This window comes from Streptantibioticus ferralitis (assembly GCF_029223525.1).
GTDB classification, from domain to species: Bacteria; Actinomycetota; Actinomycetes; order Streptomycetales; family Streptomycetaceae; genus Streptantibioticus_A; species Streptantibioticus_A ferralitis.
In genome coordinates this window covers 1-57071 of record NZ_JARHTQ010000037.1, presented here as the reverse complement: position 1 = coordinate 57071, position 57071 = coordinate 1, and the positions used below count along the sequence as shown (strand labels likewise).

Below are 57071 nucleotides of genomic sequence, written 5' to 3'. Positions count from 1 at the left end.
GGGTGGGCGAGGAGAACGACGGCTGGCGCGTCACCATGGTCACGCTGTCGTTCGAACGCGGCACGGCGTTCGTCGGCGAAGTCATCGCGTGCAGGCGGACATTGCGTGAGGTGGCGTCGTCGGCGCGGCGCAACGGCACCTGGGACGACCAGGTGCTGCGTCGGCGGATCGGACGGCTGGCCGCCGAGTTCTCCGTGCTGTGGCGGCTCACGCAGTGGAACGTCAGCGCGGCGGAGCGGGTACTGCGCGGCGGCGGTACGGGGGTGCCGGGCGTCGGCGGTTCGGTGTTCAAGCTGCGGTACTCGCACGCGCGGCAGGAACTGTACGAGACGGCGGCGGCGGTGCTGGGCGCGGACGCTCTGGACGCCGCGCGGGAGTGGACCGCCGACCGGCTGTCCTCGCTGTCGTACACCATCGCGGCGGGCACCTCGCAGATCCAGAAGAACATCGTCGCCGAGCGGATCCTCGGCCTGCCGAAGGGGCCGTGAGGCGGTGTACTTCCAACTCACCGACGAACAGCGGGCGTTGCGCGCGGGGGTACGGGAACTGCTTGCCGGGCGGTTCGCCAGGGACCGGATGCGGGCCTGCCTGGCGGATGCGGCAGTGGACCGCGGGCTGTGGCGGGAACTGGGCTCGGCGGGCCTGTTCGACCTGCGGCTGGACGGGATGGGCCTGGCCGAGGCCGCGCTGGTCTTCGAGGAGGCCGGGCGGGCGCTGCTGCCGGGGCCGCTGGTCGCGACGCATCTGGCGGCGGGGGTGGTCGACGGAGCCGCCGAGGGCAAGGCGGTGGTCGCCGGATGCGACGGCACGCTGGTCGATCATCTGGCCGACGCGGACGCGGTGCTGTGGATCGAGGGCCGGGCTGCCCTCGCTCTCGATCCGGCCCAACTGATCACCGTTCCGCTGCGGTCGGTGGATCCGTTGACACCGCTCTGGCGGGTCGAGGCCCGGCCCGCCGACGGGCAGGCGGTGTCCGACGCGTCGCGGCTGCATCGTGAAGCCGTCCTGTTGACCGCCGCCCAGCAGTGCGGCAGCGCGGGCGGCACGGTGGAGTTGGCGGTGGAGTACGCGGGCACCCGCCGGCAATTCGGGCGGGCGATCGGGACATTCCAGGCGATCAAGCATCTGTGCGCGGACATGCTGGTGCGGGTCGAGATGGCCCGTACCGCTGTCTACGCGGCCGCCGTGACCGGTGATCCCACCGAGATCGCGGCCGCCAAGCTGCTCGCCGACGAAGCCGCCGTCCGCAACTCCCGCGACTGTCTTCAGATCTTCGGCGGGATGGGCTTCACCTGGGAGGCCGATGTGCATCTCCATATGAAACGCGCGTGGTTGTTGTCAACGCGGTTCGCTCGGGAGGGGGAGATCCAGGACGCTCTGGCGCGGTCTTTGTGCTCGCCCGACTTCTGGTAATGGGTGCGGGGTGGGTACGAGGCGTTGCCGCTGGTCGTCAGCGCTTACGGAATGGTGCGATATGCCCGGAATAAGGTGTCACCGAGCGTTGATATCGGGTTGTGTCCGAGGTGTAACTCGTAACCGCGTGGAGTCGACGCCCCTCTCGGGTACCCTCCATCGAGTGCGAGTAGTTCAGGGGCGCAACAATCGCGACGGTCGTCATGGCGGTATCCATGCGACAACCGGCGCGGTTCCCCAGGATGCTTGCGGCCGGGAGGGAAACGCCCGCAGGTGCTGGACACGCACGGTATCGCGCCTATCCACTACCCGTAGCGAGCGCGATCACGGGGCAGTATGCAGCATGGGTACCACGTTCCGTTGGAATATGACTGAAGCGCTTGTTGCGGTGACTGTACGTCAATCATGCTGTCCTTCGTCAGCGTCACAGTCGGTGACGGTACGGAGGCGCGAGGCGATGTGTCCGCCGGTTCGGATGGTGTGAGCGGTGCAGGTGCTTCAGGTGCAGTTGGAGGTCTTCCCCGACCCGGCCGAGGTGGGCCGGGCTCGTAGGTGGGCCCGTTCCCGGCTGCTGCGGTCGGGCATAGGAGCAGATGAGCCGCTGGCCGAGACGCTGCTCCTGCTCATCTCGGAGCTGGTAACCAACGCGGTGGTGCACACCGGCTGCCCGGCCGTGCTGCGGATGCTCTTCCCCGAACCAGAGGTCTCCGACGCGGGCGCCGACGGCGCCGCGGCCGGGACCGTACGCGTGGAGGTCGCCGACGCCAGCGCCAAGCCTCCGGCGCCGCGGCACGCTCAGGGCGACGAGACCGGCGGGCGCGGCCTGGAGCTGGTGGACGGTCTCGCCGACCGCTGGGGCTGGGAGCGCGAAGGCTCCGGCAAGCACATCTGGTGCGAGGTGGACCGCTGCGACGGGGGCTCCGCTCCGTCCCAGCAGCTTTACGACGAACGCCCGATGGCCGCCTACGGCGACGCGATCGGGTACCGGGATGACAGCGCCGCGCGCGTCACCGGGCCTGCGGGGCCGACCGGCGGTGTCCCCGGGGCGGGCGCCGCGGGCCCGGCCTCCGGCCGTCCGGGCGGTGCCCGGTCGGGCTACTTGATCGCGACGGGCGCGACCGGACTGCCCACCCCGCCGACGAACGGCTCGGGCGTCGCGTTCAGCAGGAACGCGTAACGGCCGTCCTCGGCGCAGGCCGTGGACAGCTCCTCCAGATTCCAGTTCTGCCCCTGCGGCATGCCCATCTCGACCAGATGGAGCGCGTGCACCGCCAGCCACAGGTCCTCGAACTCCGGCGGGAAGATCTCGAACGTCAGCGTGTCACTGGCGACCGCCGCGACATCACGGGCGTGGAACCACTCGGGGGTGCGGATCGACAGACCGGGCGAGGGGTACGCGTAGGCGTGCCTGTCACCGGTCAGGTACAGCCGCATCTGCCCGGTGCGTACGACAACGATGTCGCCGGAGCGGACCGTCGTGCCCGCCAGTTCCTCGGCGGCCTCCAGGTCTTCGGGTACGACGGCATGGTCGCCGGGAAGGCGTTCGACGCCGTGCGCGCGGGCGACGTCCAGGAGAACGCCGCGTGACACCAGGCTGGTGATCTTCTCGATTCCGCCGAACTCGGCGCCCGTGTGTGCGGTGACCGTGGTGGCGGGGCGCCCGTTGTACAGGCGGCCGGAGTGTGAGACGTGACCGAGGCCGTCCCAGTGCGTGGCCGCCTGCAGCCCCATCGTGACGACATCATCACTGGTGGCGACCGTGTCCGGGCCGAACATCTGCCAGTTGACGGCGACCATCGCGCGCAGCGGGTTCATCCGGCCCGGGATCGCGCCGGTCTGGACCCCGTCCTGCTTCAGGGGAAGCGCGAGCGGGACACGGCGGCCGGAACGCACGGTGCCGACCGCCTCGCGCACCACCTCGTCGGTGATCAGGTTGAGCGTGCCGATCTCGTCGGCCGCGCCCCAACGCCCCCAGTTGTTCACGCGCTTGGCGATGTCATGGAACCGCTCGGGCAACGGCATCCCGGCCTCCTTCGGTGTGTGCGGGCTTCCGCCTGCGCGGGGCTTGCGCGATGGGTCACCGGTGTTCCTAGAATCTAACGGACCGTCAGAAACCCGGGAAGGCTTGTAGGAAGGTTCGGCTGTGGGCGACTTCTTGACCGGCAAGGTCATCGCGATCACCGGCGCGGGGCGGGGTATCGGACGGGCTGTGGCGCTCGCCTGCGCCGCCGAGGGCGCCAAGGTCGTGGTCAACGACTACGGCGTCTCGATCGAGGGCGGCGAGCCGACCAGCGAGGTGGCGGCGGCCGTTGTGAAGGAGATCGAGGCGACGGGCGGTGACGCCGTCGCCGTGGCCGACGATGTGTCGGCCATGGCCGGGGGCGGCCGGGTCGTCTCGACGGCGGTTGAGACCTATGGGCGGATCGACGGGGTGGTGTGCGTCGCCGGGATCCTGCGCGAACGCATGTTGTTCAACATGACCGAGGAGGAGTGGGACCCCGTTGTCGCCACCCATCTGAAGGGTACGTTCACCGTCTTCCGTGCCGCCTCGGCCGTCATGCGCAAGCAGGGCTACGGCACCCTGATCGGCTTCACCAGCGGCAACCATCAGGGCAGTGTCGCCCAGGCCAACTACTCCGCCGCCAAGGGCGGGATCATCTCCCTGGTGCGCAGCGCCGCGCTGGGCCTGCACAAGTACGGGGTGACCGCGAACTGCGTCGCCCCGGTCGCCCGCACCCGGATGTCCGCCAACGTGCCCATGGAACTCAAGGAGATCGGCGAACCGGAGGACGTCGCGGCGTTCGTCGTCTACCTGCTCAGCGACCAGGCGCGCGACATCACCGGACAGGTGTACACCGTCGCCGGACCCAAGATCGCGGTCTGGGCCCAACCACGTGAACTGCGCGCCGCCTACACGGAAGGCGCCTGGACCCCGCAACGGATCGCGGACTTCCTCCCCGGTGCGGTCGGCACCGACCCCATGCCCCTGCTCGAACAGCTTGAGGCCATGCGCAAGGCCGCCACCGCCAACGACCGGCCCAACGCCTGAGGACCGCCATGGACTTCACCTTCGGGCCGCAGGCCCAGGCCTTCCGCACCGAGGCGCGGGCCTGGCTCGCCGACCATCTGACGGCCACCACGACCGCCGGCCGGGCGTGGGAACGCGAGTTGGGCGCCCACGGATGGATCGGCCTCGGCTGGCAGTCGCCGGGCAGCGAGCCCGCACGGCATGGCGGCACACGTGGACCATATGGGAACCGATGCGGCTCGCTGACCGAACAGGTCGTCTGGGGCGAGGAGTACGCCCGCGCCGCCGCGCCGCCCCGGTCCGGCCATATCGGCGAGAACCTGCTCGCCCCCACCCTGCTCGCCCATGGCACCCCCGCCCAACGCGACCGCTTCCTGCCGCCCATCGCCCGCGGCGAGGAACTGTGGTGCCAGGGCTACAGCGAACCCAACGCCGGATCCGACCTCGCGGGCGTGCGCACGGCGGCCGTGCTGGACGACAGCGGAACCACGTATCGCATCACCGGTCAGAAGGTCTGGACGTCACTGGCGCTCGACGCCGACTGGTGCTTCGTCCTGGCCCGCACCGAGCCCGGCTCCGTACGCCACCACGGCCTGTCCTTCCTGCTGGTGCCGATGGACCAGCCGGGCCGCATCGAGGTCCGCCCGATCCGCCAGATGTCCGGGGAGAGCGAGTTCAACGAGGTGTTCTTCGACGGCGCCCACGCCTCCGCCGATCACCGCGTCGGTGCGGAAGGCGATGGCTGGCGCATCGCCATGGCCCTCCTCGGTTACGAACGCGGCGTCTCCACCCTCGTGCAGCAGATCGGCTTCGCCCGGGAGCTGGCGGACGTCGTGACGCTCGCCGTCGACAACGGCGCCGCTGACGACCCGGTGCTGCGCGACCGCCTGGTCCGGCAATGGGCCGACCTACGCGTCATGCGCTGGAACGCCCTACGCACCCTCGGGACCACGGACCCGGCCGCCCCCAGCATGTCCAAGCTGCTGTGGGGCCGTTGGCACCAGCGCCTCGGCGAACTGGCCATGGCGATACAGGGCGCCTCCGGCTCGGCGGGCCCCGCCCCCCGACCAACCTCCTCCTCGGCCGCCGCACCCGGCGACCCGACTTCGCATCTCGCATATCAACTCGGCTCCTTCCAGCGGCTGTTCCTGTTCAGCCGCGCCGACACCCTTTACGGCGGATCGGACGAAATCCAGCGGAACATCATCGCCGAGCGCGTCCTCGGGCTCCCGAAGGAACCCCGCCCATGACCACCGAGAGCGCCCCCGGACGGTCCAGCGACGCGAGCGGTGCCAAGCCCCAAGGCGGGCGCGGAGAGACGGACTCACCGTCGTACGAGCCAGCCCATGGACTGCTCGCCGGACGCACCGTCCTCATCACCGCCGCCGCGGGCACCGGGATCGGCTTCGCCACCGCCAAACGCTGCGCCGAGGAAGGCGCCACCGTCGCCATCAGCGATCGTCACGAACGCCGCCTGACCGCTTCCGCAGAGGAACTCGCCGACATCATGGGCACCAAGCCCATCGCCGTGCCCTGCGACGTGACCGCCGAGACCGACGTCCAGCGCCTCTTCGCCACCGTCACCGCCGAATTCGGCCGCATCGACGCCCTGGTCAACAACGCGGGCCTGGGCGGAACCAGCGACCTTGTCGACATGAGCGACGAACAGTGGGGCCGCGTCCTCGACGTCACACTCGGCGGCACCTTCCGCTGCACCCGTGCCGCACTGCGGCAGATGTGCCCCCGCCGCAGCGGCGTCATCGTCAACAACGCCTCCGTACTGGGCTGGCGCGCCCAGGCGGGACAGGCCCACTACGCCGCGGCCAAGGCCGGAGTCATGGCGCTCACCCGGTGCGCCGCCATCGAAGCGGCCCCACACGGCGTGCGGGTCAACGCGGTAGCCCCTTCTCTCGCCATGCACCCCAACCTGGCCAAGGTCACCAGCGACGAACTGCTCGATGAACTCACCTCCCGTGAAGCCTTCGGTCGCGCCGCCGAACCCTGGGAAGTCGCGAACGTGATCGTCTTCCTCGCCAGCGGCTACAGCTCCTATCTGACCGGTGAAGTCGTCTCGGTCTCCTCTCAACATCCCTGACATCGCGGCCACTTCCGAAGCCAACGGGTGAGCGGCCCGACAAGCCCAGCGAAGGGCACTGACGGATGAAGCGCTATGCGCACTGGATCAACGGACAGCGGCATCAGCCCGCCCAGGGCCACTACCCCGTCGTCAACCCCGCCACCGAACAGGTCATCGGCTACGCCCCAGAGGCGACCCGGGGCGACGTGGACACGGCGGTCCGTGCCGCGCGTACCGCGTACCAGGCGTGGAGCCGTACCGCGCCCAAGGAACGCGCCGCCGTACTGGACCGCATCGCGGACCTGCTGGCCGCCCACGCCAAGGACCTCGTGCCGCTGCTGCAGGCCGAGACCGGAGCGGCGATGCGGGTGGCGTCGACCATGCAACTGCCCACGGCCGCAGAGCGGTTCCGCCGCTACGCGCGCGGGGCCACCGAGCCCGACACGATCCCGCTTGCACCGCTGCCCGTGAAGGCGTCCCCGCTGGCGCCCGGGGGACTGCTCGGCGCAGCCGCCGTCCGGCGCCCGGTCGGCGTCGTCGGCTGCATCACCTCGTACAACTTCCCCGTAGTGAACCTGGCGGGGAAGGCCGCCCCGGCGCTGGCCATGGGCAACACGGTCGTGGCCAAGCCCGCGCCTCAGGATCCGCTGACCTGTCTCCTGCTCGGCGAGATCTTCCAGGAGGCCGGTCTGCCGGACGGCGTGTTCAACGTGGTGACGGGATCGGGCGCCGCGGCGGGCGAGGCCCTGGTCGCGCACCCCGGTGTCGACATGATCAGTTTCACGGGTTCCACCTCCGTGGGTAAGGCGATAGCCGAGTCGGCTGGTCGCTTGATGAAGCGCACTCTCATGGAACTCGGTGGCAAAGGAGCCGCGATCATCCTGGATGACCTGACCGACGGGGCGGGAAAATCGGCGGTGGGCGCCGTCGGTTCGACGTGGTCGTTCCACTGTGGACAGATCTGCACGGCTCCGACCCGCGTGCTCGTCCATCGCGCGCTGTACGAGAAGGTCGTCACCGGTCTCCAAAGCTACGCCGAGGCACTGACAATCGGGGACCCTGTGGATAACTCCACGATCGTCGGCCCGTTGATCAGCGCCGCCCAACGCGACCGCGTCGAGGCCTACGTCGCCGGAGCGCGAGACCAGGGCGCCCGAATCGTCACCGGCGGTACCCGCCCCGACCTCAAACCCGGCTTCTACGCGGCGCCCACCCTCATCGCCGACGTCCGGCCGGGGATGGCCGTGGCCCAGGAGGAGATCTTCGGGCCGGTGGTCGTCGCGATCCCCTTCGACACCGAGGACGAGGCGGTCGAGATCGCCAACGGCACCGCGTACGGCCTGTACGACTACGTCTTCTCCGGGGACGCCGGTCGCGCCTGGCAACTCGCCGCTCGTCTGCGCAGCGGCAATGTCGGGATCAACACCGTGCAGCGGCACCCCGAAACGCCGTTCGGCGGGTTCAAGGACAGCGGGATCGGCCGCGACGGCGGCTCGTTCGGACTGCACGCGTACAGCGAACTCCAGTCGGTGGTCTGGCCTTCCTGAGGAAGCGGTCGTGGAGAGGGAACGGTGGGTATGAGAGGTGTCATCTTCGACGGCGAGCAGCCGCGGGTCGTCGACGACCTCGCGGTGCGCAGGCCTGGCCCGGGCGAAGTCGGCGTCCGCATCCAGGCCGCCGGCCTGTGCCACAGTGACCTGTCGGTGATCGACGGAACGATCCCGTTCCCGGTCCCTGTAGTACTCGGCCACGAGGGCGCGGGCGTCGTCGAGGCCGTCGGGGCGGGCGTCGGCCATGTCGCGCCCGGCGATCACGTCGCGCTCTCCACGCTCGCCAACTGCGGTACGTGTGCCGAATGCGATCGCGGCCGTCCGACCATGTGCCGCAGGGCGATCGGGCGTCCAGAGCGTCCGTTCGCCCGCGGCGGTGAGGAGCTCTACAACTTCGCGGCCAACTCCGCCTTCGCGGAACGGACCGTCGTCAAGGCGGTCCAGGCGGTCCCCATCCCGGACGACATTCCCTTCACCTCCGCCGCGTTGCTCGGCTGCGGCGTCCTGACCGGCGTCGGTGCCGTCCTCAACCGCGCCAAGGTCGGTCACGGCGACTCGGTCGTCGTCATCGGTACCGGGGGCGTCGGCCTGAACGTCATCCAGGGCGCACGGATCGCCGGGGCCCGGCGCATCGTCGCCATCGACGCGAACCCCGTGAAGGCCGCGGTCGCCCGACAGTTCGGTGCCACCGACTTCATCGACGCCTCGCAGGTCGCGGACCCGGTCGAGGCGGTCCGTGCGCTGCTTCCCAATGGCGCCGACCACGCCTTCGAATGTGTAGGGCATGTCCGGCTTGTCCGCCAGGCCATCGATCTGCTCGACCGGCATGGTCAAGCCGTACTCCTCGGCATGCCGCCCGCAGACGCCGAGGCGTCCTTCCGCGTCTCTGCGATGTACCTGGACAAATCCATTCTCGGTTGCCGATACGGGTCGTCACGCCCGCAGCGGGACATCGCGCTGTACGCGGAGCTTTATCGGCAACGGCGGCTGCTTCTCGATGAGTTGGTCACCAAGACCTATCCGATCGAGGACTTCGCCAAAGCCGCTGACGACACGCATCATGGGCGCGTGGCTCGGGGTGTGCTCACGTTCTGAGGTTCCGAAGTTCTGAAGGGAGCCCGGGGAGCCCGCACCGCCCAGACCTTCGTGGACTCCTCCTTGGGCCGCTCGGCGCGGTTCTAATGTGAGACGGTGCCGAAGCGGCCACGGTGGAAGAGGAGCGGTGATGCCTCTTGCGGCCCTTGGTGCGCGGTGCCGAGAGCGGCCACGTGACCGACGACGATGAGGTGGTCGCCGCCGGTGTGGACGGCGTGGATGGTGCAGTCGACCCATGCGGGAACCGCGGCGATCAGCGGCGCCCCGGTCGCGGGCGCGGCAGTCCACTCCACGCCCGTGAACTTGTCGCCACCGCTGACGGCGAAGGCCCGGCAGAGTTCGCCCTGATCGGCGCCGAGGATGTTGACGCAGAAGACACCGGTGCGGGCGATACGCGGCCAGCTGGCCGAGGAGCGGCCGACCATGAAGGCGACCAGCGGCGGGTCGAGCGACAGTGAGACGAACGACTGGCAGGCGAAGCCAGCGGGACCATGGCCGTCGTCAGGTGTGGCGGGCGCGGTGATGACCGTGACACCGCTGGCGAAGTTGCCCAGCACGCGTCGGAATTCGCCCGGATCGAGTGGTGCTCGCTCATCCTCCCGCACCGCCCGCAGTTCCGGCCGTGGCATCGCTTCGACGGGTGCGGCGGATGTCGGTGCGCCGACCGACCTGAGGTAGCGGACGGCGGTGGCCGCCATCCCTGCGTGTCCCATCACATCCATCATTGAAACTGATAGTCCGTCAGATTAGAAGAGGTTGTGGCGCCGCCGCCGTTCAGCGGCCCCGGAATTCCGGGTCGCGACGTTCGATGAAGCCGCGGATGCCCTCCTGGGCGTCCGCCGTGGTCATATTGATCTCCTGCGCGGCGGCTTCGGCGGCGAACGCGCTGCCTCGGTCCGATTCCAGCGAAGAGTTCACCAACTGCTTGGTGAGCGCCAGCGCGCGGGTGGGTCCGGAGGCGAGCCGGTCAGCCCACTCACGGGTGGCTTTCTCCAACTCCCGTACGGGAACCACGCGGTTGACCAGGCCCAGCCGTTCCGCGGCGTCCGCCCGGAGATCGTCACCGAAGAACATCAGTTCCTTGGCGCGCAGCGGACCGATCAATCGGGGGAGTAGATACGTTCCGCCTCCGTCGGGGACGAGACCGCGGCGCACGAACACCTCGATGAATTTCGCGGTGTCGGCCGCGATGACCAGGTCGCAGGCGAAGGCGAGATGGGCCCCGATACCGGCGGCAGTACCGTTCACGGCCGCGATCACGGGCTTGTCGCAGTCCAGCACGGCGGCGATCAGCCGCTGGGCCCCTTGCCGGATGGTACGGGCGACGTCGCCCGCGATGCGCTCGCCTCGGCCTGAGCCGGGTCCCGTGCCAGGGCTTGCCGCTGCTCCCGAGCCGGGGCTTGCGTCAGGGCTTGTGCCTGGTGCGGAACCGGTGCTCGCCCCTGCCCCGGAGCCGGCGCTTGCCGCCGCTCCCGAGCCGGTCGGCGTGTTGCCGCGCAGGTCGGCTCCGGCGCAGAAGGCCCGTCCGGTCCCGGTGATCACCACGGCCCGGATCAGCGGATCGGCGGAGGCGTCCGCCAGCAGGCGGATGAGGCGTTCACGCTGGTCCCAGGTGATCGCGTTCATCGCCTCCGGCCGGTTCAGGGTGATCCACGAGACGCCGTTGTCAGTGGCCTGGAGTACAACTGAATCGACGGACGGACCGATGGATTCTTCGGGGGAGGAAGTCATGAACGTCCTTGGCAGCAGTCGGAAGGCTCGGCCGCCCACGCCGTATCGGCCGGGCGCGGGACGCGGCTCACCGGCACACCGCGAGCGCGTCAAGCGCCACCGCGCCCTGGCCGCGCGGCAGCACCATCAACGGGTTGATATCCAGTTCGGCGAGGCCGTCGTCGAGTTCCATCGCCACGCGTTCCACGCGCAGGACGACATCCACCAGCGCGTCGGTATCGGCGGGGGGTCGGCCGCGTACGCCGTTGAGCAGGGCGTGTCCGCGCAGCTCACGAAGCATCGCGTGGGCTTCCTCCGCACCGAACGGGGGCACCCGGACCACTGTGTCCCGCAGCACTTCGACGAGGACGCCGCCGAGCCCCACGGTCACGGTGGGCCCGAACAGCGGGTCGCGATTGACGCCGACGACCATTTCCACGCCCTGTTCGACCATCTGACAGACCAGTACGCCATCCAGAGCGATATCTGCGAAGCGGGCGATGTCGGTCAGCTCCCGATAGGCATCACGTACCTGGCTGGCCGAGGTCAATCCCACCTGGACCAGCCCGAGTTCGGTCTTGTGCGCCAGCTGGGCGCCGGAGGCCTTCATCACGATCGGGTAGCCCACCAACCCCGCGGCGCGAACCGCTCCGGCGGCGCTGTTCACCAACTGCTCGCGCGGCACCCGGATTCCGTACGCCCGCAGCAACTGCTTGGCCGCGTGCTCGCTCAACTGCTGTCCCTCGCACAGCAGTGCGCCGGCCTTGCGGGCGGATGGGGAGAGCGTGCGCGGTGCGTCCGTGAACGGAGACCGGTAGTCGGAGACGAAGCGGTGGTGGTCGAGGTAGGCCTTGACCGCTCCGACACAGTTGCCGAAGGTGCGGAACGTGGCGACCTTGGAGGAGCCGAGGAGGGTACCGCGATAGGCCGCTTCGGTCCCCACCGGCGAACCCCACACCACGCACACCAGCTTGTCCGTGCCTTCGGCCGCGTCCACCAGGTCCTGCGCGAGCTTGTCGCTCATGGGCGGGAACGGTCCGGTGATCGGGCAGATGAGCACGCCCACGGACGGGTCGGCCAGGATCGCATCGATGATCTTGCGCCCGCGCCAGTCGCCGACGGGATGGCCGCCGTTGTCCACCGGATTGGCCACGTTGAGGTACTCGGGTATCCACTGGTGCAGCTCGGTCTGCTTCTGCTCGGACAGTATGGGAAGCGGCAGGCCTGCCGCGCTGGCCAGGTCGGAGAAGTGTGCGCCGGTGCCGCCGGAGATGGAATAGACGACGACACCCTCGGCGCCCGGCGGCTTGGCGCGGGCCAACAGATGGGCGGTGTCCTGGAGTTCGTCCAGACCGTTGACGCGGATGACGCCGAACTGTTTGAAGGCGGCGTCGGTGACGGCGTCGGAACCGGTGAGCTTCCCGGTGTGCGAAGCGGCCGTGCGGGCGCCGGTTTCGGTCCTGCCGACTTTGATCGCGACGATCGGAACCTTGTTTCGGGCCGCTCGGTCGGCGGCGAGCATGAACGACCGACCGTCCTTGAGCCCTTCCACATATACGGCGATCGCCCCGACCTCGGGCTGTTCGGCGAAATACGAGATGAAGTCCGCGGATTCCAGATCAGCTTCGTTGCCGGTGGGTGCCCAGTGGCTCAGTCGGATACCGAGTTCCTGGAGGGTGAAGACCGGGCGCCCCTGGTGGCCTGACTGGGTGATCAGCGCGATGGCCGGGCCTTCCAGGTCGTCGCGGATCCGCTCGAAGGCGTTGAGGTTGGTGTTCGGCCCGAGTAGTCGTAGCCCCGAGCGGGTTACGGCCTCGGCCAGCCGCTGCTGGGCAGCAGCGCCCGCGGCACCGGTCTCGGCGAACCCGGAGGCGAACGCGACGGCGAACTTCACCTTGGCTTCGCCTAGTTCCTCGATTAACGGAAGCGGGTCCGAGACCAGCAGGACGGCGAGATCCACCGGTTGCGGCAGTGCTGCGATGGACGCGTGGCATGGGAGGTCGAAGACCACCTCGCGTCCCGGGTTCACGGGGAAGAGCCGGGCGCCGACGCGGTCGGCCCAGGCCATGAGCTGGCGGGTGATGCCCGTATTCGGCTTGCCGGTGCTGTCCGAGGCTCCGATGACAGCCACCGTGTCCGGGTGGAAGAACCGGTCAAGGTCCGGCACGGGGGCGTACAGCGGTCTTCCGCTGACGTCGAGGTCCGCCGCGCCGTGCACGGCGGGTCCAGGACGCTCGCCGCAGGCCACGGCCCGCGCCGCACGGGGGTCGGTGCTGAGGCTGCCGTGTGTCGATCCAAGCATGGGTCCCGCCCGCTCCTGGTGCACAATCGACTGAACTGACGCATAGTCAGATTACTGAATTGATCCAGCGGCAGGAACTGGTCGGCAGGGAAAGGTTCCAGAGGCCCCATGCTTGCCGGGCTGACCGGAGCCCTCGTGGTCGGCCGGGATGGGCGACGCTGAGCTGATGGAACATCAGGCGCAGAGGGAGGAGTTCCGGGGTGCACACGATCTGGCTGAGTGGTGGCGATTGGCTTGCCGTGCTACGCATAGGCCTGGGCCTGTGGTGGTTGGAGAGCTGGCGGCACAAGGACAAGAAGGCCTGGTTCGAACGCGGCACGGGCATCGCATGGGCGGCGGACATCGCCGGGAAGCACCGCTGGGCCTTGGTGCGAAGTGGCTTCACCGCCGCCGTCGCTCCGCGCCCCAAGATGATCGCCTACGTCGTGGTCTATGCCGAACTCGCCCTCGGGCTGGGGCTGACCTTCGGCCTGCTCACACCGATTGCCCTCGTGGGCGGGCTGGCACTGAACCTCATCTATCTGGTGCTGATGATCCACGACTGGGCCGAGCAGGGGCAGAACTCGATGATGGCGCTGGTATCAATGGTGGGGCTGTTCGCCATGTGCTGGCAGCACTGGTCGTTGGACGCGGCATTCGGACTCTTCTGACAGCGGGATCGCGGCAGAAAGGGCAGCCAATGCCGACAGGACGGTACGACCTTCCCGAGATCGATGCCTTCACCCGGCCCTACTGGGACGCGGCGGCCGAAGGCCGGCTGCTGATCCGCCGGTGCCGGGACTGCGGCGTCGCGCATCACTATCCACGTGAGTTCTGCCCGCGCTGCTGGAGTGACGCGGTCGACTGGGAGCGGGCGTGCGGCCGGGCCACGCTCTACACCTGGTCGGTGGTCCATCTCAACGATCTTCCGCCCTTCGGTGACCGGGTACCGTACACCGCCGCCGTGGTGGATCTGGCCGAGGGGCCGCGCATGATGACGGAGATCGTCGACTGTGCGGAGTCCGAACTGTGGATCGGCGTCGACCTGCGGGTGGCCTTCCGTACTGGAACCGATACCGGCATGCCCGCTGGTGGCGCGGGGCACGCGGTCCCCGTATTCCGCGTGGCCGGTACAGGTGTTGAATGAGTGCATGCTGCGACCTGTCGAACTTGAGGCCTACGGACTGACGTTGCGCCCCTGGGAGGAAGCCGATGTGAAGGCCGCTCTACGTGGGTTGTCGGATCCGGACTTCAACCGGTGGAACACGCCGTCGGTGCGCATCGAGGACGAGGAGGGCGCCCTGAGGTTCATCCGCAGCCGCAGGCAGGGTTGGCTGCGCGGCGACATGCTCTCGTTCGCCGTGGCCGAGGACGGCGAGGTCCGTGGCCATGTCGCTGTGCAGCTGTCCGATCCGCGGATGCGCAACGGGCGGGTCGGTTATTGGGTGATCAGGGAGAACCGCGGGCGACGCATAGCGTCGCGGGCTCTGGAGACGCTCACCCGTTGGGCGTTCCGCGATCTGGGTCTGCACCGGATGGAGTTGGGACACGATCTCGACAATGAGGCGTCCTGTGCGGTAGCCCGCCGGTGCGCGTATGCCTACGAGGGATTGCTGCGTGGGGCGCGGATCGATCTGGACGGCGTTCCCCGTGATCTGCATCTGCACGCCCGACTCGTCATCGATCCGGCACCCGAGGCCCCGTCCGCTCCCTGAAGGCCGAAACCAGCTGGGGCGGCAGCGGATGGAGGATCAAGGTCGGCTGAACGGCGAGGTCAGCGCACCCGGCGCCGGGTATGTCAGTCACGCCCCAGGACGATCGTGCCCGAAGAGCAGAACCAGCCGCCGGTTCCGGAGGCGACGGCCAGTCGCGGCAGCCGCCCATCCCCCTTGCGTACCTGGTGAGCGCCCGCCTCACCCCTCAACTGCCGTACGGCTTCCACCAGAAGGAACAGTCCCCGCATACCGGGGTGGCAGGCGGACAGCCCACCGCCGTCGGTGTTGACCGGGAGTTCGCCGTCGGTCTGCAACCGTCCCTTCGCGACGAACGCGCCCCCCTCTCCCTTGCCGCAGAAGCCCAGGTCCTCCAGCGTCACCAATGTCATGTACGTGAACGCGTCGTAGATCTGCGCGACGTCGACCTCCGACGGGCGGATCCCGGCCCGCCCGAAGGCGAGCCGCCCGGAGACCGCAGCGGGTGAGACGGTGAAGTCGTCCCACTCCGACATCGTGGTGTGCGATGCGCACTCGCCGGTGCCGAGGATCCAGACCGGGGTCCTCGCTGTGTCGGGTACGTACTCCTCGGCGGCGAGCAGCACCGCGCAGCCGCCGTCGGAGCGGATGCAGCAGTGCAGCTTGGTGAACGGGTCGGCGATCACCGGGCCGGACAGCACCTCGTCGACGGTGATCGGCGTCCGGTACATCGCGTCGGAGTTCCGGCTGGCGTTCGCCCGTGCCTGGACGGCCACTTCGGCGAGCTGTTCCAGTGTCGTGCCGTACTCGTGCATGTGGCGGCGGGCGGCCATCGCGTACTTGGCGATCAGCGTATGTCCGTAGGGCACTTCGAACTGCAGGGGGCCGCGGGCGCCGAAGGAGAGATTGGCGGTACGGCGTCTGGCCTTGAGATCCGCGCGGGCGGTGGAGCCGTAGACCAGCAGTACGGCATTGGCGTGCCCGGCGGCGATGGCGTCGGAGGCGTGCGTGGCCATCACCTCCCAGGTCGAACCGCCAACGGCGGTGGAATCGACCCAGGTTGGGCGCAGCCCCAGGTACTCGGCGACCTCGATGGGCGCCAAAGCGCCCAGTCCCGCCGATCCGAAGCCGTCGATGACCGACCGGTCGAGTCCGCAGTCCGCCAGAGCGCGACGGGCGGCCTGTGCGTGCAGGGTGTACGGGGTGGCCTCGTCAACGCGACCGCAGTCGGCCAGGGCCACGCCGACGATGGCGACCTTGCGTCGGTTTCGGGGTATCGCCGGTGACGCGTTCGACATTGGACTGACGGTACATCAGATTCTGCGCGGCGCAATGTGGCCGTCGCGCGCCTCTGTGCCCGAGTCACTCGACTGCCTAATATGACGAGGCGTCAGATAGTGGGCTGGTGGCATGCCTGGAAGGACCCGCAGATGGATGCCGCGTTCACCGAGGAACAGGACGAGATCCGGCGCACCCTGCGCGAACTGCTGCACAAGCGCTGTGGTCCGGACGACGTGAAGGCGGCGTGCCGCACTCCCGCCGGATACGACGAGGGTCTGTGGCGGCAACTCGCCACCCGGCTCGGGCTGCCGGGCTTGGCCCTCCCGCCGCGCTACGGGGGCGTCGGCTGCGGCCCCACCGAGCTGGCGCTCGCCGGCGAGGAGACCGGCCGGGCCCTGCTGCCCGCGCCGCTGCTGGCCAGTTGCGTACTCGTCGCACCGCTCATCGCCGAGCTGGGGAGCGAGCGGCAGCGGGCCGGATATCTGCCGCGCATCGCCGCTGGCGAGCTGACGGCGGCGCTGGCCGTGTCGGAGCCGGTGGGTACCGTCCTCGCGCTGACCGGGCGGAACGACGGCGCCTGGTCCGGTGGCGGCCGGGCGGGCGGTATACAGGCCCGGCAGGCTGAGGACGGCTGGCGGCTCCATGGGCAAGCCGACCAGGTGCTGGACGGGCACAGTGCCGGGCTGCTGCTGGTCGCCGCGCACACCGGCGGTTACGTACGCAGCCGGACCCTCCTGTTCGTGGTGGAACCGACCGGGCTCGGGGCGTCCGGACTCACCCGCACCCGTCTGACCTCGCTGGACGAGACCCGCCCGCAGGCCCGTGTCGAACTGCGTGATGTGGCCGCCGTACCCCTTGGCGGTGACGCCGGGCCGACGCCGGACGAGCTGACGGCGGCACTGCTGCGTACGGGCGGCCTGGCGGCGGCGGTGCTGGCTGCCCAGGCGGTGGGAGCGGCGGACTTCGCACTGTCCAGCACGGTGGAGTACGTGCGGGTCAGGGAGCAGTTCGGACGGCCTGTTGGATCGTTTCAGGCGGTCAAACACCGCCTCGCCGACGGCTATGTGCGGGTGCAGGCGGCACGCTCGGCCGCGTATTACGCCGCCTGGGCGGCGGGCGGCGGTGCCCCGGGGGAGAGCGGCGGGGAAGACGGTATCGGGGTCGCCGGACCGCTCGCGCTCGCGCAGGCGCTGGAGGCGCTGAACCATGTGGCCGGGGAGTCCATCCAACTGCACGGCGGGGTCGGGTTCACCTGGGAACACCACGCGCATCTGTACTTCAAGCGGGCCGCCGCCGATGAGTTGATCTTCGGCCCCGTGCATCGGCTGAGGGCGCACGCCGCACAGCGGGCCGGACTGTTCGATGCCGGTGTGCTCGAAGGGGCGGTCGCGTGATGGCGCGGGGCGGGCCGCTGGGCCGTATCCGACCGGTCATCCAGACGTTCTCGTCCAGCCGGGCCTTCGCGAAGGTCGCGCCGCATGTCATCCCTGCGCTGGACAGACTTCTCTACCGGTTGACGGGCGGAAAGGTGCTGCTGGGTGCCCGCATGCTGACCAGTGCGGTCCTGACGTCAACGGGAGCGCGCAGTGGGCAGCCCCGGCACACCCCGTTGGCCTGTATGCGGGCCGAGGACGGCACATATGTGCTGGTGGGCAGCAATTTCGGGCGTCCAGGTCACCCTGCCTGGACCGGCAATCTGATCAGGAATCCCCAGGCCCGTATCAACTGGAAGGGCCGTGACATCCCGGTCACGGCCGCACTCCTCGAAGGGGCGGAGCGCGCGCAGGTCTGGGAGGCCGTGGTGCGCTTCTGGCCACCGTACGCGTCGTACGCGGCGCGGGTGGAGCGTGAGATCAGGCTGTTCCGGCTCACCCCGCGCGACTGATCGGTTGCCAACGGCAGCTGCGACGGAGCGGCCAGCGAGTACGTCCACATGCCGACGCGGGCGCCGGACCGGCTACCTCCCCCGAGGGCCGGCCGACGCCCGCGTGAATGTCTGGCAGGACATGGCAGGACGAACTGGCGACGCGGCGGTGAGCCGACCGCCGAATGGTGCTGGAGCTGCTACTTGGTCGGCTTCTTACCGGTCACACCCAGGTGCACAAGGAGCGCCAGGTTGGGCTTGAGCTCGGCCTGCTTGACGCCCCAGGACTGGAAGCCCTTCTGGTGCGCGGCGACCGCGGCGAGCATCGCGACCAGCGAACCGGCGACTGCCGCCGGATTGACCGACTTGTCGACCCGGCCCTTGTCCTGGAGCTCCTTGATGGAGTCGGTCAGAGAGTTGGTGACGGCGTTGAGGATCTTCATACGGATCTTGTAGAACCGTTTATCCCCTTCCGCCGCGCCAAGGTCGACGACGCGCAAAATCGCGTCGTTCTTACGCCAGAAGGAAAGGAACCCGTCGACGAGGTCCTCGGCGGCGGCCCAGGCGGGCTTGCCCACCCAGGTGCGCCCCGCGACCAGATCGGTGAGGGTCGCTCCTTCCTTGGCCATCTCCTCGGCGAGTTCGAGGACAGCGCCCTCGACATCGGGGAAGTACTGGTAAAACGTTGCGGGGGAGGTACCCGCCATCCGGGCGACGTCGATGACCTTGACGTCCCGGTACGGCGAAGTGCTGAGCATCTCGCTGAGGCATTCGAGCAGCTTCTGCCGCGTCGCCTGCCCGCGGCGCCCTGCAACTCGGCCGTCGACGGTGCGAACTTGTCCTGTCATGCCGTCAGTTTACCTTCGGGTGATCAGTGCGCGATTCGGCTGCGTGCAAATGGGGAGGGAGCTCCCCTCCGCCATGAATCTGCAGGTCAGCGCCGGTTATATAGCGTGCGCCGGCCGATGCCAGAAACAGCACGGGATCCGCGATCTCGTCAGGGGAGGCCAGTCGGCCCATGGGAATGGCGGCTGCCAGCGCCCGTCGGGCGGCTCCGTCTCCGTAGTGACCCGGCGAATGCTCCGATGGTGCACCTGTGCCGTCCTCGGTCAGGACCAGGCCCACGACCAGGCAGTTCACCCGGACCTTCGGGGCCCACTCGGCGGCCAGAGAGCGGGTGAGCGAGGACAGGCCCGCCTTGGCGGCCCCGTAGGCGGCGGTGCCGGGGGAGGGGCGGACCCCGCTGACGCTGCCGATATTGACGATGGATCCGCCGCCGTCCTGCTCGCGCATGATCAGGTTCGCCGCCTGCGCGCAGTAGAGCGGCGCCAGCAGGTTCAGCTCGATGATCGCGTGGGAGAACCGCGGGGAGACGGTGGCCGCCTCCGCGTACGGGGAGCCGCCCGCGTTGTTGACCAGTAGATCGAGGCGTCCGTACGCGCCGCGCAGTCCGGCGAACAGTCCGCTGACGGCGTCCGGGTCCCGTACGTCGGCTGGAAAGAAGGTGATGCCGTCCGGCAGCGCGTCCGGCTGCCTGCGGCCGCAGACGGCGACCTCGGCGCCCGCCGTTCGCAATCGCTCGGCGATCGCCCGGCCGATACCGCGAGTGCCGCCCGTTACGAGCGCGACTTTCCCTTCCAGGCCATCCGTCACGTCGGCTATCGTGCCAGACTAGCTGACGGAACGTCAGATAGCGCTCAAGTCGGCGTGGAGGAAGGGCTGATGGCGATATGGGTGGCACGCCAGGAGCTGGGCATCGCGGAAGTGGTGATCGACGCTCCACCAGTCAACGCACTTGATGCTTCAGGGTGGTTTGAACTCGCTCGTGCGCTTAACGCGCAGGGCTCGGAGCCCAGCACAAGGGTGCTGATTCTGCGGGCGGAGGGCCGGGGCTTCTGCGCGGGCGTCGACATCAAGGAGATGCAGCGCCCACCGCGCGACGGCGAAGGAGCGTTCGACGCGTTGATCGGTGTCAACGCCGGTTGCGCCGCCGCCTTTTCCGCGGTGTACGACTGCCCGGTCCCGGTGATCGCCGCGGTGCACGGCTTCTGTGTGGGAGGCGGGGTGGGTCTGGTGGGCAACGCGGACATCGTGCTCGCCTCGCATGACGCGTACGTGGGGCTGCCCGAGGTCGACCGCGGCGCCCTGGGTGCGGCCACGCATCTGGCCCGGTTGGTGCCGCAGCAGCGGATGCGGCACATGGTCTACACCGCGCAGCGCGCCACCGCCGCCGAACTGCACGGATACGGTTCGGTGCTCGCGGTCGTCGACCGCGACAAGCTGCGTGACACCGCGCTGGAGGTCGCCGCGAGCGTCGCAGCCAAGGACGCGGTCGTCATCCGTGCCGCCAAGCAGTCCCTCAACGGCATCGATCCCGTCGACGTCAAACGCTCCTACCGCTACGAACAGGGCTTCACCTTCGAGCTCAACCTGACCGGCGTCAGCGACCGGCTGCGCGACGACTTCGTCCGAGGGAACGGCGCTGTCCCCGGGCGGAACAGCGCGCCACAAGGGGAGGGCACGTGACGGACAAGCGGATGACTGCCGACGAGGCCGTCTCGCGCGTCGAGGACGGCATGACGGTCGGCATCGGCGGCTGGGGTTCGCGCCGCAAGCCCATGGCGCTGGTACGCGCACTGCTGCGCTCACCGGTCAAGGATCTGACCGTGGTCTCCTACGGCGGGCCTGACGTCGGCTTGCTCTGTGCGGCGGGCAAGATCCGCAAGGTTGTCTACGGCTTTGTGTCGCTCGACTCGATACCCCTCGAACCCCATTTCCGGGCGGCCCGTGAAGCGGGCGCGGTGGAGGCCCTGGAACTGGACGAGGGCATGTTCCTCGCCGGGCTGCGGGCGGCGGCGCTGCGGCTGCCGTTCATGCCGGTGCGCGGTGGGATCGGCTCGGACGTGCGGCGCAACGCGCCCTTCCTGCGTACCGTCGCCGACCCGTACGGGAGCGGGGACGAGGTGATGGCCGCGCCGCCACTGGAACTGGACGTCGCGCTGGTGCACGCCAACCTCGCCGACGCGCGCGGCAACGCGGCGCTCACCGGGCCCGACCAGTTCTTCGACGACCTGTTCTGCCTGGCGGCGAGGACGGCGTATGTGTCAGCGGAACGCCTCGTACCCACCGCCGATCTGCGACAGGAGGCGGGCTGCCTGCACTCGCTGGTGATCCACCGGCATCTGACCACGGGCGTGATCGAGGCACCGCGCGGCGCGCACTTCACCGAGTGCCCGCCGGAGTACGGGCGCGACGAGGCGTTCCAGCAGGCGTACGCGAGGGCGGCGGCCGACCCGGAGAGTTGGGCCGTCTTCGCGGACCGCTTCCTCAGTCACCCTGATGAGCCGTCGTATCAACAGGCTGTGGACGAATTCCGGGCCGCGACGAGAGAGCATGCGGGAGGCGCTCGGTGATCACCACCGCGACCCGTGCCGAGATCTGCGTCGTCGCCTGCGCGGAGGCCTGGCGCGGTGACGGCGAGATCCTCGCCAGCCCGATGGGGGCGATACCGACCATCGGCGCCCGCCTGGCCCGTGCCACGTTCGCGCCGGACCTGGTGCTGACCGACGGACTCGCCCAGGTCATCGACGGTGACGTGGCGCTGGGCGCGCCACCTGACGGCCTCACCGTCGAGGGCTGGCTGCCGTACCGTGCGGTGCTCGACCTGCTCGCGAACGGGCGCCGTCACGTGATGATGGGCCCGGCACAGATCGACGCGTACGGAAATGCCAACATCTCCTGCGTAGGCGAGTGGGACCGCCCCAAACGCCAGCTTCTCGGTGCGCGCGGCGCCCCGGGCAACACCGTCAACCACGCCACCAGCTACTGGGCGCCGCGGCACAGCCCCCGCGTCTTCACCGCCCACGTCGACGTCGTCTGCGGTGTCGGCAATGACCGGGCGGCCGCGCTGCCCGGTCCCTCAGCCCGCTTCCACGATCTACGGCGGGTCGTCACCAACCTGTGCGTACTGGACTTCGATCCGCACGACGGGCGGATGAGGCTGGCCTCCGTTCATCCCGGCGTCACGGTCGCGGAAGTTGTCGAGGCAACAGGTTTCGATCTCGGTGGCGCAGAAGGCACGGGGGAGGTGTTGACGGGCACCGCCAACGCGCCGACGACCCGTGTCCCCGCCCCCGAGGAACTGCGTCTGATCCGCCAGGTGCTCGATCCGCGCTCGTTGCGGGACCGCGAGGTTCCGGCATGACGCTGCGCACCCGGCTGACCGCCCTGATCGGCATCGACCACCCGATCGTGCAGACCGGTATGGGGTACGTGGCCTATCCACCGCTGGTCGCGGCGACCGCCCGGGCGGGCGCCCTGGGCGTACTGGCCTCGGCCACCATGGCGTACGGGGAACTGGAGACCGCGATCGCCGAGGTCAAGGTGGCGGCGCCGGACCGCCCCTTCGGCGTCAACCTGCGATCCGACGCCCCCGACGCCGCAGAGCGGATCGACCTCATGGGCCGCGAAGGCGTGCGCGTCGCCTCGTTCGCGCAGGCGCCCAGCCGCGAACTGATCAAGCGGGCACACGATCACGGGATGATCGTGATCCCCTCGATCGGTGCCAGACGGCATGCCGAGAAGGTCGCCGAATGGGGGGTGGACGCGGTCGTCGCACAGGGCGGCGAGGGCGGCGGCCACACCGGTCCGGTGCCGACGACCCTGCTGCTGCCGCAGGTCGTGGACGCGCTCGCGGGCTCGTCCGTCGTCGTCATCGCGGCGGGCGGGTTCTTCGACGGCAGAGGTCTGGCCGCCGCCTTGGCCTACGGTGCCGACGGCATCGCGATGGGCACCCGCTTCCTGCTCACCTCGGACGCACCGGTGCCACGCGCCGTACAGGACCGCTACCTGTCCGCGGACGTCACCGGGACCACCGTGACGCGTGAGGTGGATGGAGTGCCGCACCGGGTGCTGGCCACCGACTTCGTGGCCTCCCTGGAGCGCGGCGGGCCGCTGGTGCGCTATCCGCGCGCGGTTCGCAACGCCCTGCGCTTCGCGCGGATGTCCGGAACACCGCTGCGCGCGATGGTGCGTGAGGGGCGCGCGATGCGGGGTGCGCGCGGGCTGAGCTGGCCGCAGGTGTTGATGGCGGCCAACACCCCGGTACTTCTGCGCGCCGCGATGGTGGAGGGCCGCGCTGACCTGGGTGTCATGGCCACCGGACAGGTGGCGGGGGTCATCGACGACCTCCCGCCCTGCGCGGAGTTGGTCCGGCGCGTGGTCGCCGAGGCCGAGGAGCGGCTGGCGGCCGTCCACAGCGCCGTGACGCGTTGAGCGGATCGGTTATCCACAGGGCGGGCGTAAGCCGGGCACCCGGACTAGCGTGGCCAGCAAGACGACATCCCATCGCACGGGAGGACTCAGGGCCATGTCGGCGTTCGCGGAAGGTGCCCCTTGCTGGGTGGATGCGATGCTCCCGGATGTGGCAGCGGGCAAGCGCTTCTACGGGGAACTGCTCGGCTGGACATTCGAAGAGGGTGGTGCGGAGGGCGACTCCTACAGCCTGGCGCTGCACGACGGAAGCCACGTCGCGGCGCTCATTCCCAAGTTCGACGGACGCATGCCGACCACGTGGACGGTGTACTTCGCGTCCGAGGACGCGGCCAGGACCGCCGAGAAGATACGCGAGGCGGGCGGGCAGATCGTGATGGGCCCGGGGCAGGTCGGCGACTTCGGCACCATGGCGATCGCCGCCGATCCGAGTGGCGCGGTCTTCGGTGTGTGGCAGGGCGGCCGACACCAAGGCTTCGACAAGCGGGACGAGGTAGGGGCCTTCGGCTGGACGGAGCTGTACACGCGGGAGAAGGACGCCGTGGATCCCTTCTATCGACAGGTGTTCGGCTATGAGACCGAGCAGATAGGCGACGCGGGCGGCGACTTCGACTACGAGGTGTGGACCCTCAAGCGGGACTCCGAAATCCAGTACATCGCAGGACGCCTGCAGATGGGGCCGGACTTCCCGGCCGGGCTGCCCGCGCACTTCAGGGTCTACTTCGTGGTCGACAACTGCGACAACGCGGTCGCGACGGTCCGAAAGCTCGGCGGCAGGGTGAACACCGAACCGCAGGACAGCCCGCACGGCCGCTGGGCCTCGGTCATCGACGACCAGGGCGCGCACTTCACCGTCATCGACACGGCGACGAAAGTAGGGGAGATATAGCGACTGTCCGGCACAGCTTCGGAGCCGAGGTGCCACGGGTCGCGCCCATCGCTCACCGCGGGATCGGCTACAGACGCTCGATGATGGTGACGTTGGCCTGGCCGCCCCCCTCGCACATGGTCTGGAGGCCGAACCGTCCGCCCGCGCGCTCCAGTTGGTGCAGCAAGGTGGTCATGAGCTTCGCGCCGGTGGCGCCCAGCGGATGCCCAAGGGCGATCGCACCGCCGCACGGGTTCACCTTCGCCGGGTCGGCGCCGGTCTCCTTCAGCCACGCCAGCACCACCGAGGCGAATGCCTCGTTGATCTCGATGGCGTCGAAGTCCCCGATGGCCATACCCGTCTTGGCCAGAGCGCGCTCGGTTGCCGGAATCGGCGCGGTCAGCATGGCGATGGGATCGCCGCCGCGCACCGACAGATGGTGGACGCGAGCGCGCGGGGTGAGCCCGTGGTCCCGTACGGCCCGCTCCGAGGCGAGCAGCAGCGCCGATGCGCCATCGGAGATCTGTGAGGCGAGGGCGGCGGTGAGCCGTCCACCCGGTGCGAGCGGTTCCAGGGACGCCATCTTCTCCAACGAGGTGTCCCTGCGCGGCCCTTCGTCGACCGCCAACTCGGTCAGCGGAGCGGTCTCCTTCTCGAACCAGCCGCTGTCGATGGCGTGCACCGCCTTTTGATGGCTGGCGAGCGCGAGGTGTTCCATCTCCTCGCGGGAGATGTCCCATTGGCGCGCGATCATCTCCGCGCCGTGGAACTGGCTGACGGGCTGCTCCCCGTACCGCTGGCGCCAGCCGGTGGAGCTGGAGAACGGGTCGGCGAAGCCGTACTCCGCGCCGACACGGAAGGCCGCGGCGATGGGGATCTGCGACATGTTCTGTACGCCGCCCGCGACCACCAGGTCGCAGGTGCCGGACATCACCGCCTGCGCGGCGAAGTGCACCGCCTGCTGCGACGAGCCGCACTGCCGGTCGATCGTCACGCCGGGTACGTGTTCCGGCAGCCCGGCGGCGAGCCAGCAGGTGCGAGCGATATCGCCCGCCTGCCCGCCGACGGTGTCCAGGCAGCCGAAGATCACGTCCTCGACCGCCGCTGGATCGATTCCGCAGCGCTGGACCAGTGCCCGCAGCACATGCGCGCCCAGGTCCGCCGGGTGCACCGACGACAGGGCGCCCTTCTTGCGGCCCACCGGTGTGCGTACCGCCTCGACGATGAAGGCCTCTGCCATGACGACCCCTCCATGCAGGATGCTGGTGACGACCGCAGGGTGCTGGTGAAGCGCGCTCTTAAATCTGACGAGCCGTCAGGTTATGCTAGCGCAAGTGACGGACCTTATCTTCAGTGCGACCGAAGAGGACTTCCGGCGGGAGATACGGGACTGGCTCGCCCGGCATGTGCCGCGGGATCCCCTGCCGTCCATGGACACCCCGGATGGCTTCCGCGCGCACCAGCGGTGGGAGCGCCAGTTGTACGACGCCCGCTGGGCGGTGGTCAGTTGGCCGGAGGGCTACGGCGGCAGAGGTGCATCGCTCGTTGAGTGGCTGATCTTCGAGGAGGAGTACTGGCGCTCGGGTGCACCAGGCCGGGTAAGCCAGAACGGCATCTTCCTCTTCGCCCCCGCCGTCTTCGCCCACGGCACCGAGGAGCAGCGCCGCCGCATCCTGCCGCCGATGGCCGCCGGGGACGAGATCTGGGTACAGGGCTGGTCGGAGCCGGGTGCCGGGTCGGATCTGGCGGCGCTGCGGTCGCGTGCGGTTCGCGATGAGCGGCGCGGCGGCTGGCGACTGACCGGACAGAAGACCTGGAGCTCGCGCGGAACCTACGGACATCGGATGTTCGGCCTGTTCAGGACCGACGCACGGGCCGAACGCCAGCACGGCCTCACCTACTTCATGATCGACCTCGCGGCCGACGGCGTGACCGTGCGACCGATCCGGCAACTGGACGGCGAACCGGGGTTCGCCGAGGTCTTCCTCGAAGATGTCTTCGTACCGGACACCGATGTGCTGGGCGAGCCCGGGCAGGGCTGGAGCGTCGCGATGTCGACCACCGGCGATGAACGCGGCCTCCATCTGCGCAGCCCCGGCCGCTTCCTGGCCACCGCCGACCAGTTGGTGCGGCTCTACGGCCAGGTGAGCGTCGGCACGGCGGCGGGCACCGGCACCCCGGACGCGTACCGAGACGCCGTGGTGGACGCCTGGATGCGCGCCGAGGCCTACCGCCTCTACACCTTCCGTACCGTCACCCGGCTCGGCGATGGGCAGTCCATCGGGCCGGAGTCCAGCGTCAACAAGGTCTTCTGGTCCGAACTCGATCTGAACCTGCACGCCACCGCACAGCGGCTGCTGGGGCCGTGGGCGGAAACCGGCGGCCGCTGGCTCGACGGATATCTCTTCTCGCTCGCGGGCCCTATCTACGCGGGCACCAACGAGATCCAGCGCAACGTCATCGCCGAGCGGCTGCTCGGCCTGCCGAAGGAACCGAAGGGCAAGGCGTCCAGGGGGTTGGGCGGCGGAGGAGGGGCGGGCGGATGAGGCTGGGGCCGACGGCCGACGAGGAACTGTTCGCCCGCACGGTCCGGGCGCTGCTGGAGCGCCGTTGCACCCCGCGGGATGTCCGGGCGGGGTTCGCCCGTAAGCGGTGGGAGGAACTGGCGGAGACCGGGGTCACCGGGCTACTGGTGTCCGAGGAGCACGGCGGGCTCGGCCTGGGCGCGGGCGCGCTGGTGGCCGTCGCGGCGGCGGGGGGCAGGGCGTGCGCGCCGGAACCGGTGGTGGAGGCCGCTGTCGCGGCCGCACTGCTGGCCGGGGTGGATGCGGACCGCGCCGCCAAGTGGCTGCGCGAACTCGCGGCGGGCACCGCGGTCGCCGCGGTACGGCTGCCGGTCGGCGGGCCCCGGACGGGCGGCGGACCGGGCGCGGTACCCGTTGCGCATGCCGCGTACGCGGACCTCGTCCTGGTGGTGGACGGCCATGCGCTGCATGTCTGCCCGGCCGCCGACGCGTGCATCGGTCCGGTGGCAGGAGTGGATCCGGGGCGCGGTCTGGCTCATGTTGATATATCGACTCTGTCAGGTGAGCCGCCGGTAGCGCTGCGCGAGTGGACGGTCACCCGCGCCGGATGGCTCGGCGCGATCGGGGCCGCCGCCGATCTGCTCGGTGCCGCCCGCGCGATGCTTGAGCTGACCGTTCGGTACGCCGGGCAACGCGAACAATTCGGGCGGGCGATCGGCTCGTACCAGGCGGTCAAGCACCTGCTGGCCGATGTGCTGATCGCGGTGGAGTTCGCACACCCCGTCGTACTGCGCGCCGCGTACTCGTTCGACCACGACTTGCCGTCGGCCGGGCGGGACGCGGCCATGGCCAAGGTCTTCGCCTCCGACGCGGCGGATCTGGCGGCCCGGTCCTGCCTTCAGGTGCACGGCGCGATCGGCTACACCGAGGAGTGCGACCTCGTTCTGTGGTTGCGGCGGGTCTGGGCGCTCTCCGCGGCCTGGGGTGACGCCGCTCACCATCGCGCCGCCGTCGCGGCGGACCTACTGGGCCCCGCACCGGCCCCGCCATGCCCATAGGCGGCGTAGGCAACCTGCGGCGGTGAGTGCGCGTCTGTATCACAACGTGGGCGTACCAGCGGACGCAGAATCGTTTCGTCGTACCGTACGGCGCGCTCGGAACCGCCCCGGGTTCGCAACCGGAGCGCATCCCAGGAAGAATCAGATCCCGTACCCCGGGACGGTTGGCGGTGAGACGCTGCCCGGGGCTGCAACAATTCGGGGGGTACGGGGAGGTGGCAGGGCAGTGGTGGAACAGCTGACGCAGCACGACCCGAGACGGATCGGCCCATTCGAGGTCCTCGGGCGGCTCGGCGCCGGCGGCATGGGTTTGGTCTATCTCGCCCGCTCGGCGTCCGGTCGACGCGTGGCGATCAAGACGGTGCGTGCCGAGCTGGCGGAGGACCAGCTGTTCCGGGTCCGGTTCACCCGCGAGGTCGAGGCGGCGCGCGCGGTGAGCGGCTTCTACACGGCCGCCGTGGTCGACGCCGACCCGCGGGCGGCCGTGCCGTGGCTCGCCACGGCCTACGTACCGGCCCCTTCGCTCGAAGAGATAGTCAATGAGTGCGGGCCGCTGCCGGCCCAGGCGGTGCGCTGGCTGGCGGCCGGAGTCGCGGAGGCACTGCAGTCCATCCACGGCGCCGGTCTTGTGCACCGGGACCTCAAACCCTCCAATGTCCTCGTGGTGGAGGACGGGCCCAGGGTGATCGACTTCGGCATCGCCAGCGGTGTGTCGAACACTCGGCTGACCATGACCAACGTGGCCGTGGGCACGCCCGCGTACATGTCGCCGGAGCAGGCACGCGACTCGCGGAGCGTCACCGGAGCCAGCGACATCTTCTCGCTCGGCTCGACGCTGGTCTTCGCCGCGACAGGACACGCGCCCTTCCACGGTTCGAACCCGGTCGAGACCGTCTTCATGCTGCTCCGCGAGGGACCGGACACCACAGGACTGCCGGATGAGCTGCGGCCGCTCATCGAGTCGTGCATGCGCATGGAGCAGGAACGGCGGCCGACCCCCGCTGATCTGCAGGCCCAACTGGCCCCCCACCTGTTCTCCTCCGCCGACGACGGCGGATCGGTTTCGGCGTGGCTGCCCGAGCGCGCGGTCGCGGTCATAGAGCAGCGCAGCGGCCGTCGGCAACGGGCCGCGGCCGACGCCGCGGCCAATGTCGCCGCCGCCAACGCCGCCGTGGCCGCGGGCCATGACGCCCCGGCCGTCCCCGTGGCACCGCCGGTGCCCGAGCAGGCGCCGCCCGCGCAAGTGGGCGGCGGGCGCCATGCGAGCCCCGAACGCGGCGCGGAGCACGGCGCGGACGGCCACCCGGCGCAGTCCGCCGGACCCGTGCAGCTCGCCGGTTCCGTCCCGATCGGGCCGGGCCCGCTGGCGGCAGACGGCAAGGACCCACGGGGAACGCAGGGTGCGCCGCCGGCTCCCGGTATCGACTGGACGGCGCGCGGCCGGGCCCCGGCACCGGCGCCGGCCGGCGCGGTCCACGGCGTTGGCGCGCCGTCGGCGCACGCCGCGGTGCCCGTGCAGCCACCACCGCAGCCGCTTGCCCCGCAGGCCCGGCCGTCCCGGCATGCCGCCGAGGGGTACGACGAGCGGGACGCGCGCTGGCGCCCCTGGCGCTTCCGCATGTCAAACGACGTGTGGGGCACACCTGTTGTCGCCGGAGGCCGCCTTTACGTCACCTCCTTCGAGGTGCACGCGCTGGACGTGGCCACGGGACAGCGGCAGTTCAAGACACGTGACGTCGCCTGGACAATGGCCATCGAGGACGGCCTGATCCACGCCTCCGACGGTCCAGGCCTCTACGCGCTGGACGCGACCGACGGCGGCGAGCTGTGGCGCATCGCCGTCGACGGCTGGGTGTACTCGCTCCAGGTACAGGACGGCACGGTCATCACCGGTACCCGCGGCGGAGGCGTCCAGGCGTGGGACGCGGCGGGCGGGGAACTCCTGTGGGAACGAAGCGGCGCCCAGGCCGACTTCGAGTCCCCGGAGTCGGGCCCGGCCCTTGTGGACGGCGCGGTCTACTACCGCGGCGGCGGACTGCTGCACGCGCTCGACGCCCGCTCTGGCGCCGAGCGTTGGGCATACCCGCTGGGCGACGGCGAGATGGCCGCCGGGGTCGCGTCCGGAATGCCGGTCCGGCCAGCCGCCGGCGGCGGGGCCGTGTACGTCACCGCGGGCAGCCGCGTACTGGCGCTGGACGCCGGAGAGGGCACCGAACGCTGGCGCTTCGACGCCCCGGCGGTCATCTTCGCGCCTGTCACACACGCTCCGGGCGGTGTGTACGTGGTCGACTACCTGGGCACGGTGTACGCCCTGGACGCGCGCTCCGGTGTGGAGCGATGGCGTGTGGCGACGGAGGCCCGGCAGTCCGTTGAGCCGGTCCTGGTCTCCGGCGGACTCGTACACCTCGGCAGCGGCGGTGCGCTCTACACGCTGGACGCGGTTTCCGGCGCCCCCCGATGGCGGTTCGCCACACAGGGCGAGATCGTCGGCTCTCCGGTGGCGGCGGACGGCCGCCTCCACTTCGGGTCGGTGGACCACTGCCTGTACACCGTTGACGCGGCGAGCGGCCAGTTGCGCTGGAAGCTTGAGACGGGCGGCGAGATCACCGGCTCTCCGGTGGCCCGGGACGGAGTGGTGTACGCGTGCAGCAAGGACCGGTGCGTTTACGCGCTGGACGCGGTCAAGGGGACCGGCTCCCGCCGGTAGGGCGCCTTCCCCGCGGTGCGTTCGGGTGGGCGGTCCGCCGGGCCGCCCACCATCAGCGCACCCGGTGGTCGCCGCGGCGCGCGCGGAAGAGTTCCTGCTGCCGTTCGGGGGGAAGGTTCCCGAGGGTGACGAGATGCGGTGCGCCCGCCAGCGCGAGCGATCGCCCGGCGGCCCGCGCCGACCACACGGCGCGCACCGTTCCCTGCACCGCCTCCGTCGGGTACGACGCGACAACGCCGGCCGCCCGCACGGCGGCGGCCAGCAGCTCGTCGCCCGGCACGACCTCCGACACCAGCCCGGTCTCGTACGCGCGCCGCGCGCCGATCCGTTCCGCGGTGCCCATCAGGGACATCCGCATGACCTCCCCGTACGGCATGCGCTGCGCCATGCCGATGGATTCGTAGGCGCTGACCATGCCGTACGCGGTGTGCGGGTCGAAGAAGGTCGCATGGTCGGCGGCGATGGCGAACTCGCACTCGCCGAGCAGGTAGAACGCACCGCCGCAGGCCATGCCGTTGACCGCGGCGATGACCGGTATCCACAGGTCGGCCGACTTGGGGCCGATCCGGAGCAGCGGATCGTCGATCGCGTACGGGGACGGCGGCTGCGGAATCACACAGGAGCGGTCAAGACCGGTACAGAACGCCTTGTCGCCCGCGCCGGTCAGCACGACCGCCCGTATGTCGGGGGACATCCGGAACTCCCGCCAGGTGGCGCTGAGTTCCTCGCACATCGTCAGGTCGATGGCGTTGTGCCGGTCGGGCCGGTTGAGGGTCACCACCGCGACGCCGTCCTTCGTGTCGACGGTGATCACGGACGCTCCAGCAGCCAGCGAGGGACGGTGACGCCCTCCGGGATCTCATGGAAGCAGGCCCGCACGGCCGCGCCGATCCGCAGACGGGACGTATCCACCGAGTTCAGCGCCGCGGCGGGTGCGGCGACCACGTTGCCGACCAGCCGGATCCCCGGGTCCTCGGCGAGTTCCACGATCACCGCGTTGTACGGCGCCTGTGCCGCGTACCCCGGCAGTAGCGGTGGGTGGGGCAGGACGTAGGACCAGATCCGGCCGCGGCCGGACATCGCGCGCCATGCGCTGTCGAAGGACTGGCAGTGCGGGCAGCACGGCCGCGGCGGGAAGCGCAGCCGTCCGCACGCGCCGCAGACCTGGACGCGGAGTTCGCCGCGCGCGGCGAACTCCCAGAAGGGCGCACCGTCCTGGTCCGGTACGGGCAGCAGCAAGCCGTTGTCAGTGGTGGCCTTCATGATGGAGGACATGAACGCTCAACTCCTCAGGAGAAGCGCGGAGGTTGGCACGCCTTCGCCTGCCGTGACCAGACATGTCGCCGCGTCCGGAACCTGTGCGGTGGAGGTACCGCGCAGTTGCTTGACGCCCTCGGTGATCAGGTTGAAACCGTGTACATACGCCTCGGACAGGCCGCCTCCCGAGGTGTTGAGCGGTAGTCGTCCGCCGATCTCCAGGGCGCCGCCCTCGGTGAACGCACCTCCTTCACCGCGGGCGCAGAAGCCGTAGCCCTCCAGGGAGAGCGGGATGAGCGGGGTGAACGCGTCGTAGATCTGCGCGACGTCGATGTCGTCGGGGGTGATGTCGGCGGTCTTCCACAGCTGTCGGGCCGCCGTCCACGCGGGGCCGCAGAGCGGGTCGTCGTTCCAGTAGTTGACCATGCCGTGGTGCTGGGTGGGCAGCGCCTGGGCGACGGAGTGCACATAGACCGGCCGGCGGCGGCAGTCACGGGCACGGTCGGCGCTGACGACGACGCATGCCAACGCACCATCGGTCTCCAGGCAGTTGTCGAAGAGGCAGAGCGGTTCGCTGATCCACCGGGACGTCATGTACATCTCGCGAGTCAGCGGGCGCTCGTACATCATCGCGGCCGGGTTCTGGTTGGCGCGGTTGCGGCAGGCGAGGGCGACATTGAAGAGGTGGTCACGGGTGACGCCGTATTCGTGCATATAGCGGCGGGTGAGCATGCCGATCTCGTCCGCCGGGCGCAGCAGCCCGAACGGCCGCGTCCACTGTGCGGGGGTGGGGAGTTGGGCGTGGACATCGGTCCAGGGGCGCTTGCCCGAGCCGCGTTTGCGTGACCGCCAGGCGACGCCGACGGTGGCCTGACCGGTGGAGATGGCGGCCGCGAGGTGGGCCACGGTGGCGCATGAACCACCGCCTCCGTAGCCGACCTTGGAGAAGAAGGTCACGTCTCCGGCGCCGATGGACTTGGCGACCTCGACCTCGTCGGTCTCCTCCATGGTGTACGAGGCGAACGCGTCCACCTCGGAGGGTTCGATTCCGGCGTCGTCCAGGGCAGCCAGTATCGCCCGGCAGGCGAGGGTCTTCTCGGGGTCGTCGAGTCGCTTGGCGAACGCGGTCTGGCCTGTCCCGACGATGGCGGTCGCGTCCTTGAGGGATGCCACCGGCGCCACCTCCTCGTGTCCAACGAGCCCGCTGGCCCTGGGCTGGCAGGGCATCAGAGTACCCATTAATCTGACGGATAGTCAGCTAGTTGGAGCCGCACAGCGGTGGGAGGCAGCGATTATGCGCGGTGACCTGGAGTTCGGCAGCGTCCCCCAGCTGGTGGTCGAGGCCGCACGGCGTTACGGGAGCCGGGAGGCCGTGGTCGACGGACGGACCCGGGTCTCCTATGCGGAGCTGGCCTCACGAGTGGAGCGGGCGGCGGCCGCCTGCGCCGCGTCCGGTGTCGAGTTGGGCGACCGGGTCGCCATCTGGGCTCCGAACACGCTGGATTGGATCGTCGCGGCACTGGGGGCGGTGAGCGCGGGCGGTGTCCTGGTTCCGTTGAACACCCGGTTCAAGGGCGCCGAGGCCGCTTATGTGCTGGGCCGCACCCGCGCCCGACTGCTCTTCGTCACCGGTGCGTTCCTCGGTACGTCGTATGTGGCGTCGCTGCGGCGCGCGGCGGGCGGCGGCCCGCCGGACGCCGCGGAAGGACCGCTGCCCGGACTGCCCCATCTGCGTGATGTGGTGGTGCTGGCGGAGGACGCGCCGCCCGACTTCCTTACCTGGAAGGAGTTCCTGGCGGGCGGCGACACCGTTCCGGCCGGGCGAGTACGGGCCAGAGCCGCGGCGGTACGCCCCGATGCCCCCTCCGACATCATGTTCACCTCAGGCACCACCGGTCACCCCAAGGGCGCTGTCATCACGCATACGCAGACCTTGCGCGTCTATGGAGTGTGGAGCGAACTCGCGGGTCTGACAGCGGACGACCGCTATCTGATCGTCAACCCCTTCTTCCACACCTTCGGTTACAAGGCGGGCATCATCGCCTGTCTGCTGCGCGGCGCGACCATGGTTCCGCAGTCCGTCTTCAACGTGGACACCGCACTGGCCAATATCGCCACCGAACGCATCAGCGTGCTGCCCGGCCCGCCCACCCTGCACCAGGCGATACTCGACCACCCGGTGCGCGCCCAACACGACCTGTCCGCACTCCGGCTGGTGGTGACCGGAGCAGCCGTGGTCCCCTTGGAGCTCGTCGAGCGGCTGCGCGGTGAGTTGAGGGTCGCCACCGTGCTGACCGCGTACGGCCTGACGGAGGCCTCCGGCACGGTCACCATGTGCCGCCCTGGTGACCCGCCGGGTGTCATCGCGTCGACGTGCGGCCGGGCCATCCCGGACACCGAGGTCAGACTCGCTGGCAACGGCGAGATCCTGGTGCGTGGCTACAACGTCATGTCCGGCTACTTCGAGGAGCCAGAGGAGACGGCGAAGGCGATCGATACCGAGGGCTGGCTGCACACGGGCGACGTCGGCGTGCTCGACGCCGACGGCAACATACGGATCACCGACCGCATCAAGGACATGTTCATCGTGGGAGGTTTCAACGCCTACCCGGCAGAGATAGAGCGCATCGTCTCCCGTCACCCCGATGTGCTCGAAGTGGCCGTGGTCGGCATCCCCGATGCACGGCTGGGCGAGGTCGGCAAGGCGTATGTGGTGCGGCGCCCGAACTCGACGGTCACCGGCGACGATGTGATCGCGTGGTCGCGACGGGAGATGGCCAACTACAAGGTGCCGCGCGAGGTCGAGTTCCTGGCGGAACTTCCGCGCAACGCCAGCGGCAAGATACTGAAGGGCGCGCTACGCGCCCGCCCTACGACATGACGGGGCGGCGGCGGACCCCCCGGTGCCGCCGCCACCCCTGCTTTGTGGTGAGGGGATTTAGACGTTGCCCCAGGTGTCCGGAGCGGTCACGGAGGAGTCTCCGTCGTGCGCCTGGACGATGGCCAGACCCCGGTCACCATGGGCGTTCGTACTTGCGGAAGCGATCGCAGGGACCGCAGCCGCTGCCGTTGCGGTCGCGATGCCCGCGACCACAATGGCGGCCTTCCGTATCAGACTCATGTCTGCTCCAGTCTCGGAGTGATGGATGGAATGGGAGTCGCGGCCAACAAAGTTGGCCGCGACGCCCCCTCCACGCCGCGGCCGCCTGGTTTGCTGATGTACGTCCCCCGTTGCCCCCGTTGCCCCTCGTGCGCCACGGCCCCCTATGGCGCCTTCCCCCGTGGCACCTTCGCCCCCGCGGCGCTAACCCCTCACTGGGAGGGGAGGACCGTGTTACCCCAGGTGTCGGGCTGCACGAGCGGCTTTGCCCCCGTGTTGCCCCAGGTGTCAGGGTCATCCTGGGGCTGTTCCTCAACGCCCTCGCCATGCGACTGCTGCTCGATGCCGTTCGGCGGTTCCGGGAACTCCCCCCTACCAGCTCCCGTACCGATGCCCGCGCCGGGCCTCTTGCTGTTGCCAGTGCTTGGAACGTTGGCGGTCATGCTGTTTCTCCCCGTTAGATGCCTTGCATGGTGTGTCTTTCGGCGTTCCGGACGCCCGCTTGGTGACGACCCCCGTGCGCCACCAAGCGGGCATCTCTCGATGCGATGAAATCTTGACAGCGCCCGATAAGCAACCGATAAACGCCCCCCGATATTGCGCCTGACCTGCGGTTATACGGCCACGCTCGAAGATGGGCGGTCATCGAGGAGTTGGAGCACCTCGTCGGCTCCCTCGGTGCCGAGGGACTTGTGGATGTTCAGTGCGTCGTGCCAGCAGGCCCGAGCGCGGTCCGCTTGCCCGATTCCATGGAGCGCGCGCCCGAGAACGGTCAGCACATCGGCCGTCCGCCAGTGGCCGGTGGTCCTGTTCACCAACCCAAGTGCCTGCTCGGCATGAGCGGCGGCCTGGCGGTGGCGGCCCGCCGCGACATGAACCACGGCCATGCGGTAGAGGGTCACGCCCTCCCAGAGCTGTTGGCGGGCTTCCCGGAAGATGGGCAGCGCCTTGTTGAGGCAGCCCAACGCCTCGTCGAAACGGTCGCTCGCGGTCAGGGCGATCGCCAGCACGTACAGGCCCATGCCAAGGCGGTAACCCCCTGTGCGCAGCTCGTAGTAGAGCGCCATCGCCTCCTCGGCGGTGGCGACAGCCGCGTCGTGGTTGCCCACCTCGACGTGTACGCGCGAGAGGTTGCTCAGCGTCGACGCCATACCGGTCAGGTTGTTGTGATCGCGGAAGGACTCGAGTGCCTGCTGGTAGTAGGCTTCCGCCTCCTCGTAGCGCCTGCGGTCCTTCGCGATCAGCCCGCGCAGGTTCGGCGCGTAGCTGCAAGTCAGCGGATCCTCGGCGGTCAGCCCGAGCAGAAGTGCGCGTTGCGCCGCGAGGTCCGCCTCCTCGAAGTGACTGCTGGACCAGGAGCGGATCCGGCCCAGCAACAGGTGCGCCCGGCCTGCTACCAGGGGCTCACCGCAGTCATCGGCGGTTTCGATGACCGCGCGGACGGCCTGCTCGTAGGAGCGCAGATGGACACCGGACTCCATCAGGTCCTGGGATGCGAAGAGCAGGTCGATCGCATGGCGCAGCGGGCCTGCGCACCCGTGCGCGGCGGTCTGCCGGACGGCGGACAGTACTCCGGCTGCTTCGGCGAACAGCCAGTCCAGGGCCTCGGATTGTTCTGTGAAGACCAGACCGTGTCGCGCGGGCGTTGCCAGGTGCTCCAGCACCGGTTCACCCGGGTTCTCCAACGCGTACACGCACTCCGTGGACGCCAGGTAGAAGTCGAGCACGCGCGACAGTGCGGCCTCGCGGGCCTCGGCGGTTTCGTCGCGTTCCGCGCAGTCGCGGGCGTAGAGGCGCAGGAGGTCGTGGTACCGGTAGCGGGCCGGGGCCGCCGATTCCAGGAGGCTTATGTCGACCAGCGTCTCCAGCAGGGACTCCGCGTCATACGGGTCCATGTCGAGCACGGCGGCGGCCGCGTTCAGCGAGATGTCGGGGCCGTCCGGCAGGGCCAGCAGGCGGAAGGCACGGGCCTGTTCGGTGGCCAGATGGCCGTAGCCGAGTTCGAAGGTGGCCTTGACCGCCAGGTCCCCCGCCTTCAGTTCGTCCAGTCGGCGCCGCTCGTCGCTGAGCTTTCGGGCCAGTACGGAGACCGTCCACGTTCGCCGAGTGGACAGCCGCGAGGCGGCGATACGGATCGCGAGCGGCAGGAAACCGCAGGCGGCGACGACGTCGAGGGCGGCTTGGCGTTCGGCCATGACGCGCTCGGTCCCGACGATCTTGGTGAAGAGCTGGAGGGCCTCCTCCGGGCTCATGACGTCGAGGTCCACCAGGTGGGCGCCTTCCAGATCCACCATGCGGACCCGGCTGGTGATCAGGGCGGCGCTGCCCGGGGTGCCGGGCAGCAACGGCCGCACCTGCGCCGCGTCGTGGGCGTTGTCGAGAAGGGCGAGGACGCGACGACCGTCGAGGATCGAGCGGTAGAGCGCCGCACGGTCTTCAAGACCGTCCGGAATGGCTGAATCCGGTGTGCCCAGTGCCCGCAGGAAGGAGGCGAGTACCGTCTCCGGCTCGGTCGGCCTGGCGCCCTGCCCCTGGAGGTCGACGTACAACTGGCCGTCGGGGAAGGTGGTCCGGGCCGCATGGGCGACATGTACCGCCAGCGTGGTCTTGCCGACGCCGCCGATGCCCGCCACCGCCGACAGGGCCATGACACCGCTGTCCGCGGTCGCCAACTCCTGGACCAGTTCCGAGACGAAGGCGGTCCGACCCGTGAAGTCCGTGACCGCTGCGGGCAGTTGCGCGGGCCGGATCGGCGCGATCGTGTTCGCCGTGTCCCCGGGCGAGGACGGGGCGGCGAGTTCGGGATCGGCCTCCAGTATGCGTTGGTGGAGTTCGGTGAGTTCGGCGCAGGGATCGACGCCGAGTTCCTCGGCGAGCAGCCGCCGGGTGTCGGCGAACACACCCAGCGCCTCGGCCTGTCGACCGCTGCGGTAGAGCGCGAGCATCAACAGGGCCCGCAGCCGCTCACGCAACGGGTGTTCGGCGGACAGCGCGGTCAACTCGGAGACCGCCTCGCCGTGGCCGCCGAGTTCGAGGTCGAGTTCGAGCCGGGCCTCCAGCAGGGTCAACCGCCACTCGGTGAGCCGGGTGCGCTGCATCTCCGCGTAAGGCCCCGGGAGCCCGGCGAGCGGCTCGCCGTCCCACAGGTCGAGCGCGGCGCACAGCAGTTCGCGGGCGCGCGCGGGATCGCCCGAGGCCCGGGCCTTCTCCGCCTCGACGGCCTGCCGCTCGGCCACCGCGGTGTCCAGACTGCCCGGCGCGGTACGCAGCGCGTAGCCGCCCGACACAGAGGCCAAAGCCCCGGCGCCGAGGGTCTTACGGAGCCGGAACGCGTAGGTGCGCAGGGCGGCGAGCGCGCTCTCCGGCGGTTCGTGGCCCCATAGCGCGTAGATCAACTCGTCGGCCGTAGCGGTCCGGCCGCCGCGCAGCAGGAGTGCGGCGAGCAGGGCACGCTGCTGAGGCGAGCCCGCCGACAGCAGGTTCTCGCCTTGCCAGGCCCGCACCGGGCCGAGGAGCGCGAAGCGCAGCCCCGGCTCCGTTCCGCCATCCATCACAGACTCCCATTCCGCGCCGGCGGCGAGAACGCGTCGAGCACGTACCCAGTGGACGTATATCGATCGTTCATCGTGAGCCGGGACCATCTCCGCGTGTGATGAGTACAGCCGCGTGACGGCCAGTTTGCCCTGTCCTACCGGGCGCGGTCACGTCCTCACGGGCGGTTGTACGCCAATCAGTGTGAATTGATCGGAATTTGAGATTCCGTGTGTGAGGTCTGTGGGGAAGAGGAGTGACGGAGCTGTCATGTGCTCATGGTGTACGCCACCGAAGCCGTCCGCGTCGGAGTTTGGGGGCGGTGTCAGTGGAGCCGCCACGGAGCGGACGCGCGCCAGGATGAGTGCGGTGGTGACGCCGGGCCGGATGCTGCGCAAGAGGGCCGCCGAACTGCCTTGTGCGGTGCCGTACGGCGCGCTGCCGGGCGCGCCCTTCGCCGCGACGGCCGCGTGCAGCTATGCCGAACTCGACCGCCGGGCGCGCGCGGTGGCCGCCCGGCTCGGTGGTGCGCTCCCGCCGGGTAGCCGGGTGCTCCTCGCCTACCGCCAGGGGCCGGATTTCGCCGGTGCGTTCTACGGGTGTCTGTACGCGGGCATGGTGGCGGTGCCGTATCTGCTGCCCGAGCGCGGGATGGACGACGGCATCGACGAAGGGGTCGCGGAGGCCGTCGACCGGGTCGGTCCCGCCGCCGTGCTGACCGCGGCCGACGGCTGGTCGGCGCTGCCGGTGAACCGCGACCGCGTCCCGGTCCTGGAGGCCGACGGCCAGATGGTCGGCGGCTGCCCGGTTGGTGAACTGGCCGGTCGGTGGCGCCCGGTTGGGGTGCTGCGCGGTGCGGACGCCTACCGCCGCTATGTGCCCGGGCCGCTGGGCGACCCGTTGGGCGGCCGGATGGAGCCGCCGTTCAGCCACGGCGATCTGCTCAACGTCCTCCAGGAGTTGCAGGACGCCTGTCGGCTGGGCGTCAAGGACGAGGAGCTGGGCTGGATCGCTTCGGTGCACGGTATGGATGACGCGGTGTGGCGCCTGCTGCTCCCGGTGCACGAGGGGCGTGCGGTCTGGGAGACGGGATGGCCGTGCGGGCCGGATGACAGGGGGTAGCGCCGGGTGCCAAGGCCCTTCGGCAGGTGCGCTACGGGCCATCGGAGGATCCTTTTCGATGTCCACAGAGCTGACGGTTCGTCAGATTGGCGCTACCGTGAAGCCATGGAGAGCTTCCCGGAGATCATCTCGGTGGACGACCACACGGTCGAGCCCGCAGGCGTCTGGCGGGACCGGCTCCCGTCCCGGTACCACGACATCGGTCCGCGCATCGTCCGGGCGCCGCTGAAGGAAATGACCTTCGTCGGCGGTAAGTTCGCGCCGAAGATGGGCGCGCCCGGCGATGACGGGCCGATCGCCGACTGGTGGGTCTACGAGGACCTGCACCGCCCGCTGACCCGACTGGACACCGCTGTCGGCTGCAGCCGCGACGACATCAAGCTTGAGGGCATCACCTACGAGCAGATGCGTCCGGGGTCCTACAGCGTGCCAGAGCGGTTGGCGGACATGGATGTCAACCATGTGCGGTCCGCGCTGTGCTTCCCGACCTTCCCGCGCTTTTGCGGGCAGACGTTCACCGAGGCCAAGGACCACGACCTCGGTCTGCTGTGTCTGCGGGCGTACAACGACTGGATGGTCGAGGAGTGGTGCGGACCGCAGGCGCACGGCCGTCTCATCCCTCTCACCCTCATCCCGCTGTGGGACGCGGAACTCGCCGCCCGCGAGGTGCGACGCAACGCCGAGCGCGGTGTGCGGGCGGTCTGCTTCAGCGAGATACCGCCGCGCCTGGGGCTGCCGTCGATCCACACCGACGACTGGGACCCCTTTCTGAGGGCCTGCGACGAGACCGGCACCGTCATCGCGATGCACATCGGCTCCTCCTCGAAGATGCCCTCCACCTCCGCGGACGCGCCGCCCGCTGTCGGCTCCACCATCACCTTCGCCAACTGCTGCTACTCGATGGTGGATTGGCTGATGTCGGGAAAGTTCGAAAGCTTCCCCCATCTCAAGATCATGTACGCGGAGGGCCAGATCGGCTGGATACCGTACATCCTGGAGCGGGCCGATGTCGTCTGGGAGGAGAACCGGGGCTGGGGCGGCGTCGCCGACAAGGTGCTCCGGCCGCCGTCCGAACTGTTCGCCGAACATGTCTACGGCTGCTTCTTCGACGACGCGTTCGGTCTGCGGAACCTTGACGCGATCGGTGTCGGCAACGTCCTGTACGAGACGGACTATCCGCACTCGGACTCGACCTGGCCGAAATCCAGGGAAGTCGGCGAGGCGCAGATGGGCCATCTGCCGCAGGACGTGGTCGAGCGGATCGTACGCGGCAACGCGATCGATCTGCTGGGCCTGACCTCGGATGGCCTCTGGGCGCCCGCGGCCTCGTGACGCGGGGACCGGCCGTGGGTGGACGGTCCCCCGCACCGCCCACCCACGACGCCCCTCCCTCCGCGGCCGCGTCCGTGCTCCCGCGCTGACCCGCCCGCGCTCACGCACCCGGTGCGGACGCTATGCGCACCCCCAACCGTCCGACGGGCAGGGCCGCGGCCACCGCGCCTAGCGCGCAGCCGGTGAGCAGGCCCACCCCGTGGTTGTTGGAGACCGCGCACAGCGCCACCCCGGCGATCGGTATCAGCAGCGCGAAGCCGCGCCGGAAGGACCATCGGTCGCCGCGTAGCAGATGCAGCGCCGCCATCGCGCCGACCAGCCCACAGATGGCGACGGAACTGCCCGCTCCGTGTGGACTCCAGCCCGCCGCACTCACACCGTTCTCCGCGAGACCGCTGAGCATGTAGGCGGCCAGCCAGCGGCCGGGGCCGATCACCCGCTCGGCTATCGGGCCGACCACCGTCAGCGCGGCGAAGTTGAACGCCGCCTGTATCCAGCCGGACGACTGCACCAGTACGGCGGTCAGCAGCCGCCACCACTGGCCGTCGTCGAAGGCCGCCCCGTCGCGCTCCAAGTGTTCGAGAACCGTGGGAAAGGCGAACTGCGCGGCGGTCGTCAGGACCGTGAGGGCCAGGACCGCGACCGAGGCCATCGGCACCGGGCGCCGCCACGCGGCCCGCAGGATGTCCAGCGGGCTGTCGCCCTTCCGGTCGGCGAGCAGCGCTGTCAGCGTTTCCTTGCCGGGCACCACCACGGCAGCCGCGCAGCCGTACAGCACCGCCGTGTGCGTCTGCATCCCGAACTCCCCCTTCACCACCGAACCGACCACCGAACCGACCACCGGAGCGCCCGCCGGGCCAGCGCCCGGATCCACTACCGGACCAGGCGACGGACGAGCCGGGCCCCGCAGAGCCGCCGGCCGGTTCTCCACGGGTCTTCGCCCCGTACCCAAAGCCTGCCGCTCGGCAGGGCCCCGGGGGCAGTGCCTTCTGTCGTGACTGCGCTATGACATCCGTCATGGTCCGCACCATGCACGGAACGCGGGGTTGTCTGACGCTATGTCAGATACGACGATGAGGGCACTCGCGACGAGGGAGGCCCACATGGTGCGGATCCTGCCGGATGACCGTCTGGTCTACGGGATGCAGTTGCCGGTCCAGGCGCTGAGCACCGTGTTCGCGGAGGGGTGGGAGACCGCGGCCGGACCTGCCGAACTGCTCCGGATCGCCCGCGCGGCGGACCGGCTCGGCTTCTTCTACGTCGCCTGCTGTGACCACGTGGTGATTCCGGCCCGGCTCGCGGACGCGATGAGCACCACGTGGTACGACCCGGTGGCCACGTTGTCCTATGTGGCCGCCGCGACCACCCGGGTACGGCTGCTCAGCCATGTCGCCGTGGCCGGGCTGCGGCATCCGCTGGCCGTCGCCAAGCAGTACGCCACGCTCGACCACCTCTCCGGCGGACGGCTGATCCTCGGTGTCGGCGCCGGACATGTGCGGGAGGAGTTCGACGCGCTGGGGGTGGACTTCGACCGCCGCGGACCCGTGCTCGACGAGACCATCGACGCGCTGAAGGCCGCGTTGGGGCCCGAGGAGTTCCCCGAGCACACCGGACGGCACTTCGCCTTCCGGGAGTTGGGCCAGCGGCCCAGACCCGCCCAGACTCCCCGCCCGCCGATCTGGGTCGGCGGATCGTCCCCCGCGGCGATACGACGGTCGGCCCTGCGCGGCGACGGCTGGCTGCCGCAGGGAGATCCACGGGATCAACTGCCGTCGCGGATAGCCGAACTGGAGCGGCTGCGCGCCGGCGAACCGCTCGACATCGGGGCTATCACCGAGCCGCTGTACATAGGGGAGCCGTCCTGGCGGGTAGGCCGCCGCACACTGTCCGGCCAGGCTGAGGCGATCGCGGAATCGCTGCGCGAGTATGCGGCGATGGGGATCGGCCAGATACAGGTCCGCTTCCGCAGCCGTAGCGCGACCGAACTCCTCGATCAGATGGAGGCGTTCGCCTCCGGTGTCGCTCCGCATCTCAACTGACCCCGTACCGAACCCCGGGAGCGATATGGGCGCATTGGACGGGCGCGTCATCCTCATCACCGGCGCGGCGCGTGGCCAGGGCGAGCAGGAGGCCCGGCTCTTCGTCGCCGAGGGCGGCAGGGTCGTCCTCGGCGACGTGCTGGACGAGCAGGGTCAGGCGCTGGCCGGGGAACTGGGGGAGGAGCGTGCCGTGTATGTCCATCTGGATGTGAGCCAGGAGGAGCAGTGGCTGTCGGCCGTCGATACGGCGACCGGCGCCTTCGGCGCGCTGGATGGCCTGGTGAACAACGCGGGCATCCTGCGCTTCAACGAACTGGCCAGCACACCGCTGGCGGAGTTCCAGCAGGTCGTCCAGGTCAACCAGGTGGGCGCCTTCCTCGGGATGCGCACGGTGGTGCCCGCCCTGGCGGCGGCGGGCGGTGGCACGATCATCAACACGGCGTCGGTCGCGGCGCTTTCCGGAATGGCACTGCTGACCTCGTACGCGGCGACCAAGGCCGCGATCGTCGGGATGACGCGGGTGGCGGCGTTGGAACTGGCGGCGAAGCGGATTCGGGTCAACGCGATCTGCCCGGGCGCGATCGACACCCCGATGACCAACCCCGCGCAGCTGGATCCGAACGCCCACGCCTCGGCGGCGGGACGGGAGTCCGTCGGGGAGGCGGCTGCGCCGGACGAGATGTACCGGAGGCTGGTGCCGATCGGTCGGATCGGCCGTCCGCAGGAGGTGGCCAAGCTCGCACTGTTCCTTACGTCAGAGGACTCCTCGTATATCACCGGCCAGCCGTTCGTGATCGATGGCGGCTGGTTGGCCGGGGTCTCCGTCTTCTAGCGGGTCCTGCCGCGCACCAGGTATTGACGGCGTAGGCGGGCGCTGCGAGAGTCGATTCAATCTGACGGTACGTCAGAAACCGCAGTTGCGGCCCGAGGAGTGATCTTGGAATTCGGGATCTTCGTACAGGGATATGTGCCCGCGAGCCGGGTGAAGGCCGACCCCGAGGCGGAGCACCGTGCGCTGCTGGAGGAGACCGAGTACGTCATCCAGGCCGACAAGTCGGGCTTCAAGTACGCCTGGGCAAGTGAGCACCACTTCCTGGAGGAGTACTCCCACCTCTCGGCCAACGATGTCTTCCTCGGCTATCTGGCCCATGCCACAGAACGCATCCACCTCGGCTCCGGCATTTTCAATCCACTGCCGCAGGTCAACCATCCGGCGAAGGTCGCCGAGCGGGTCGCCATGCTCGACCATCTGTCCGGCGGACGCTTCGAGTTCGGTACCGGGCGCGGCGCTGGCAGCCACGAGATCCTCGGTTTCCTCCCCGGGATCACCGATATGAACCACACCAAGGAGATCTGGGAGGAGACCATCGCCGAGTTCCCCAAGATGTGGCTGCAGGACACATATCAGGGGTTCGAGGGAAAGCACTGGTCACTGCCCGCGCGCAAGATCCTGCCGAAGCCGTACGGAGCCTCGCACCCCGCGATGTGGTACGCGGCGGGGTCGCCGTCCTCGTATGCCATGGCCGCCAGGAAGGGGCTTGGCGTTCTGGGGTTCAGCGTGCAGAAGGTCTCCGACATGGAGTGGGTGGTCGACTCGTACAAGACCGCCGTCCGTGAAGCCGAGCCGATCGCCGACTTCGTCAACGACAACGTGATGGTGACGTCGACGGCGATTTGCGCCGAAACCTCGAAGAAGGCCCGGGAGATCGCGGTCAGCAGCAATCTCAACTACCTGCAGTCGCTGTTGTTCCGCTATCACGACACCTTCCCCAGGCCCGAGGGCATTCCGCAGTGGCCGGAACTCCTGCCGGACTACACCCCGGAGATCATCGATCTGCTGATCGCCGAGGAGCTGATGATCTGCGGTGACCCGGACGAGGTACTGGCACAGTGCAAGCGGTGGGAGGCGGCGGGCGCCGACCAGTTGTCGTTCGGGCTGCCGGTGGGCGTGCCGTACGAGGACACGCTGACCACGATCAAACTGATCGGAGAGCACGTCATCCCGGAGATCGACACGGATCCGGTGCACCGGACCAGCCGCTTCCGGGAAGCGGCGGGCAGATAGCCGGGCTCACCGCGGGCAGCGGCCCCGCACCCGCCGGCCCCCCGGCGGGCGACCGAGTGGTCGCCTCCTGTGCGGCGACGGCTTCCCGGGCCGTCGCTTCCCGACCCGGTCCGGAGCCGTGCGGCGGCGGCCCGCCGTATGGCTCCGGCCCGGGCCGACCCCGCAGGTCGCACAACCGGTACACCGCCCTCGTCACCACCTTCCGGAGAGGTGATTCGACCATGCTTGACCACCTGATCGAGGGCGCCACCGTGGTGGACGGCACGGGCGCGCCCTCGTACATCGCCGATGTCGGCATACGGGACGGAAGAATCGCCTCGATCGCCGAGCCGGGTGGCACCACCGAGAGCACCCGCAGCAGGCAGGACGCGAACGGACTGGTGCTCACGCCCGGATTCGTGGATCTGCACACGCACTACGACGCCCAGTTGTTCTGGGATCCCTTCGCGACTCCGTCCATGAACCACGGTGTGACGACCGTCGTGGGCGGCAACTGCGGATTCACCCTGGCGCCGCTCAGGCCGCAGGATGGCGACTACACACGCCGCATGATGAGCAAGGTCGAGGGCATGTCGCTCAAGGCCCTTGAGGACGGGGTGGATTGGCGTTGGGCGTCGTTCGCCGAATTCCTCGGCGGGCTCGACGGCCGGATCGCCGTCAACGCGGGTTTCATGGTGGGGCACTGCGCGCTACGGCGGCATGTCATGGGCGCCGATGCCATTGGCGGCCAGCCCACCGCGCGCCAGATGGAGGAGATGCTCTGGCTCTTCCATGAATCCATGGACGCGGGCGCATGGGGCCTTTCGACGACGCAGTCGTCCACCCACACCGACGGCGACGGTAAACCGGTGGCCTCCCGGCACGCCCGCCCCGAGGAACTGCTGGCGCTCTCGCGCGCGGTCGGGGAACACGAGGGCACACAGATCGAGGCGATAGTCGCCGGATGCCTGGACCAGTTCGCCGACGAGGAAATCGAGTTGCTGGCCGCCATGAGCGCCGCTGCCGGTCGGCCGCTGAACTGGAACGTGCTGACCATCGACGCTGCCGTTCCGGAACGCGTACCGCGGCAACTTCTCGCTTCGGAGGCGGCCCGTAAGGCGGGTGGCCGGGTCGTCGCACTGACCATGCCGATCCTCACCCCCATGAACATGTCGCTCGGCACGTTCTGCGCACTGAATCTGATCCCGGGCTGGGGAGAGATCCTGGCCCTTCCCGTCGACGCCCGGATCGCTCGCCTGAAGGACCCCGCCGTACGGGCGGAGATGCTGCGCCGCGCGAACAGCCCGGAAGCGGGCGTCTTCCGGCGACTGGCGGACTTCGGACGCTATGTGATCGGCGATACATACTCGGAGGAGAACGCGGGACTGACCGGGCGGCGGGTTTCCGATATCGCCGCAGAACGCGGGCAGGAACCCTTCCCGACGCTGGTCGACATCTGCGCCAACGATCGGCTGCGCACCGTGCTGTGGCCCATGCCCACGGACAACGATCCGGCGAGTTGGGAACTGCGGCGGCGGACCTGGGAACACGAGGACGTCATGCTGGGCGGCTCGGACGCGGGCGCGCATCTGGACCGGATGTGCGGTGCGCCCTACACGACGCGGTTCCTCGGCGACTGCCTGCGCGGGCGCAAGCTGGTCGGGCTGGAGCGGGCGGTACGCATGCTCACCGGCGATCCCGCCAGGCTGTACGGGCTGCGCCAGCGCGGCAGGATCGCCGAGGGGTACTTCGCCGACCTGGTGCTCTTCGATCCGGAACGGATCGAGGCGGGTCCCGCGACACTGGTCCACGATCTGCCGGGCGACAGCCCGCGGCTGGACTCCAAGGCGCTGGGTGTGGTGAGCGTGCGGGTGAACGGCGTACAGACCATCCACGATGACGTCGTGACGGGCGCGGTCCCAGGAACGGTGCTGCGCTCGGGGCGCGATACGGAGACGGTGTCGACGCGGTCGTAACCGTTCGGCGGGGTCATTGTCGGGTTGCGGCCGGTTCGTACCGCCGGGCCGCGGCGGTAGGAAGCGCTCCACCGCCGCGGCGGGCAACCACGACGGTGCGGACCGGCCGTGCCAAACCGGTCGCAACCCAATGCCGAACACCCGCCGGGCAGGCGCTCAGCCGCCGTGCCGTTCCCTCAACTGCTCCTGGTAGAGGCTCTCCGGGAGCACATGCGTGCCGGAGGACTGGAACTCGCCGGGGCGGTGGCCGCCGGCGGGCGGCGCCTGGGTGCCGGTGCAGCCGATCGCCCAGTTGTGGGCGGTCGGCGGGTTCTCCACCTCGTACTTGCCCACCGAGCAGTTCCATGCCACGTCGTTGGCGCCCGCCCAGCCCTGGCCGCTGCCCATCCACTGGCGGTCGTGCAGCGCGAGGGTGCCCGTGGAGTCCATCGTGATCCTGTCGTAGAGCGTCCCGGTCGCCCACCGCTGGTGCGGGCCCGCGTCCAGCAGCCGCGAACCGGTGTTGGCGGCCGTGCAGTTGGTGATCACGTTGGGGCCGGGGATACGGGCCTGGGTCGCCCAAGCGTGCTGGTTGCTGCCGGTCACCGCGCAGTTCTCGATCAGCGTCTGCTGCCCGCTCACCGTGTACGCGACCGGCTGGGCGTGGATGTCCTGGGGCACGGAGGCGTCCAGCGACCGGGTGTCCAGCATGGTGTCGTGCAGCGCGCCGGTGCCGAAGGAGAAGGCCGAGCCGAACCGGTTCGCGGTCACCGCGCGAACCCAGGAGTTCTCGGCGGCGTCCAGGCTGACCAGCGCCGAGCTGAAGTACCCGCCGCCGTGCCAGGACGGGTCGGACTCGAACGACTTGCCGTTGCCCGAGAGGTTCTCGACGCCCGCCTCACTGATCCGGCCGTCGAAGGTGTACTTCCATACGGACGCGTGGGTGTACTGCTTCTCCAACGCCTGCGGGAGCGGCACATCGAGGGTGATGGTGTCACCGCGCACGCCCGCCACGGTGCGTTCGAACTCATGGCCGCTGCTGGGCTTCCACTGGGTGCTGGGCTGTCCGCCGGGGCGCGGCGGGATGTGGTCCATCCCGATGGCATGGATCCAGTTCTGCTCGATGGGCCGTTGCACGACGATCCGGTCACCGGCGCTGAAGTGGGAGGCGGCGCCGGAGACATGGACGGTGCCGGCACCCACCGGCACATAGCCGTCGGCCACCGGGTAGGCGCTGCCGTTCTGGGTGATCTGCCCGGAACCGCCGACTGTCACCAGCGTGTGCGGCTTGCCGGTGCCGGTGAGCACCGTGCCCTGGGGGCCCGCTCCGGAGCCGCGCAGTACGACACCGGACCGGTCGACCCTGACTGTCCCGCCGATCCGGTAGGTGCCCGGCTTGAGCAGGACCGCGCCGCCTCCTGATGTGTCGCCCGCCCGCTCGATCGCGGCCTGGATGCGCGCGGTGTCGTCTCCGGAGGGCGTGGGGGCGAGGGTGGCGGCGACCGGGCGGTTGGGGATGGTCCGGTCGCCGCCGTGGTAGCCGACGGAGGAGAAGTCGGGGACGCGGTTGCCCTGCGCGTCGGTGCGGTACGAGAGCTTGCCGCCGCGGAAGGTGACCCAGTCGGCGGTCGCCTTCGGATTGGCGGCGGCGCTGGTGTGGGGGGACGCGGCGGCCTGCCAGTACGTGGTGGTGAGCCCGCCCGCCACCGCGAGTGCGGCGGCGGCGCCGAGCACGGCGTACCGCCTGCGGCGTGGGTCGCTCCTGTGGGGTTCCGTCATGGAGCGGCAGCTTGCCGGTCCACGCCGTGATAGTAAAGGTTCCTAACTGCTCTTTACGGAAGCTTCAACTCCCGTACTGCTGAGGAGGGCTGGGTGCCGTCGCCGCGGTGCGGCGAAGGCCATGGCGACAGTCGCGATCCCGAGATTCACCGCGATCGTGTGCGGGAATAGGCAAGATCGGGCAAAAGCCGTCCGAATGCGGAGGTGTCGACAGTGCGTATCTCGACCATGACCTTCCTGACCGACGAGTCCATCGGTCCGGTCCAACTCGCCCAGGAGCTTGAGCAGCGGCAGTTCTCCGGGCTCTATCTGCCCGAACACACCCACATCCCGATCTCCCGCAAGAGCCCCTACCCGGCGGGCGGACCGCTGCCGCGCGAGTACGGCCGCGCCCTCGACCCCTTCACCACCCTCGGCGCCGCCGCCGCGGTCACCGAACACCTCACCCTCGGTACTGGGATCACCCTGGTGGCCCAGCACGACCCGATCGTGCTCGCCAAGCAGATCGCGACCCTCGACCACCTGTCCGGCGGCCGGTTCACCTTCGGCGTGGGGCTCGGCTGGAACGCGGAGGAGGCCGCCGCCCACGGTGTGGACTGGCCGCGCCGCCGAGACCTCGTTCGGGATCGGCTGGCGGCCATGCAGGCCCTGTGGGCACCGGAACCCACCGCGTACGACGGCGAGTTCACCCACGTCGAGGCAAGTGAGGCGCACCCGAAGCCGCAGGCGCTGCGCATCCTGCTGGGCGGCGCGGCCGGGCCGAAGCTGTTCGCGGACATCGCCAGATTCGCCGATGGCTGGCTGCCCGTGGGCACGCACGGCATGGCGGAGGACATCACGGCGCTGCGGGCGGCTTGGGCGGAGGCGGGCCGGGAGGGGAATCCGCAGGTCGTGCCGTACGGGGTCCAACCAAGCGCCGGCAAACTGGCGTACCTGCGCGACCAGGGCATCGAGGAGATCGTCGTCATGCTGCCGTCCGCGGGCGCCGACGAGGTGCTGCGCGCTCTGGACGACCACGCGCAGTACCTGTAGCGCCCTACCGCGCAAGGGCGTCCGCACCGGTCGACGTCTTCCTGGCCGGGGCGGCAGGCGTGCCGCCCCGGCCAGGAGCGATTTCGCCGAGCGTGTCCCGGTATTCCTGCGTCCCGCTGTGACAAAGCGCGCAGGCAGGCGTCGCTGCCACTGTCGGCGCTCGCTCGTATGCTCGGTGGATGGACACCAGCCCGCCGTGCCCGGAGCAGCCGACACCGACCGCCAACGCCATGCGCCGTGCGCTCAGCCGCGCACGCAGCGGCGTGGCATTGGACGTCGCGGAGGCGGCCGTTCTGCTGCAGGCGCGCGGTGCGGATCTGGACGACCTCGCCGCGATCGCCGCCCGGGTGCGGGACGCCGGCCTGGAGGCCGCAGGGCGGCCCGGTGTGATCACCTACGCGCGCAACGTCTTCATTCCGCTCACCCGGCTGTGCCGGGACCGCTGCCACTACTGCACCTTCGTCACCGTGCCCGGCAAACTGCGGCGCGAGAGCCAGGGGATGTTCCTGTCCCCGGACGAGGTGCTGGCCATCGCCCGGCAGGGTGCCCAACTCGGCTGCAAGGAAGCCCTGTTCACGCTGGGCGACCGCCCCGAGGACCGCTGGCCCGAGGCCCGTGAGTGGCTGGACGCCCATGGCTACGACGACACCGTGGCGTATGTACGGGCGATGGCGATCCGGGTGCTGGAGGAGACCGGTCTGCTGCCGCACCTCAACCCCGGGGCGATGTCCTGGACGGATGTGCAGCGCCTCAAGCCGGTCGCGGCCTCGATGGGCATGATGCTGGAGACCACCGCGACCCGGCTGTGGTCCGAGCCGGGCGGTCCGCACTACGGCTCCCCGGACAAGGATCCCGCCGTTCGGCTGCGGGTACTGCAGGACGTCGGCCGCTCCAACGTGCCGTTCACCACCGGCATTCTGCTCGGCATCGGTGAGACGCACACCGAGCGCGCCGAGTCGCTGTTCGCGATCCGCACGGTGGCCCGGCAGTACCACGGCATCCAGGAGGTCATCGTCCAGAACTTCCGCGCCAAGCCGGACACCCCGATGCGGGGAATGCCGGACGCGGAGTTGGACGACCTGGTCGCCACCATCGCCGTGGCCCGGCTGATCCTGGGCCCCGCCGCACGTATCCAGGCGCCGCCCAATCTGATCGCCGGCGAGTACGCGCGCGTGATCGCCGCGGGCATCGACGACTGGGGCGGTGTCTCCCCGCTGACCCCCGACCACGTCAGCCCCGAGCACCCCTGGCCGCACATCGACGAACTGCGCACCATCACCGCGCGGTCCGGCTTCACGATGCGCGAACGCCTCACCATCTACCCGGAGTTCGTCCAGCGCGGCGAGCCCTGGCTCGACCCGCGGGTCCTCCCGCACGTACGGGCGCTGGCCGATCCGGACAGCGGACTGGCGCTTGAGGACCGCAAGCCGACGGGCCTGCCCTGGCAGGAACCGGAAGAGGTCTTCAGCGCCACGGGCCGCACCGATCTGCACTCCACCATCGACACCGAGGGCCGCACCAGCGACCGCAGGAACGACTTCGACGAGGTGTACGGAGACTGGGAGTCGCTGCGCGAGCAGGCCGCGCCCGGCGCGGTCCCGGACCGTATCGAGGCCGACGTACGGGCCGCCCTGGCGACCGCGGCCGACGATCCGACCAAGCTCAACGACGCCGAGGCGCTCGCCCTGCTGCACGCCGACGGCCCGGCGCTGGACGCGCTGTGCCGGATCGCGGACGACGTACGGCGCGACGCGGTCGGCGACGAGGTCACCTACATCGTCACCCGGAACATCAACTTCACCAACGTCTGCTACACCGGCTGCCGCTTCTGCGCCTTCGCCCAGCGCCGTACCGACGCCGACGCGTACACCCTCTCGCTCGACCAGGTGGCCGACCGCGCCCAGCAGGCGTGGGAGGTGGGCGCCACCGAGGTCTGCATGCAGGGCGGTATCCACCCGGACCTGCCCGGCACCGCGTACTTCGACATCGCTCGGGCGGTCAAGGCGCGGGTACCGGGCATGCATGTGCACGCCTTCTCGCCGATGGAGGTGGTCAACGGCGCCACCCGCACCGGACTGTCCATCCGCGACTGGCTCCAACAGGCCAGGGAATCAGGGCTCGACACCATCCCCGGCACGGCCGCCGAGATCCTCGACGACGAGGTGCGCTGGGTACTCACCAAGGGCAAGCTGCCCACGGCCACCTGGATCGAGGTCATCAAGACCGCTCACCAACTGGGCATCCGCTCCTCCTCGACCATGATGTACGGGCATGTGGACCAGCCCCGGCACTGGTTGGGCCATCTGCGGCTGCTCGCCCGAATCCAGCAGGAAACCGGCGGATTCACGGAGTTCGTCACCCTCCCGTTCATCCACACCAACGCGCCGGTGTATCTGGCCGGGATCGCCCGCCCCGGACCGACCCGCCGCGACAACCGCGCGGTCATCGCCATGGCCCGTCTCCTGCTCCACCCGCACATCCGCAACATCCAGACGAGCTGGGTGAAGCTGGGTACCGAAGGGGCGGCCGAAATGCTCCGCTCGGGCGCCAACGACCTGGGCGGAACGCTGATGGAGGAGACCATCTCCCGGATGGCGGGCTCCAGCTACGGGTCGTACCGCTCCATCCGCGATCTGGTCGCCATCGCCGAGGCGGCGGGCCGACCGGCCCGGCAGCGGGACACCCTGTACGGGGCGGTGCCGGAAGAACGCCGGGCAGCCGGGTTGGCCTCGGACGGCCATCTCCCCGAGCTGCTGCCGGTCCTGGACAGCTGAGGAGAGTTGACGACAGTGACGCGGCCGACCGAAGGGGAGTAGAGGCGTGGCCGAAATATGGGGGCGAGCAGAGCAACAGGACTTCCGCAGCAGGGTGAGAGGCTGTCTGCTCGGCGGGGCGATCGGCGATGCGCTCGGCGCGGGTATCGAGTTCGACTCGCTGGAGAAGATCCGCAGCCAGCACGGCGACGCGGGCGTCACCGACTATGTACCGGCCTTCGGGCGGCGCGGTGCGATCACCGATGACACCCAGATGAGCCTGTTCACGGTGGAGGGGCTGATCCGCGCCCATGTCCGCCGCGACGCCGGTACCTGGCATCCGCCAACGGACGTGCACCTCGCGTATCTGCGCTGGGCCGCCACCCAGGCCGACTGGGGTCCCGACGAGCGCGACACCGGCGCGGGCTGGCTGGCCCGCGAGGAGTGGCTCTACTCCCAGCGCGCTCCCGGCCGCGCCTGTCTGAGCGGACTGGGTGACACCCGGATGGGCACTCTCGCCGAGCCGAAGAACCCGGGCTCGAAGGGTTGCGGCACGGTGATGCGCTCCGCACCGTTCGGCCTGCTGGTGGGGTGGGAGCCCGGGCTGGTCTTCCAGTTGGCGGTGGAGTGCGCCGCCCAGACGCACGGACATCCGACGGGGTACCTGGCGGCTGGGGCGTTCGCGGTCATCGTGCATGCCCTGGCGCACGGGAGCCCGTTGGACGACGCCGTCCAGCGGGCCCTGGCGCAGCTGGCCGCCCAACCCGGCCACGAGGAGACCACCGAAGCGTTGCAGCGTGCGCTCGGGGCGGTCCGCCAGGGGTTGCCGACCGCCGAGCGGGTGGAGTCGCTCGGCGAGGGCTGGACCGCGGAAGAGGCGCTGGCCATCGGCGTCTACTGCGCGCTGGTCGCGGAGGACGTACGACACGGCTTGCTGCTGGCCGTGAACCACTCGGGCGACAGTGACTCGACCGGTTCGATCTGCGGCAACCTGCTCGGCGTACAGCACGGGGAGACGGCGCTGCCGCCCGCGTGGGTGGTGGAGTTGGAGGGGCGGGGCACGATCCTGCAGCTCGCTGACGACTTCGCGATGGAGATGACGCAGGGTGCGGCGCTCGCCGGCGGGAGCGCCTGGCTCAGCCGGTACCCCGTTTCGGGGTGATTCAGCCTGCCCACCCAACCGTTACCGCGGACGACGGTCAGGACGGTGACGGGCGGGTGGGCAGGCACCTACCCCAGACGAGCCGGAACCGGTGTACTCACCGGCCCCCCGTTGACCAACTCGACCACCGCGTCGCGGTCAGCAGTCCGCTCCGGTCGCACAAAACCGATCGCCACATACAGCACGAGCGACACCGCCACCGGAGTCGCGATCTGCACCTGCAACGACACTCCGCTCAGCCCGAAGTTCGTCAGCCAGAAGCCGAACAGGCCCAGCGCCCAGCTGACCAGCGCCGCCGTCGGGCCCGACCGGCGGCAGAACCGCAGCAGACCCATGAGCAGCGGTATGGAGATCGGCCCCACCAGACCCGCCACCCATTTGACGACGACCGTGATGATGTCCTTGAACGTCGGCGAGTTGACCTGTGTGGCGACCGCCATCGACAGGGCCAGGAACGACACCGTGGTGATCCGAGCGGCGACCAGACCGGCCCGCTCGGACCAGGCGCGTACCGCCGAGGACAGCGGCGGCAGGATGTCACGGGTGCAGACCGCCGAGATCGCGTTGGCGTCGGAGGAGCACATCGCCATGGTGTGGGAGAAGAATCCGACCACGACCAGGCCCAGCAGTCCGTGCGGCAGCAGCTTCTCCGCCAACAGCGCGTAGGAGTCGCTCGCGTCCGGCTTCTTGGCGTGCACCAGCAGCGGTGCCACCCACATCGGGAAGAACAGCACGAACGGCCAGACCAGCCACAGCGCACCCGACAGTGTCGCCGCGCGGGTGGCGTCCCGGGCGCTGGTGGTGGCCATGTAGCGCTGCGCCTGGTTCCACATCCCGCCGTTGTACTCAAAGGTCTTGATGAAGAGATACGCGAACAGGAAGGTCAGGGTGTACGGGCCGGCCGTCGGATGGGTGTGCCCGGCGGGCAGCAGGTCCCAGACGTTCCACAGGCCGCTGATGCCGCCGATCCTGCCGAGTGTCGCCACGAACATCGCGATACCGGCGAGCAGTTGGATGGCGAACTGGCCCAACTCGGTGAGCGCGTCGGCCCACAGTCCGCCCACGGTGCAGTAGGCGGCGGTCACGATCCCGGTGATGAGAATTCCCTGGTCGATGGAGGCCCCGGTGAAGATGGACAACAGGGTCGCGATCGCGGCCCACTTGGCGCCGACGTCGACGATCTTCAGCAGTACCCCGGACCAGGCCAGGGCCTGCTGGGTCGGCATGTTGTAGCGGACCTTGAGGAATTCCAGCGGTGAGGCGACATGCAGCCTGGACCGGACCCGGTTCAGTCGGGGTGCGAAGCTCCTGGCGCCGATGAAGACGCCGATGGCGATGGGAAACGACCAGGTGAAGAAGGATGTCACGCCCAGTTGGTAGGAGATACCGGCATACCCGGTGAACATCACGGCGCTGTAGCCGGACATATGGTGCGAGATGCCGGACAGCCACCACGGCATCTTCCCGCCCGCGGTGAAGAAGTCGCTGACGTCGCCCACCCGTCTGTGCGACCACACACCGATCGCGACCATCACGCCGAAGTACGCGACGAGGACGGCCCAGTCGAAACCGTTCATGCCCCCTCCAGGGGTCCGTCTTGTGAACACGGCAGTTGTGCACACGGAACACGAACGCGCTTCGCAAGAGCGGGACTTGCCGGGGATTCAATCCTTGATCCGAGCTCGGGTCAAGAGGTTGGTGTTCACAAGCCTGAACGGCGGTCAAATCCAAGAACGAATTTACTTCCTCTTGACCCTCCTTGGCATTGTTGTGACTCATCCCGCGAACACACCATGAGCGGGTGCTTCGCAGGCGCAGGGCCAAGGTCCCCGAAAACAGCAGCGAGCCCCCTCGGCCAGGACGGCGACCAGTCGAGAGGACTCTGGGTGTTACTGCCGAAACTGCGGTGGTTGTTGTATACGGCGCTGTCGCGCCTATTCGGCCGGGTCTCAGCCGAGGTCGAACGCGCCGGTCTCCACGCCGGCGATGAAGGCGGCCCAGGACTCCGAGGAGAAGGACAGCGAAGGGCCCTGCGGGTCCTTCGAGTCGCGGACCGCGATGGCGTACGCGCCGGGGGTGCGGACTTCCACGCACGCGCCGTGCGCGCCGGAGTACGACGACTTCTTCCACGCGGCGGTGATGTTCTGCTTGGTGTGCTCGTTGTTCATGTCAGCTCCGGAATAAGCGAGTTGGATGAGGGATGTCGACGCCTTGGCGACGCGAACGACGCTACTCGGCAACATCACTTTCCGGAGCTCCGGTTCACTCGACCGGATGGCGTCTACCATCCGCCTCTTCCGTCGTCGGGGACAACGGTGTAGCCTCCGCGCCGAATGCGGCTCCAGTGTGCGCAAGGGGCCTACGGGGCGTACTCCTGGGCGAGTTGGGACATGAACTGCCGCGACTGATCCGGGTTCAGCGCCAGTGCCCGCAGATGCTCGTACATCATGCAGTAGTCCTGTACATCGTTCGGCTTCTCCAGGTACAGATCGCTGGTCATGCCTTCCAGATAGACCACCGAGGCGTCCGAGGCATCCTCGAACTCCAGGATCGCGAACTCGCCGTACATACCCGGATGAGCGCCAACGCTGTACGGCAGGATCTGCAACGTGACATGTGGCATGGTGCTGCACTGGACCAGGTGCTCCAACTGCTCGCTCATGATGCGCTCGTCGCCGGTGACCCGGCGCAGCGCGGCCTCGTCGAGCACCACCCAGAACCGCACCGGGCTGATCTGGTCGGTGATTCGTTCCTGCCGCTTAAGCCGCACCTGGATACGTTTCTCCACCTCCGCGACGGTGGCCTCCGGCCACATGCCCTCGATGACGGCCCGCGCGTACTCCGGGGTCTGCAACAGGCCCGGGACGATCAGCGAGTCATAGGCGCGCAGCGAGACGGCGTCGGTCTCCAGGCCGATGTAGACGCTGTACGGGACATCGCCGAACGCGTGCCACCAGCCCTGCTGGCGGGACTCCTTGGCCATCTGCATCAGTGAGTCGACGATGCGGTGGTCCTCGACGCCGTACACACCGCACAGATCGCGGACATCGCGCTGGCTGATGCTGCGTCGGCCGTTCTCCAGGCGGCTGATCTTCGACTGCGACACCAGAAGGCGGGCGGCGACCTCCTCGGCCGTCATGCCCTTCATCTCGCGGAGTTTGCGGAGCTCCGAACCCAGTCTGCGTCGCCTGACAGTGGGATTGACGTTGGCCGCCACGGAACTGCACCTCCGACTGTGAACTGCTCTGGTACCGCTGCTCTTGTAAGAGTTGAGGTACCTGCTCTTGTACGACCGGTGTACTGCCGGTCAGCAGCCTGCCACCAGAGGTCAACGCTGCGCAGAAGAACGGGGGCAATCAGCTGTGGGATGCCAGCGAAACGCGCGGGGTGGGGGGGCCCGGGGGGGGCCCGGGGCCCCCCCCCCCCCCGGCCCGGCGGCCCCCCCCCGGGGGGGGGGGGGGGGGGGGGGGGGCCCGGTGTGCCCCCGCCCGGTCGTGCCGGGGGGGGGGGGGGGCCGCCCCCGGGGGGTGGGGGGGGGCGGGGCGG

The 57071-nt window shown here is 69.6% G+C and carries 49 protein-coding genes and 1 pseudogene (1 of these 50 running past the window's edge); 31 read left to right on the top strand and 19 right to left on the bottom strand.

What is annotated here, in order from left to right:
• The 3 genes and pseudogenes from P2L57_RS34505 to P2L57_RS40975 all read left to right on the top strand — a co-directional run.
• A protein-coding gene (locus P2L57_RS34505) for an acyl-CoA dehydrogenase family protein (RefSeq protein ID WP_275821474.1) crosses the window boundary here: on the top strand, positions 1-488 show its end. 682 nt of this gene lie to the left of the window's left edge; the window shows 488 of its 1170 coding nt (coding positions 683-1170); its start codon lies beyond the left edge, outside the window; the stop codon is at positions 486-488.
• A 4-nt stretch (positions 489-492) separates the two neighbouring features.
• Positions 493-1413, top strand: a complete 921-nt coding sequence (locus P2L57_RS34500) for an acyl-CoA dehydrogenase family protein (RefSeq protein ID WP_275821472.1) — start codon at positions 493-495, stop codon at positions 1411-1413.
• Between the two features lie 487 nt (positions 1414-1900).
• Positions 1901-2323: pseudogene (locus P2L57_RS40975) on the top strand (ATP-binding protein); the annotation flags it as partial.
• 185 nt (positions 2324-2508) lie between these two features.
• Here the strand turns inward: P2L57_RS40975 and P2L57_RS34490 are convergent.
• On the bottom strand, positions 2509-3435 hold the full coding sequence (locus P2L57_RS34490; RefSeq protein WP_275821468.1) for a cyclase family protein: 927 nt from the start codon (positions 3433-3435) through the stop codon (positions 2509-2511).
• 121 nt (positions 3436-3556) lie between these two features.
• On the opposite strand from P2L57_RS34490, the gene P2L57_RS34485 reads away from it, so the two are divergent.
• The 5 genes from P2L57_RS34485 to P2L57_RS34465 all read left to right on the top strand — a co-directional run bounded on the left by P2L57_RS34485 (position 3557) and on the right by P2L57_RS34465 (position 9163).
• On the top strand, positions 3557-4462 hold the full coding sequence (locus tag P2L57_RS34485) for an SDR family oxidoreductase (protein WP_275821466.1): 906 nt from the start codon (positions 3557-3559) through the stop codon (positions 4460-4462).
• Between the two features lie 8 nt (positions 4463-4470).
• On the top strand, positions 4471-5691 hold the full coding sequence (locus P2L57_RS34480) for an acyl-CoA dehydrogenase family protein (RefSeq protein ID WP_275821463.1): 1221 nt from the start codon (positions 4471-4473) through the stop codon (positions 5689-5691).
• Entirely contained in the window at positions 5688-6536 is an 849-nt protein-coding gene (locus tag P2L57_RS34475) for an SDR family oxidoreductase (RefSeq protein WP_275821461.1), read from the top strand. The genes P2L57_RS34480 and P2L57_RS34475 overlap by 4 nt, the downstream gene beginning before the upstream one ends.
• 65 nt (positions 6537-6601) lie before the next feature.
• The gene (locus P2L57_RS34470; RefSeq protein WP_275821459.1) at positions 6602-8065 is read left to right on the top strand and encodes an aldehyde dehydrogenase family protein; all 1464 of its coding nucleotides are present in this window, start codon (positions 6602-6604) and stop codon (positions 8063-8065) included.
• Positions 8066-8095: 30 nt separating this feature from the next.
• The gene (locus P2L57_RS34465; protein ID WP_275821457.1) at positions 8096-9163 is read left to right on the top strand and encodes a Zn-dependent alcohol dehydrogenase; all 1068 of its coding nucleotides are present in this window, start codon (positions 8096-8098) and stop codon (positions 9161-9163) included.
• 83 nt (positions 9164-9246) lie between these two features.
• On the opposite strand, the gene P2L57_RS34460 is transcribed toward P2L57_RS34465, so the two are convergent.
• The 3 genes from P2L57_RS34460 to P2L57_RS34450 all read right to left on the bottom strand — a co-directional run bounded on the left by P2L57_RS34460 (position 9247) and on the right by P2L57_RS34450 (position 13175).
• Positions 9247-9876, bottom strand: a complete 630-nt coding sequence (locus P2L57_RS34460) for a flavin reductase family protein (protein ID WP_275821455.1) — start codon at positions 9874-9876, stop codon at positions 9247-9249.
• Between the two features lie 61 nt (positions 9877-9937).
• Complete coding sequence (locus P2L57_RS34455) at positions 9938-10894, bottom strand: enoyl-CoA hydratase/isomerase family protein (protein ID WP_275821453.1); 957 nt, start codon at positions 10892-10894, stop codon at positions 9938-9940.
• Positions 10895-10961: 67 nt separating this feature from the next.
• Positions 10962-13175, bottom strand: a complete 2214-nt coding sequence (locus P2L57_RS34450) for an acetate--CoA ligase family protein (protein ID WP_275821451.1) — start codon at positions 13173-13175, stop codon at positions 10962-10964.
• Positions 13176-13375: 200 nt separating this feature from the next.
• On the opposite strand from P2L57_RS34450, the gene P2L57_RS34445 reads away from it, so the two are divergent.
• Genes P2L57_RS34445 through P2L57_RS34435 form a run of 3 tightly spaced genes read left to right on the top strand, consistent with a single transcriptional unit; the run spans position 13376 to position 14869 of the window.
• Positions 13376-13825 carry a DoxX family protein gene (locus tag P2L57_RS34445; protein ID WP_275821449.1) on the top strand — a complete coding sequence of 150 codons (450 nt, stop codon included), beginning with the start codon at positions 13376-13378 and terminating at the stop codon, positions 13823-13825.
• 29 nt (positions 13826-13854) lie between these two features.
• On the top strand, positions 13855-14301 hold the full coding sequence (locus tag P2L57_RS34440) for a Zn-ribbon domain-containing OB-fold protein (RefSeq protein WP_275821448.1): 447 nt from the start codon (positions 13855-13857) through the stop codon (positions 14299-14301).
• A gap of 4 nt (positions 14302-14305) precedes the next feature.
• Complete coding sequence (locus P2L57_RS34435; protein WP_275821446.1) at positions 14306-14869, top strand: GNAT family N-acetyltransferase; 564 nt, start codon at positions 14306-14308, stop codon at positions 14867-14869.
• An 83-nt stretch (positions 14870-14952) separates the two neighbouring features.
• Here P2L57_RS34435 and P2L57_RS34430 read toward each other — a convergent pair whose 3' ends face one another.
• Entirely contained in the window at positions 14953-16143 is a 1191-nt protein-coding gene (locus P2L57_RS34430) for a thiolase C-terminal domain-containing protein (RefSeq protein WP_275821445.1), read from the bottom strand.
• 132 nt (positions 16144-16275) lie between these two features.
• On the opposite strand from P2L57_RS34430, the gene P2L57_RS34425 reads away from it, so the two are divergent.
• Positions 16276-17520, top strand: a complete 1245-nt coding sequence (locus P2L57_RS34425) for an acyl-CoA dehydrogenase family protein (RefSeq protein ID WP_275821506.1) — start codon at positions 16276-16278, stop codon at positions 17518-17520.
• Positions 17520-18011, top strand: a complete 492-nt coding sequence (locus tag P2L57_RS34420; RefSeq protein WP_275821504.1) for a nitroreductase/quinone reductase family protein — start codon at positions 17520-17522, stop codon at positions 18009-18011. The genes P2L57_RS34425 and P2L57_RS34420 overlap by 1 nt, the downstream gene beginning before the upstream one ends.
• Positions 18012-18190: 179 nt before the next feature.
• Here the strand turns inward: P2L57_RS34420 and P2L57_RS34415 are convergent, their stop codons facing one another.
• Positions 18191-18838 carry a TetR family transcriptional regulator gene (locus tag P2L57_RS34415; RefSeq protein WP_275821443.1) on the bottom strand — a complete coding sequence of 216 codons (648 nt, stop codon included), beginning with the start codon at positions 18836-18838 and terminating at the stop codon, positions 18191-18193.
• Between the two features lie 4 nt (positions 18839-18842).
• Positions 18843-19643: an SDR family oxidoreductase gene (locus P2L57_RS34410; RefSeq protein WP_275821441.1), complete on the bottom strand. Its 801-nt coding sequence runs from the start codon at positions 19641-19643 to the stop codon at positions 18843-18845.
• Between the two features lie 69 nt (positions 19644-19712).
• Between P2L57_RS34410 and P2L57_RS34405 the strand changes: the two genes are divergently transcribed.
• From P2L57_RS34405 to kbpA, 5 genes are all read left to right on the top strand, one after another.
• Complete coding sequence (locus tag P2L57_RS34405) at positions 19713-20516, top strand: enoyl-CoA hydratase family protein (RefSeq protein ID WP_275821439.1); 804 nt, start codon at positions 19713-19715, stop codon at positions 20514-20516.
• Entirely contained in the window at positions 20513-21403 is an 891-nt protein-coding gene (locus tag P2L57_RS34400) for a CoA transferase subunit A (RefSeq protein ID WP_275821437.1), read from the top strand. Before P2L57_RS34405 ends, P2L57_RS34400 begins: the two co-directional genes overlap by 4 nt.
• Positions 21400-22194, top strand: a complete 795-nt coding sequence (locus P2L57_RS34395) for a CoA-transferase subunit beta (protein ID WP_372516049.1) — start codon at positions 21400-21402, stop codon at positions 22192-22194. Before P2L57_RS34400 ends, P2L57_RS34395 begins: the two co-directional genes overlap by 4 nt.
• Positions 22195-22196: 2 nt before the next feature.
• Positions 22197-23264, top strand: coding sequence for an NAD(P)H-dependent flavin oxidoreductase (locus P2L57_RS34390; RefSeq protein WP_344184180.1), 1068 nt, complete (start codon positions 22197-22199; stop codon positions 23262-23264).
• 94 nt (positions 23265-23358) lie between these two features.
• Positions 23359-24150, top strand: a complete 792-nt coding sequence (gene kbpA / locus P2L57_RS34385) for an AfsK-binding protein KbpA (protein ID WP_275821433.1) — start codon at positions 23359-23361, stop codon at positions 24148-24150.
• Positions 24151-24217: 67 nt separating this feature from the next.
• On the opposite strand, the gene P2L57_RS34380 is transcribed toward kbpA, so the two are convergent.
• Complete coding sequence (locus tag P2L57_RS34380; RefSeq protein WP_275821431.1) at positions 24218-25369, bottom strand: acetyl-CoA C-acetyltransferase; 1152 nt, start codon at positions 25367-25369, stop codon at positions 24218-24220.
• Between the two features lie 94 nt (positions 25370-25463).
• Here P2L57_RS34380 and P2L57_RS34375 point away from each other — a divergent pair, with 94 nt between their 5' ends.
• The 3 genes from P2L57_RS34375 to afsK all read left to right on the top strand — a co-directional run bounded on the left by P2L57_RS34375 (position 25464) and on the right by afsK (position 30419).
• Positions 25464-26675, top strand: a complete 1212-nt coding sequence (locus P2L57_RS34375) for an acyl-CoA dehydrogenase family protein (RefSeq protein WP_275821429.1) — start codon at positions 25464-25466, stop codon at positions 26673-26675.
• The gene (locus tag P2L57_RS34370; protein ID WP_275821427.1) at positions 26672-27712 is read left to right on the top strand and encodes an acyl-CoA dehydrogenase family protein; all 1041 of its coding nucleotides are present in this window, start codon (positions 26672-26674) and stop codon (positions 27710-27712) included. The genes P2L57_RS34375 and P2L57_RS34370 overlap by 4 nt, the downstream gene beginning before the upstream one ends.
• A 226-nt stretch (positions 27713-27938) precedes the next feature.
• On the top strand, positions 27939-30419 hold the full coding sequence (gene afsK, locus P2L57_RS34365; RefSeq protein ID WP_275821425.1) for an outer membrane protein assembly factor BamB family protein: 2481 nt from the start codon (positions 27939-27941) through the stop codon (positions 30417-30419).
• 52 nt (positions 30420-30471) lie between these two features.
• On the opposite strand, the gene P2L57_RS34360 is transcribed toward afsK, so the two are convergent.
• The 3 genes from P2L57_RS34360 to P2L57_RS34350 are packed head-to-tail and all read right to left on the bottom strand — an operon-like array spanning position 30472 to position 32849.
• Entirely contained in the window at positions 30472-31233 is a 762-nt protein-coding gene (locus tag P2L57_RS34360; RefSeq protein WP_372516048.1) for an enoyl-CoA hydratase/isomerase family protein, read from the bottom strand.
• Positions 31230-31694, bottom strand: a complete 465-nt coding sequence (locus P2L57_RS34355; protein ID WP_275821423.1) for a Zn-ribbon domain-containing OB-fold protein — start codon at positions 31692-31694, stop codon at positions 31230-31232. The genes P2L57_RS34360 and P2L57_RS34355 overlap by 4 nt, the downstream gene beginning before the upstream one ends.
• A 6-nt stretch (positions 31695-31700) precedes the next feature.
• Positions 31701-32849 (bottom strand): lipid-transfer protein, encoded by a 1149-nt coding sequence (locus P2L57_RS34350; RefSeq protein WP_275821421.1) that lies wholly within the window; start codon positions 32847-32849, stop codon positions 31701-31703.
• Positions 32850-32970: 121 nt separating this feature from the next.
• Between P2L57_RS34350 and P2L57_RS34345 the strand changes: the two genes are divergently transcribed.
• Positions 32971-34557, top strand: a complete 1587-nt coding sequence (locus P2L57_RS34345; protein ID WP_275821419.1) for a FadD3 family acyl-CoA ligase — start codon at positions 32971-32973, stop codon at positions 34555-34557.
• Between the two features lie 57 nt (positions 34558-34614).
• Here the strand turns inward: P2L57_RS34345 and P2L57_RS34340 are convergent, their stop codons facing one another.
• The 3 genes from P2L57_RS34340 to afsR form a co-directional block, all read right to left on the bottom strand.
• Positions 34615-34797 (bottom strand): hypothetical protein, encoded by a 183-nt coding sequence (locus tag P2L57_RS34340; protein WP_275821417.1) that lies wholly within the window; start codon positions 34795-34797, stop codon positions 34615-34617.
• Positions 34798-34988: 191 nt separating this feature from the next.
• Positions 34989-35219 (bottom strand): hypothetical protein, encoded by a 231-nt coding sequence (locus P2L57_RS34335; protein WP_275821415.1) that lies wholly within the window; start codon positions 35217-35219, stop codon positions 34989-34991.
• 171 nt (positions 35220-35390) lie between these two features.
• On the bottom strand, positions 35391-38327 hold the full coding sequence (gene afsR, locus P2L57_RS34330) for an SARP-family global regulator AfsR (protein WP_275821413.1): 2937 nt from the start codon (positions 38325-38327) through the stop codon (positions 35391-35393).
• 340 nt (positions 38328-38667) lie between these two features.
• Here afsR and P2L57_RS34325 point away from each other — a divergent pair, with 340 nt between their 5' ends.
• Positions 38668-39429: an AMP-binding protein gene (locus tag P2L57_RS34325; protein ID WP_275821411.1), complete on the top strand. Its 762-nt coding sequence runs from the start codon at positions 38668-38670 to the stop codon at positions 39427-39429.
• A gap of 105 nt (positions 39430-39534) precedes the next feature.
• The gene (locus tag P2L57_RS34320) at positions 39535-40761 is read left to right on the top strand and encodes an amidohydrolase family protein (RefSeq protein ID WP_275821384.1); all 1227 of its coding nucleotides are present in this window, start codon (positions 39535-39537) and stop codon (positions 40759-40761) included.
• Positions 40762-40861: 100 nt separating this feature from the next.
• Here the strand turns inward: P2L57_RS34320 and P2L57_RS34315 are convergent, their stop codons facing one another.
• Positions 40862-41557 (bottom strand): rhomboid family intramembrane serine protease, encoded by a 696-nt coding sequence (locus P2L57_RS34315; protein WP_275821382.1) that lies wholly within the window; start codon positions 41555-41557, stop codon positions 40862-40864.
• A gap of 307 nt (positions 41558-41864) precedes the next feature.
• Between P2L57_RS34315 and P2L57_RS34310 the strand changes: the two genes are divergently transcribed.
• The 4 genes from P2L57_RS34310 to P2L57_RS34295 all read left to right on the top strand — a co-directional run bounded on the left by P2L57_RS34310 (position 41865) and on the right by P2L57_RS34295 (position 46820).
• On the top strand, positions 41865-42800 hold the full coding sequence (locus P2L57_RS34310) for an LLM class F420-dependent oxidoreductase (RefSeq protein ID WP_275821380.1): 936 nt from the start codon (positions 41865-41867) through the stop codon (positions 42798-42800).
• A gap of 25 nt (positions 42801-42825) precedes the next feature.
• A complete protein-coding gene (locus P2L57_RS34305) occupies positions 42826-43632 on the top strand; it encodes an SDR family NAD(P)-dependent oxidoreductase (protein ID WP_275821378.1) in 807 nt (268 codons plus the stop codon).
• A gap of 105 nt (positions 43633-43737) precedes the next feature.
• On the top strand, positions 43738-44865 hold the full coding sequence (locus tag P2L57_RS34300; RefSeq protein WP_275821376.1) for an LLM class flavin-dependent oxidoreductase: 1128 nt from the start codon (positions 43738-43740) through the stop codon (positions 44863-44865).
• Positions 44866-45086: 221 nt separating this feature from the next.
• Positions 45087-46820, top strand: coding sequence for an N-acyl-D-amino-acid deacylase family protein (locus P2L57_RS34295; RefSeq protein ID WP_275821374.1), 1734 nt, complete (start codon positions 45087-45089; stop codon positions 46818-46820).
• 156 nt (positions 46821-46976) lie between these two features.
• Here the strand turns inward: P2L57_RS34295 and P2L57_RS34290 are convergent, their stop codons facing one another.
• The gene (locus P2L57_RS34290) at positions 46977-48578 is read right to left on the bottom strand and encodes a pectate lyase family protein (protein WP_275821372.1); all 1602 of its coding nucleotides are present in this window, start codon (positions 48576-48578) and stop codon (positions 46977-46979) included.
• 213 nt (positions 48579-48791) lie between these two features.
• Between P2L57_RS34290 and P2L57_RS34285 the strand changes: the two genes are divergently transcribed.
• The 3 genes from P2L57_RS34285 (at position 48792) to P2L57_RS34275 (ending at position 53525) form a co-directional block, all read left to right on the top strand.
• On the top strand, positions 48792-49610 hold the full coding sequence (locus tag P2L57_RS34285) for a TIGR03619 family F420-dependent LLM class oxidoreductase (protein ID WP_275821370.1): 819 nt from the start codon (positions 48792-48794) through the stop codon (positions 49608-49610).
• Positions 49611-49789: 179 nt separating this feature from the next.
• Positions 49790-52384: a bifunctional FO biosynthesis protein CofGH gene (locus tag P2L57_RS34280; RefSeq protein WP_275821368.1), complete on the top strand. Its 2595-nt coding sequence runs from the start codon at positions 49790-49792 to the stop codon at positions 52382-52384.
• Positions 52385-52430: 46 nt separating this feature from the next.
• Positions 52431-53525: an ADP-ribosylglycohydrolase family protein gene (locus tag P2L57_RS34275; RefSeq protein WP_275821366.1), complete on the top strand. Its 1095-nt coding sequence runs from the start codon at positions 52431-52433 to the stop codon at positions 53523-53525.
• Positions 53526-53593: 68 nt separating this feature from the next.
• On the opposite strand, the gene P2L57_RS34270 is transcribed toward P2L57_RS34275, so the two are convergent.
• From P2L57_RS34270 to P2L57_RS34260, 3 genes are all read right to left on the bottom strand, one after another.
• Entirely contained in the window at positions 53594-55102 is a 1509-nt protein-coding gene (locus tag P2L57_RS34270; protein WP_275821364.1) for a sodium:solute symporter family protein, read from the bottom strand.
• A gap of 372 nt (positions 55103-55474) precedes the next feature.
• Positions 55475-55693, bottom strand: coding sequence for a DUF397 domain-containing protein (locus P2L57_RS34265; protein WP_275821362.1), 219 nt, complete (start codon positions 55691-55693; stop codon positions 55475-55477).
• A 191-nt stretch (positions 55694-55884) separates the two neighbouring features.
• Positions 55885-56742 carry a helix-turn-helix domain-containing protein gene (locus tag P2L57_RS34260; RefSeq protein ID WP_275821360.1) on the bottom strand — a complete coding sequence of 286 codons (858 nt, stop codon included), beginning with the start codon at positions 56740-56742 and terminating at the stop codon, positions 55885-55887.
• Positions 56743-57071: the final 329 nt, after the last annotated feature.

What these genes read in the sequence shown, in the direction of transcription:
- P2L57_RS34370 (WP_275821427.1), top strand. Translation starts at nt 26,672, where the DNA reads ATGAGGCTGGGGCCGACGGCCGACGAGGAACTGTTCGCCCGCACGGTC.
- kbpA (WP_275821433.1), top strand. Translation starts at nt 23,359, where the DNA reads ATGTCGGCGTTCGCGGAAGGTGCCCCTTGCTGGGTGGATGCGATGCTC.
- P2L57_RS34295 (WP_275821374.1), top strand. Translation starts at nt 45,087, where the DNA reads ATGCTTGACCACCTGATCGAGGGCGCCACCGTGGTGGACGGCACGGGC.
- P2L57_RS34420 (WP_275821504.1), top strand. Translation starts at nt 17,520, where the DNA reads ATGGCGCGGGGCGGGCCGCTGGGCCGTATCCGACCGGTCATCCAGACG.
- P2L57_RS34490 (WP_275821468.1), bottom strand. Translation starts at nt 3,435, where the DNA reads ATGCCGTTGCCCGAGCGGTTCCATGACATCGCCAAGCGCGTGAACAAC.
- P2L57_RS34480 (WP_275821463.1), top strand. Translation starts at nt 4,471, where the DNA reads ATGGACTTCACCTTCGGGCCGCAGGCCCAGGCCTTCCGCACCGAGGCG.
- P2L57_RS34430 (WP_275821445.1), bottom strand. Translation starts at nt 16,143, where the DNA reads ATGTCGAACGCGTCACCGGCGATACCCCGAAACCGACGCAAGGTCGCC.
- P2L57_RS34460 (WP_275821455.1), bottom strand. Translation starts at nt 9,876, where the DNA reads ATGGGACACGCAGGGATGGCGGCCACCGCCGTCCGCTACCTCAGGTCG.
- P2L57_RS34435 (WP_275821446.1), top strand. Translation starts at nt 14,306, where the DNA reads ATGCTGCGACCTGTCGAACTTGAGGCCTACGGACTGACGTTGCGCCCC.
- P2L57_RS34380 (WP_275821431.1), bottom strand. Translation starts at nt 25,369, where the DNA reads ATGGCAGAGGCCTTCATCGTCGAGGCGGTACGCACACCGGTGGGCCGC.
- P2L57_RS34355 (WP_275821423.1), bottom strand. Translation starts at nt 31,694, where the DNA reads ATGTCCTCCATCATGAAGGCCACCACTGACAACGGCTTGCTGCTGCCC.
- P2L57_RS34280 (WP_275821368.1), top strand. Translation starts at nt 49,790, where the DNA reads ATGGACACCAGCCCGCCGTGCCCGGAGCAGCCGACACCGACCGCCAAC.
- P2L57_RS34310 (WP_275821380.1), top strand. Translation starts at nt 41,865, where the DNA reads ATGGTGCGGATCCTGCCGGATGACCGTCTGGTCTACGGGATGCAGTTG.
- P2L57_RS34470 (WP_275821459.1), top strand. Translation starts at nt 6,602, where the DNA reads ATGAAGCGCTATGCGCACTGGATCAACGGACAGCGGCATCAGCCCGCC.
- P2L57_RS34265 (WP_275821362.1), bottom strand. Translation starts at nt 55,693, where the DNA reads ATGAACAACGAGCACACCAAGCAGAACATCACCGCCGCGTGGAAGAAG.
- P2L57_RS34450 (WP_275821451.1), bottom strand. Translation starts at nt 13,175, where the DNA reads ATGCTTGGATCGACACACGGCAGCCTCAGCACCGACCCCCGTGCGGCG.
- P2L57_RS34320 (WP_275821384.1), top strand. Translation starts at nt 39,535, where the DNA reads ATGGAGAGCTTCCCGGAGATCATCTCGGTGGACGACCACACGGTCGAG.
- P2L57_RS34440 (WP_275821448.1), top strand. Translation starts at nt 13,855, where the DNA reads ATGCCGACAGGACGGTACGACCTTCCCGAGATCGATGCCTTCACCCGG.
- P2L57_RS34305 (WP_275821378.1), top strand. Translation starts at nt 42,826, where the DNA reads ATGGGCGCATTGGACGGGCGCGTCATCCTCATCACCGGCGCGGCGCGT.
- P2L57_RS34340 (WP_275821417.1), bottom strand. Translation starts at nt 34,797, where the DNA reads ATGAGTCTGATACGGAAGGCCGCCATTGTGGTCGCGGGCATCGCGACC.
- P2L57_RS34475 (WP_275821461.1), top strand. Translation starts at nt 5,688, where the DNA reads ATGACCACCGAGAGCGCCCCCGGACGGTCCAGCGACGCGAGCGGTGCC.
- P2L57_RS34405 (WP_275821439.1), top strand. Translation starts at nt 19,713, where the DNA reads ATGGCGATATGGGTGGCACGCCAGGAGCTGGGCATCGCGGAAGTGGTG.
- afsR (WP_275821413.1), bottom strand. Translation starts at nt 38,327, where the DNA reads ATGGATGGCGGAACGGAGCCGGGGCTGCGCTTCGCGCTCCTCGGCCCG.
- P2L57_RS34270 (WP_275821364.1), bottom strand. Translation starts at nt 55,102, where the DNA reads ATGAACGGTTTCGACTGGGCCGTCCTCGTCGCGTACTTCGGCGTGATG.
- P2L57_RS34315 (WP_275821382.1), bottom strand. Translation starts at nt 41,557, where the DNA reads ATGCAGACGCACACGGCGGTGCTGTACGGCTGCGCGGCTGCCGTGGTG.
- P2L57_RS34345 (WP_275821419.1), top strand. Translation starts at nt 32,971, where the DNA reads ATGCGCGGTGACCTGGAGTTCGGCAGCGTCCCCCAGCTGGTGGTCGAG.
- P2L57_RS34415 (WP_275821443.1), bottom strand. Translation starts at nt 18,838, where the DNA reads ATGACAGGACAAGTTCGCACCGTCGACGGCCGAGTTGCAGGGCGCCGC.
- P2L57_RS34465 (WP_275821457.1), top strand. Translation starts at nt 8,096, where the DNA reads ATGAGAGGTGTCATCTTCGACGGCGAGCAGCCGCGGGTCGTCGACGAC.
- P2L57_RS34455 (WP_275821453.1), bottom strand. Translation starts at nt 10,894, where the DNA reads ATGACTTCCTCCCCCGAAGAATCCATCGGTCCGTCCGTCGATTCAGTT.
- P2L57_RS34290 (WP_275821372.1), bottom strand. Translation starts at nt 48,578, where the DNA reads ATGACGGAACCCCACAGGAGCGACCCACGCCGCAGGCGGTACGCCGTG.
- P2L57_RS34335 (WP_275821415.1), bottom strand. Translation starts at nt 35,219, where the DNA reads ATGACCGCCAACGTTCCAAGCACTGGCAACAGCAAGAGGCCCGGCGCG.
- P2L57_RS34325 (WP_275821411.1), top strand. Translation starts at nt 38,668, where the DNA reads ATGAGTGCGGTGGTGACGCCGGGCCGGATGCTGCGCAAGAGGGCCGCC.
- P2L57_RS34425 (WP_275821506.1), top strand. Translation starts at nt 16,276, where the DNA reads ATGGATGCCGCGTTCACCGAGGAACAGGACGAGATCCGGCGCACCCTG.